Raw genomic sequence first — 41,254 nt, 5'->3', positions numbered from 1 at the left:
TTCGATTCTCGTCACCCGCTCCGTAGCAAAGCCCCAGGTCAGTGGCCTGGGGTTTCCTTGTTGTCTAGACCGGTCTAAGCGTCACGCACCATCTCCGCAGCACCTTGACCGTCTTTCGGCTGCTCAGTCCGGGGGGCACTCGCGGCCCGGACCATCTTGTCCAGCCCAGCAGCTACGTCTTTCTGCCGCTCGTGATCGGAGTGCTGATAAATCAGCGCGGCCTTCTCGGACGACTGTCCGGCCCGGACCATCGCGTCTTTGAGCGTCGCCCCGGAGCGGGTGGCCATCGTGTGTCCGGTGTGACGAAGACCTTAGAAACGGAAGCTGTCAGGCATCCCCACCGCGCTCCGCGCTCTACGCCACTTCCGCCCAAAGGATGAGCGCCGGAACGGCGCCCCTTTCTCCCCGACGAACAGCAGCCCGTCCGGCCGGCACTCAGCCCCGGCGCCGCCTTGCGCACCCGAATGCTCATGACGTCCAGGTCCACGTCCTTACGGCGCAACTCCGCCTGCCCCTCGGGCCGCAAGGGACCGTACGCATCCAGGTAAACTATGAGGCGCCACCGGATTCCGACCGCGGCGGCGAGCGCGTCCACCTGGTCCACCGTGGCGATCTCCCGTTCCTCTGGCGACTCCTTGCCCGCGCCCCGGATCCGGCAGGGATTGCGGCGGATCAGTTCGTCATCGGTGGCGGTTTCCAGGATCGCCTTCAGCAGCCAGCAGCCGGTACGACTTGGCCACGGTCGTCGCTCCAGTGGCCTTACGGCGTTCCACCGGCCACTCCCGCACCTTGGGAGCACCCTCCTTGCTACGGCGGCGGGGGCGGGGCCGGATGGGGCTCAACCGTGTTGGCCACGACGTACGCGGAGAGCAGGCTCTCCGCGATCCGGATATGGCGACCGACCTTCACGAAGGTGATGCGGCGCGGGGAGTGGTGCGAGGACCGCCGCGAAGACGCGCTGGAGCAGGGCTCATCCCCGCATGCGCGGGGAGCGGCGGTACTGGATCCGCAGGTGCGAAGGGTGGCTGGGCTCATCCCCGCATGCGCGGGGAGCGGTCAAAGTCCGCGCCGCGCCCCGGCCCCTGGTTGGGCTCATCCCCGCATGCGCGGGGAGCGGCGCTGCTCGGTCTGGAGGACGCCGCCGATCATGGGCTCATCCCCGCATGCGCGGGGAGCGGTGGCCCCAGCAGCGATGGCGTCGCATGCCTTCAGGCTCATCCCCGCATGCGCGGGGAGCGGCGCTGCGACGGCACCGGGGACGACCCCGACCTGGGCTCATCCCCGCATGCGCGGGGAGCGGTCGCCGCCGCAGATGCGGATGATGCACGCGCTGGGCTCATCCCCGCATGCGCGGGGAGCGGGGGGTTGAGGCTGCGGATGAGGGTGCGGCGGCGGGCTCATCCCCGCATGCGCGGGGAGCGGGGCGCCGCCCTGTGCGATGTCGATCCCGAGGAGGGCTCATCCCCGCATGCGCGGGGAGCGGTCGGTCTTGGTCTGCGCTTCCTTGAGGCGGTTGGGCTCATCCCCGCATGCGCGGGGAGCGGCGGGCCGCATGTGGTGTACCCGGTGGTGAATAGGGCTCATCCCCGCATGCGCGGGGAGCGGACTCCGTGAGCTGCACTTTCATCAAGGGGCAACCCCTATTTCAGCAAGGATGAGAGAAAGGGGCATACGAGACAAATGGTCGCGCCATTCGTCAGACATGCCTCCAAACCACAGGCTACGTGTTCACACCAGAGGTTTCGAGTGAGGCTCCTACGCCCCCCAGAGATGGCCCAGCTCGAACTCTCACGTGTGCCGTGCATTTCGCAGTACACCGAGAGTGAGGACGGTGTCGGCGGTTCCAGCCGCTCGGGCATTACTGCACACCGACCCGCCCACCGCACTTCCCGCCGTCCCGTGTCGACGCCGAACTCGCCGGCGCCACGGGCACACGGGGGTTTCACCGCAACGCTGCTGTCAGTACAAGCTCCCCGCGCAAACGCAAACGCAACCGGACAGTCGGCCCGTTGTGAGGGAGTTACGGCGCCCGATTGCCGAAACGGCGACGCTTGGACGCCTTGCTCCAGCCTGTGGAAGGTGATGAGCGGGCAGGACGGTCGGAGGGGCGGAAGATGAGGGTAAGGCCCTCGTGGTCGACGGGATGCCATTTGTGGTCATGGGTACGGAACGCGTAGCCCTGCTCGGAGTTGGTTGAGTAGGCGAGCAACGCGCGACCGTTACCGGCGTACTGGCGGACCTCGTCCCACAGGGCGTCCCGAATGCGGGCGGAGGGATTGCCCAGGAAGACACCGGGAGAGATTTCCAGGAGCCAGCGAGTAAGGAACCCGCGCAGGCCGACCGGGCAGTGGGTGAGGACGATGACCGTCACCAGACGACGCCGTCCCGCGCCAGGGCGTCCTGAGCCCCGATGTCCTGAACCAAGGTGCCGCCCTGGCCGCCAGTTTGGTCTCCGTAGTTGCGGCCGGCGGCCACCTCGGCGCCCCGGTCGGACAGGAGGGTGACCTGGTCGGCGTCGGCCGACAGGTCGGCGCCCGCGGGTGCGAGCAGTCCCTGGATGTCGCGCACGCACCGGTCGAGCAGCCCGGTGGTGTTGATCCGGTCACGCAGCGCTCGCCGAGTGCGGGGGCCGATGTCCTCCTCACCCTCTGCGGCGACCTCGAAGGCGATGGGAATGCCGATGTCCGTTTTGTAGAAGTCGGCCACGTCGAGGACGAAGGACAGTTCGTGGCCCGAGTGGACAAATCCGAGCCCTGGACTGCACCCCAGCGCCGCGACCACGGTCTGGGCGACGCCGTACATGCACTGCGCGGCGGCGGTGACGGCCTGATTCGCGGCGTCTCCGGAGCTGAAGTCGCCGGGGGTGAATCGGCGGCCACGCCAGGTAACGCCCGTGCGGGCGGCCTGCTCGGCATAACAGCGCTTGACCCGATCGCCCTCACGGCCCAGGAGCTGACGGCGGGTGCACCCGGCCGGGTCCTCGTCAGGGAAGCGAAGCCGGTACATGGCCCTGGCGACATCGAGCCGGGTCCGCTGGTTCGCCCAGGCCACGGCCTGGGCCTCCATGAGTGCGGAGGAACGGCTCAGCGCCCGGCCGCCGGCATAGAAACGTACGCCGTTCTCGCCGACCCATACGACCACGGCCCCGCTCTCGCCGAGAACCGCCATGGCCTGGTGGGTGATCCGCGTCCCCGGGCCGAGCAGCAACGTACCGATCGTCGCCGACGGGAGGTGACGTACTCCCTCCGCGTCCTCGGCGGTGATGGCGTTGGCGTCGCGGTGCACCACACAACGTTCGAGGTAGACGAAGGACAGGCGGTCACCGACGCGGGTGAGCTGTCGCGGACCGGAGGCCGGACGGCGGCTGATGGTGGTCACCGGCCACGCTCCGCAGGAGCCAGGGTCATGAGCCCGCAGCCGTACGCCTTGGCCTTGCCCAGACCGGAGGTGAGGGTGCGCCGGAGTGCATCGGGATCGAGGACGCGGAGGCGTCCGTCGAAGGTGACACGGGTCAGCGTCACCTTGTGCGCGCGGGTGACGGACTCGTCCCTCTTACGGAAGGCGAGGTCGCTGCGGTTGTGGACGACGACCTCGTGCCACGCGGCGTCGAGGCCGTCCGGCCGGGGTTCCGGCTTTTCCACGATGGCGAAACCGGCGTCCGTCTGCCGTTTGAGCAACCAGTCCAACTGGTGCCGCGGGGTGACGTGAACGGTGCGCTTGGTCGCCTCGGCGGCATGCCGTCGGATGCTGTGCACAGGGTTCGCGGTAAGCCGGAAGGCCCAGGTGTCGTCGGCGGCGAGGCGCGCGAGAAAGGGCGCGTACGGCTTCGTCTGCCAACCGCCCGTCGTCGGCCAGCCTGCCTGCTCCACGAGATGGGTGAGGTCCGGCCGGTCGGGACTGACAACGTAGAGCAGCACCTCACTGGGGGACTGATGGTCCAGACGCCACAGCACCCGGGGCCCGCCGCCCTGGTGGTCGGGCTTCTCCGCAAAGGACGCCATGACTGCCGCGTGCAGGCTCTGCGGCGAGGTCAGCAGCCGACGGGCGCCCCTGCGCGCGGTGTTGAAGCGGAATCGAGTCAGGAACATAGTCAGCTTTCCAGTAGCCCCATCGGATCGTGTTTCGGCGGTACGAAGGTCCTGCGGGGCGCGCTGAGCGGATTGGCGACGGTGACGACACTGGAGCGGACGCAGCGCAGACCGTACCGGCGGTGGCGCGGATCGAAGCTGAGCGGTTGGTCCCGTACCGCGTCGCCGGGCCCCTCACCGGCGACGAGATCGGCGATCACTTCGAGTTCGACGCGTCGCTCACGGACATGGCGGCGCTGGAACCAGACGGATGCCTGCCAGGGCTCGGCACTCAACGCCTTCCACAGCCCGCCGCGATGCGCACCCAGATCGATCGGGCGGGACGGCGGACAGGAGCGACGGCCGAGGAACGGCAGGAACGTCGGAGCCCGGACCCCCCTGTATAGCGCGTCGATCAAGTCCTCGTCCCCTTCGACGGCGGCGACGAAGACCGCGTCGGAGAGGTAGAAGCGTTCGGAGACCGGCATGGACTTGCCGGTCTCGCCATGGTGCGCGGTCTGGTAATCACGCACTCGGGTACCCGGCTGGTCGAGCCGGACGGCGAACGTGAGGGCAGCAAGATCCGAGACGTCCGCGCCGCGGTCACGGCCCTGGGCAGCCGCGAGCAGACCGAGCACTCCGCTCTTGGTGGGCGCACGCTCGGTCGAACGCCGCGCGAAGCGCGAGGACGCGCCCCAGGACTGGAGCGGGCCCGCAAGGCGCAGAGTCAGGACGTTGGTGCGTTCCCTCATACGGGGCGGCCCTGGCCCTTGAGCCCTTGCGCCGCCATCCGCGTGGCGACCGCATCGCCCACTCCGTCCAGCAGACCGCTGATGGTGACCGCGGTGCCGACCGCCGCGAGCGGTTCGGTGGCCGCCCCCGCCCTGAGCACCCAGCTCGGATCGTCGGAGACCTCGTACGCCTTCTCGATGTCGGAGACGTGCGCGAGCAACTGGGCGCACGCGCCCCGCAGATAGCCGCCGCAACCCAGGGGAGCCAGTACAGGTTCTTCGAAGGCCGAGACGTAACTGATGGGCCTCGCCGAGCGCAGGGTGACGATCACCGCTTCGGGAAGCGTGTGGTTACCGAATGTGTTGATCTTCCCGGTGGGCATGGACGCCACGAAGCCGTGCAGGAAAGCCCGCACCGCTCTCCGTACCGGCTCGTCCAGCGGCTGATCAGGACGGCTGCCGACACCGAGGTTGTCGCGCAGCCGGTCCACGTCCAGGGCGGCGTAACGATAGAGAGTCGCCGAGTTGAAGTCGACCGTGCCGATCATGCCGGCGCCGGACTCCTCCGCCTTCTCGTTCTGGTCGTCCACCGCGGTGAAGTAGTCGGACTCGTTCTCGACCTGGTGGACGCTGATGGCATGCGCTACCTGGGCCGCGGCATCGACGTTGAAGTCGGTGGAGTCGGCGACCATCCGTCCGAACAGCGCAATGTCCACGGAGTGCCGGGTGTCGGCGATCCCGCGGGCCTTGTCCTTGTTCTCCTTGACCTTCAGGTACGCCTTGATGTCATCGGCCCCCGCGACCGCGAGGCGGGCCAGGCCGTCGATCTGGCGTGAACTGAGGAACATCAGGTACGAGGCTTCCGGCGGCGGTTCGGGCTCGCCCTTCTTCTTCGCGCTCTCGGCCTTCCTCCGCGGCACCTCGATCTTCGAACCCGTCGCGGCACAGAGCGTTTCGGTCGCCAGTGCCACGGCCGCGGCGCCGTCCAGCGAAGGCTCCGCAGCGTTGATCCGCTCGGCCAGCAGCTCGGCCACTCGGCGGGTACGAAAACCGAGTTCGTCCGGGTCGAGAAGGTCTTGGAACGCTCGTCGGGTCGCCCTCTTCCATGCCTGGCTGGAAACGCGGGCGCGGCGGACGCCACCGTAGACCGCCGTCTTCGGGGTGCCGGTGTCATCGCGGTTGAGGTTGCTCGGCGGCACGGTCTGAAGCACGTGCACGTCGATGATGGTGCGGCTCACGGTGTGTGGTCCTCCGGGGTGGTCATGTCGGGGTCCTGCGTGCCGTCGCTGTCGCCCGGCGCGTTGCGCCCCGCCGTCGCCGAGCCGCTGTCCGACGCGGGCCGGGGGGCAGCGAGGTAGGAACGGCCCCAGGAACGGCGTACCGACTGAGTTCCGCCGGGGCTCTGCCAGGTCTGGAGCTGGTCGGCCAGCAGTCCGTAGTCAAGTGCGATGGCCTCGCGGCGCAGCAGGAGAACCAACTCGCGCAGCCGTCCGGCGAGGACCACGGGAGTGGCGGCCGCACCCGCTCGGACGAAGCGCTTCCGCGTCGGCTCGTCGATCTCTGCCCCGGGAGCCAGGCGACGCACGGCGGCACCGAGTTCAAGGCCGGGCCTGCGGTGCATGCGAGCGGCATGGTGGGACTGCTGGTGAAGCGACCACAGGGTGACAGCGGCGTGCGCCGCTTCCTCGGCCTGCTGCAGGGCGCCCTCGGTCAGCTCACGCCGCTCGTACAGCTCGTGCAGGGGCTCCGTGCCGATCAGACCCCACAGGTCGGCGGTCTCACCGGCAGGCCGGCCGATGCCGCGCCGCAGCCGTGCCAGTGCGCCCACGGCGTCACTGCGGTCGTCCAGATAGCCACGCTGCAGCCAGGTGATGTGCTGGTGGACAGCGGCGCCGACGGGACCGAGGGGTGTCTGCCGCGTACCGGACGTGACGGGGGCAGGAAGGCCGGCGGTCATACCGGCGACTCCACGGAATCCGGTCGGGCGGGTGGCGGACCCGGTTGGCCGTGATCACCAGCAGTCAGGAATCCGACGAGCCTTTTACGGAAACGGAGTTCGGCCGCGGCGTCATTCAGCCATCGTGATCCGTCTCGGGTCTCCACAACGCGTCCCTCCCAAGCAGCGGTTCCGACGTCGTCCAGCAGCCCCGTCCCCAGGTCACCGACGATGCGGTGCACCTTTCGCTTCCAGCGGCCGCGGTGCTCTTCCGGGTCGGGGGCGGTGCCCAGGTCCCGCAGCCAGCGGCGGTAATGGGTGTCGAGGGTGCCGAACCCTAGATCGCGAGCAGCGCCCTGGCGCGGTTCGGGAGCGGTCCCGGACGCCAAGGCGAGGTCGGCGGCGAGGTCGGCGAGACAGCCGACGGCCTTCTCCGCGTCCTTCAGGGCGTCCACGGCCTTCTGCCTGTATCGCCGGTCGTCGTGGTGGAGCAGCACCACGGGCATCAGGACGCCGTCGTCCACCACCTCGTCGATCACCGACTGCTGGGTGCCGTACCGGGCGCCCACGATGCGGGTGCGGATGAGGTGGCCGCGTGGGAGAAAACCTTCGGTGGTCAGCCGGGCGATCCACTCCACGATCAGAGGACGCAGCCGCTGGGCGCCATCCTGGCCTTGCACCGTCCCCGCCTCCCGTCCGGTGAGGAGTCCCTCCATCCCGCGCCAGGCCATGCGCGAAGGATCGTGCTCCTGCGGCAGGTAGACACGCGCTTCGCGGCGCTTCTTCTCCTGCGCGGGACTGCGGCGCCAGCCCGTCATCGGTTCGTACGGCAGCTTGTTGTGCGGTTCGAGACGGTCACCGTAGGCGAGCACTACGCCGTACACACCGTCGGCGTCGTGGTGCAGCCGGATACGACGGGACTGCCAGGTGTACAGATCCCGCAACCCGTAGGGGCGCTGCGCGAGGTCCGGGTCCTCGGCCGGCCCGCACGGCTCCGCCCGCCACGTCGGCCGGTCGGACTCGTCCGTGTGCAGGCCGACGGTGTCCGCGGCAATCAGGTTCAGCAGCAGTGTCTCGTGCAGGGTGTCCCCTTCCACAAGGACACCGCCGAGGTTGCCTGCCCACGCCACACCTTGTGGATAACCTTTCCCCTTCTTCACCCTGGGATCGTCCACGGCACCCGATTTGATGCCGGAGGGGTCGAACGCCTGGGCATGTACCAGCCACCGGGCCGCCTCCGCGAAGCCGAGCCGGTCCACCTCAGGCATGCGCATGCTGAAGAACGGTTGTCCATTGGGCACGTCGGCCACGATGCGGTTGAGGGAGGAGATCTCTTCCTTGGCCGTACGCAATCCGGCGACTTGGAAGAACGGATGTTGGGGGTGTAGCAGATCGAAGCGCTCGCGGTGCAGTTGCAGGTACTCGGCCGCAGGACCTGCGTACAGCGTCCGGGACAGCCACAGCTCCTCCCACACGTCACTGTCGGCCGGGGCCGCGCCTTTGCCGCCTCCGTCGAGAGCGTCATGGAGGATCGCCAAGAGCAGCCGTGTCAGAGCGAAGTCCTGGGTCGGCAGATCTCCGACCAGCCGACGGATGTCGCGCGCCTGGTCGAACACGTCGAGCAGGGACAGCTCACGCTCGGAGCCGTCGACGAACTGGACGGGCAACCACGGACGATGGGTCAGGTCGAAGGACCGTGCTCCTGATATCGAGAACGCATCCTTGCTCGGCTCCTCGCCCGTCACCAGCAAGCCCTCATCCGGGTCGTAGGCCAGACGCCAACCCGCCAGCCGGGTCGTGCGGTCCTCGTCGAGCGCAAGGATCAGCTCCCCGGCGAGCCAGTGGCTCTCCTTCTCCTGCCACGCGGGGATGTACAGCTCTTCCAGCTCCGTGAGGGCCTGGCGCAGCTTGTCGGGATAGGAGAAGTGGTAGGGCAGCCGCAGACCGCTCGCAGCGGCTGCCCGTGCGGCACGCGCGAACGGCACGGCTTCGGTGGGCAGTTCGAGACCTCCCATGCCCTTGTCCAGCCAGGGCAGGGTGCACAGGGTGCCGTCGACCCGGCGCATCACAACCACGACCTCCAGGCTCTCCCGGCTGTCCCGGACCTGCGCGCGTCCGGCCCTGCTGTCATCCGCATCACCGACCCCTGCGCCGATCCAGCCGATGAGCGGCCTCCCCGCCTTGCGCACCTCGTCCAGCCGGAAGACCTCGGCATGACGCTGCTGCGTGGCGCGGGCTTCGTGGTGGAGGGCCCGTGCGGGACCGACGGTCTGCTCCCAGTAGGGCGGACAGGGTTCGTCATCGCCGTATGCCCGCTGGACGAGAGGGCTGATGTCCTCCGGCAGTCGCACCGGCCGGCCCGGTTTCCCCGGGGCACCGAGGTGCGGGGATAGTACGGCGAGGGACCGCAGCAGCGGATACGCACCGTAGACCGTGCGCGAGCCCCTGACGGGCGTGGGCGCGGGCTCCGTTCGCCAGTCGACGCCCGTAACCAGGCAGCGCGGCTTCCGCAAACGCGGAGGACGTTGCGCCTGCCGCTCCCCGCGCGAGTGACGGTGCAGCCGCCCCATCCGCTGGAGCAACAGGTCGACGGGGCACAGGTCGGTCACCAGCAGGTCGAAGTCCAGGTCCAGCGACTGCTCGGCAACCTGGCTGGCCACGACTACGTGCGCCTCCCGCGGCCGGTGCGGTGACCTGCTGTCACGGTCTGGTGGTCCGAACCGGGTCAGCAGCGAGGCGTCCTTGCGTGCTCGGTCGACATCGATGAAGCGCGCGTGCGCGACGGTGACCTGTTCGGCGCCGAACCTCGCTCTGAGAACGGCGGCAGTATCCGTCACCCGGTCGACCGTGTTGCGGACGACCAAGGCGCACCCGCCGTCCGCGAGTTCCGCTGCCAGACGATCCGCCAGTACGGTCTCGTCGTCTGCCAGGCGCTCCAACACCACGTCGGTCCGGCGCCCGGAGGCGGTGGGAGCTGCCTTCACCGCCTCCGCGGCGGGTGCGACGGCAGTCAGAAGCGGGTAGTCCGTGGCGTCGGCGAGTGTATCGGCGCTACTCCCCGTGTACGCCTCGGCCAACTCCTGCCGCCGCCCGGCCGGAAGTGTCGCCGACAGCACCACGACGGGAACGCGATACGCCCCGAGCCAGGACAGCACCCGGTCGAGATAGGTGTTCATGTATGCGTCGTAGGCATGCACCTCGTCGATGACGACGACCTTTCCGGCCATCGCCAGGTGCCGCAGCGCCACATGTCTGCTCTTGAGGCCGGTCATCAGCAACTGGTCGATCGTCCCGACCGCGAACGAGGCGAGCAGGCCCTTCTTCCGTCCCCGGAGCCACTGGTGCGCGACGAGGTCGGCGGAAGCGGACTTCTCGGCGTCGGCGGGACGTTCGTCGTCGCCGTACGCGTCCACAGCGGCAATGGTGCGATGGCTGTCGCGCGTCAGGGCGGCGTAGTCCTCCTGGAGCGCTGCCTTCGCATGCGCCAGCAGGATCGAATGCCGCCCCGAATGCCGCTCGGGCGAGGGCTCCCGTGCAGTGGACGACGTGAGTGCCGAAAGCCGGTCGAGCCAGTCCAGGAGCCGCGGGAACATGGCGTTGCTGGTCGCCATCGTCGGCAGGGCCACGTAGCACCCGCCGGCGCCCGAGCGAGCCGCGAACACCTCCGCCACCGCGAGGGCCGCCTCGGTCTTCCCCTCCCCCATGGGCGCCTCGATGATCAACATCCCGGGTTGTTCCATGCCCCGGGCCATCGCGAGGGCCTGCTCCTGCACCGGCCGCACCACGGCACCAGGTGGCAGCTCGAAGCGCGCGGCGAACAACTCCGCTGCCTGGCCGAGCGGTTCGGCCGGTGACCACGGCGCGGGCAACCTCAGTCCCCGCCACGCCGCGGCCACCCGCTCGGTGTCGCTCCGGGGATGCTCTTCGGGAAAGTACGGGAAGAGATCCGGGTTGCTGGCGATCCAGTCGCACACGATGACGGTCGCTGTCAGCAGCACTTGGACCGGCTGGGGCAGCTTCACCCCTCGCCAGTGAGCGAGCCGGTCGTCCACCCCGAAAACGTCGGCGCACGCATCCAGTAGTTCGTTCTGCACACGCTGCCAGGCGGCCTCCGCGGGACCCGGTGTCCGCAGCAGTTCGGGATGCGCCTCAAGGTTGTGGATCTGCATGTGGTCCGGTGGTACGCCGTGGTGGCCGCCAGCCATCACAGCGAACTGGGTGGAAGCCCTGCGGGTCCAACCGCGCCGTTCCTCCAGCCACTCCTGCAGCAACACCTGCCCAGCCAGCCCGTGCGGCGCCATCCCGCGGTCGTCGCCGAACTGCTTGCGCGTGGGCATACCGAGGCCGGCTGCGCTCATCACATCAGCCAGATCGTCCACTTGGCACGCGAACGCGGGCGTGGCCTTCCCAATGTCATGAGTCCCCGCCAGCCACACGCACAACCGCCGGCCATCGGCATCCCCTTCGGGAAGCGGCTCCGCGACGAGTTCTTTCACGTTGCGCGGCAGCCAGTGATCCCACAGCAACCCGGCGACAGCAGCACTGTCCGCCATATGGCGCCACAGTGGTAGCCACTTCGCGGTGGCCCGGTCGTGCTTGGCCCACACGGTACGGGCGGCGCCGGCCAAGCGGTCGCCCAGGTTTGCCGACTGGTTCCTTTCGTCACGCACAGCGGTTATTCAACAGGAGCTTGGATGCCTTCACGGACCACAGGACACAGTTGATCAATATCTGTCTCTTGCGATCAGAATCCACCATTCCAGCAGGGTGATCCGTCTCTTATCAACGGAGCAACGCACTCACCAAGGCAAGGTCACCAAGGCAAGGTCACCAAGGAAGGTTCACCAAGGTTGAACGATCGCCCACTTCACACAGCACACGGCGTCAAAGCTCCGGGAGGAGCTGCCGTATAGTTCAGATAGACACCTGCTTCCCGTCTTCACGGGACACCTCGCCCGGCCAAAACATGCGCACCATCGAAAGCTGGCAGGTGCGGATAGTAAGCCGGTACGAAAAACTGGGTTCGCCATTCCGGAGCACAGCCGGATGACCCCATGGAAGGCGCCATACGTCAACGCCAGCCGCTCCCCGCCTCTGCGGGGATGCAGGCGTAAAGCAACATGGAAGGCGTGATGCGACCACGCGCGTGTCACCTCCCCGCGTGCCGCCACGACCGGATACCGTCGAGCAATGACATCCCGAACTCAACCCGTCAACAGGCGCCATACTCCCTCCACTCAGGGGACGAGGGCCTCTCGATTACTTCAGGTTCAGCCATCCCCGCCTCTTGATTGCACCTGCCGCACACCAGTCCGTATGCGAATTTATCGTGGAGGGATCTTGTACGCTAATTCCATGAACGCCTTCATGGCCGTTCTCTTCTGCATCGTCATCGGCTGCACGACCATCGCCGTCGTGACGATTCAACGCGTCGACTCGGCAGCAATCCCCGATGTGCTGCGCGAATTGACCACTCTGCTGAGTATCCTGCTGGGCCGCCACCCCCACCAGTAGAGACCATCATCGCGCCAACCTCTGGGGGTGCGGCTGCCCGCTCCGTACGGGACCGTCTCGACCCGAGACGCGGGTCCATCCCCGCAGGCGCGAGGGAGCGGTCGTCGACCGGGGTGGCGCCGGGCGAGTAGCTGGGCTCATCCCCGCACGCGCGGGGAGCGGTTGGTCTGCCTCAAGACTTGGTTGCGCTTGACGGGCTCATCCCCGCACGCGCGGGGAGCGGTCGTCGGCTTGCTGATTGAGGGCTTCGTTGGCGGGCTCATCCCCGCACGCGCGGGGAGCGGTTCCCGTAGTACTTCGCGGTCCAGCTCGGGATGGGCTCATCCCCGCACGCGCGGGGAGCGGTCCCAGTCCGCGCCACGCCCGGGTCCCTGGTTGGGCTCATCCCCGCACGCGCGGGGAGCGGTCCCAGTCCGCGCCACGCCCGGGTCCCTGGTTGGGCTCATCCCCGCACGCGCGGGGAGCGGTCATCGAGATGTTCTCTTCTCTCGGGGATGTCGGGCTCATCCCCGCACGCGCGGGGAGCGGGGACTTGTCGTACGTGTGCGTCTCGATCGGCTGGGCTCATCCCCGCACGCGCGGGGAGCGGGCGATGTAGATCGGGTCGCCGACGGACTCGCCGGGCTCATCCCCGCACGCGCGGGGAGCGGGATCAGGAGACCCGCCGGGGCCTCCCGCGCACGGGCTCATCCCCGCACGCGCGGGGAGCGGCACCCCTCACCTGCGGAGATGCTCCACATGACGGGCTCATCCCCGCACGCACGGGGAGCGGAATTCAGCCCAATTACTCATCTTTGGCACGCTGGGCTCATCCCCGCACGCGCGGGGAGCGGACTCCGTGAGCTGCACTTTTATCAAGGGGCAACGCTTGTTTCAGCAAGGATCAGAGAAAAGGGCATACGCAATAAAAACGGGCATGTTGTTTGCCAGAGACATCCCCACACCACAGGCTACGCCTTCACACCTCGGCGTCCCAGGTAAGGCCCGCCACGGGATCCACCCACAGACGGCCCGGCAAGGGTGGTCGCGCTCCCTTGCTTCGAGTTGAGACTGAACCGCGAGCGAGCAGAAGCGCTCCGCTCCTTCGCGAGGGCACACCGCCCCGTGGCCCCACACTCGAAGCCGCACGCCCTACCGACTGAGGGGCACTCGAACCGGCCCTCGCAGTTACTCTCCGCGACCCAGCCCCATCCCAGCCCTCCAGGGCGGTACACGAGGGTCAGAAGCGGTCAATCCAACCGGCTCCCGTACACCTCGCGGACACACGTAATCCCTGGTCAGGGCACTGTCGCGCTCCGGAGCGCCGTTGATTCCCAAGCTCAGAGCGCGAGTTCGATTCTCGTCACCCGCTCCATGACCGGCCCCCCGGTCAACACCCCGGGGGTTGTTTGTTTTCTCAGTCAATTCGAAGACCGCGCGCCACTTGTGCACCACATCTGGCGGCCAATCGGTGCAATGACGCGAGTCTGGGAGACCTGCCGAGTTTCCGTTGGAGCGCGTCCTTGAATCCGGAGATCCGCTTCGGCGGGACGTGCGCCATACCTTCGGCCCGCTCCGAAATCACTGAACGTCGCGGCTGTTGATCGCCGTACCAGCCCACCGCCGAGCGGACAGCACCGAGCATCCCATGTGGCGGTTCGGCGGTTCGGGAGCTGACGTCACGTCGTTTCGGCCCCACGACGATCGGTCCATCCAGCGTCAGGTCCGGCGCACCGTATCCGCACGACGTGGGCCGCCGTCGGCCACGTCAGGCCCGTCCACGCGCACGCGGGCGTCGCGTGCTGGTAGATCATGGCCCGCCTTCGCCGAGGACCGGTGGGCTCGGACAATGTCGTCCTTCTACGTGCCGTCCAGCTGGGTGACGATGGTGCCCCGGGCGGTCGCTGCGGGCACCGCCTCGCCGGCCGGTGTGCGGCCTGCTCACAGGTGGGCGTCCAGGAATTCCTGGAGCGCTGTCATGGACATCGGGCCGCCCCCGGCCGCCCTCGCCTCGCCCCGATCGATCAGCACGAAGGAAGGTGCGCCCGTGACGCCGTACCGCCGTACGGGGCCGGGGCACCGTGCGATGTCGGCCCGTACGGCGATCAGTCGGCCCTGGTAGACGTCGGCCGCCTCCCGCACCAGGGCGTCCATTTCCTTGCATGCTGCCGCGGCCTTGGGCCACACCCCGTAGAAGTACGCGAGCACCGGCACATCCGCCCTCGCCAGGATGAACTCGAACTCGGCTTCCTCATGCGGCCGTTGGACTCTGTTCGTCATCGGCACTCCTTGACGCTCCACCCGGTGCGAGGCAGTACGTGCCTCCTTGTGTCTCCCGACCGCGACGGCCGTACCGCCCGTCAGCGGGCCCTGCGCGCTCGGGCGGCCTTGCGGGCCTCCGCCATCGTGCGTGCCTCCGCGGCCTTGCGGGATTCCTTCGGCGGGCGGCCCGCGCGGGTGCCCAGCCCCCGGAACGCCGCGTTGCCGGTCTTCGACCCGTCCTGCACCGGCGGGCGCTTCGCGCCCGTGATGCTGGTCAGCCTCTCCTCGCCGGAGCGCACCTGAGCGACCGTGGGCCGGATCCCGGCATCCGACATCATCCGGTTCACGTCCCGGCGCTGGCCGGGCGTGACCAGCGTGACCACGCTGCCGGACTCCCCGGCACGCGCGGTGCGCCCGCCGCGGTGGAGGTAGTCCTTGGGGTCGGAGGGCGGATCCACGTTGACGACAAGGTCCAGGTGCTCGACGTCGATGCCACGGGCAGCGACGTTGGTGGCCACCAGCACCGTGATCTCCCCGTCCTTGAACTGGGCCAGCGTGTGCGTGCGCTGCGGCTGCGACTTCCCACTGTGCAGCGCACCCGCCTTTATGCCGCTGCTCCGCAAGTGGCGGGTGAACTGGTCCACACCGTGCTTGGTGTCCAGGAACATCAGCACCCGCCCGTCCCGAGCCGCGATCTCGGTGGCTGTCACGTACTTGTCGGCGGGATGGACGTTCAGTACGTGGTGCTCCATCGTCGCGACCGAGCCCTCCGCCCGATCGACCGCGGCGAACACCGGCTCACTCAGATATTGCCTGACCAGCTGATCGACGTTGCGGTCGAGCGTCGCGGAGAACAGCATCCGCTGCCCGCCGGGGGGCGTCCGGTCCAGGGCCTCCGAGACCTGCGGCAGGAAACCCAGGTCGCACATCTGGTCCGCCTCGTCGAGCACCGCGATCCGCACCCGGTCCAGGTGACAGTCCCGCCGGGCGACGAGATCGGCCAGCCGTCCCGGCGTCGCCACCACCACCTCGGCACCCGCCCGGAGCGCCGCCACCTGCCGACTGATCGCCAGCCCGCCGACGACAGTCACCGAGCGTAGCCCGAGGGCCTCCGCGTAGGGAGCCAGTGCCTCGCTCACCTGTTGCGCGAGTTCCCTTGTCGGCACCAGAACCAGTGCGAGAGGGCGCTTCGGGTCGGCGCGCCGACCCGCCGTACGCGCGAGGAGCGCAAGCCCGAAGGCGAGGGTCTTCCCCGAGCCGGTCCGCGCGCGGCCGAGGACATCACGGCCGGCCAGCGCACTCGGCAGGGTGGCCGCCTGGATCGGGAATGGCTCCCGTATCCCGAGCCCCGCCAGCACCCCCATCAGCTCGACCGGCAGTTCCAGCTCCGCGAAGGAGCCGGCCGGTGGGAGGCCAGGCTCCCGTGTCCCCGGCACCGAGACCTCGCCTCGCAGGGCCCTCCCCTGGTCGGGTCCGCCGGGTCCGCCGGGTCCGTCGGGTCCGCTGGGTCCGCCGGGTCCGGAGCGACCGGAGGACGACTGTTTCGCCTTCATTGGGGGTTCCTCGTTTCGGCGCCCTGAACGGACCTGGGCCCGTGCCTTGTCCGGCACGGGCCCAGGCTCTCCGCAAGCGTGCCCCAACCTTACCAGCGCGGGCCTCGGGCCGGTCGTCCCGCGGCCCGGCCGGGCGCCCGCCCCGGGGATTGTCACGCGCTGAAGGCCAGTGAGCCCCTCGGCATCCGGGATGCTCCTGCCGAGCGGTACGAGGGTTCCTGCCGTAGGTGGCCGGACGCTGGACGTGACTGACCTCGCAGCGAGAGGCAGGGGCAGCCGAGGGCGCCGGGCAAGCAGGCAAGCAGGCGACGGCACCGCACAGAGCCGACGCACCACTGTCGCAGGGCCGCACCGTACGGGCAGGGCCAGGGCCTCGACGCACGGTCCGGGCCCGCTGCCGTACCGGGGTCTGCGACCGTACCGAACGAGGCGGCCCCCACTCAGCTCTCGGCCGACCACCGGCGTCTCCGCCGACCACCCGGGGATGCGCGTGTCACTACGTGCCCGTCAGGACGGTGAACAGCGGAAAGCCGGGCCCGAACGAAGCCACTGCGGCACGCTCCCAGGGCCGCGTTTCCCAGGCCGGAGGCGGCCAAGCCTGCGCGGTACTGGGTGATTCCCCAGCTCAGAGCGCGAGTTCGATCCTCGTCACCCGCTCCACACCAAGCCCTCAGGTCAATGGCCCGGGGGCTTTCCTGTCGCAGCCACCGCCGCAGGGTTGCGGGACCTCGCTGGGCGGCCGGTGGGCTGGCGGGCTCGTGGATGCCGCACGCGCCCGGACGCGGCGGCGCGGGGGGAGCGGCCGGGGCCTGTCCCGATTGACCTTAAGCGCTTAGGCTACGCTGGAATCCCCTGTGACCCGGCGAGGAGGAGTCCGCATGCGCACGACGTTGGACCTGGCAGGACGTTGGACGTGGACAGTCGTTGCCGACGGCCTGACTCCGGTGCCGGAAGCGGCCGTCCCGCTCGTCGGCCGGGCCATCGACGCGCGGGTTCCGGGGGCGATCCACCTCGACCTGCTGGCAGCGGGCCTCATTCCCGATCCCTTCGTCGACCAGAACGAGGACGACGTCTCGTGGGTGTCGAGGTGCGACTGGGGACTCAGCCGTACGTTCGCCGCCGCCGTCGGCGCGGAGCGGATCGACCTCGTCCTCGACGGTGTCGACACCGTCGCGTCCGTCGCGGTCAACGGGCGGACGGTCGGAAGCACCCGGAACATGCACCGTTCCTACCGGTTCGACATCACAGCGGTCGCGGCCGAGACGAACGCCGTCGATGTCCGGTTCACGTCCGCGTACACCGAGGCGGAGCAGTGGGAGCGCGCGCTCGGAGCGCGGCCCAGCGCCTATCCGCAGCCCTTCGCGTTCATCCGGAAGATGGCGAGCGGCTTCGGCTGGGACTGGGGACCGACCCTCCCGGGGTGCGGGCTGTGGCGTGACGTCACGGTGGAGACGTGGAGCACGGCGCGGATCGCCGCGGTCCGTCCCCTGGTCGACGTGTTCAAGGACACCGGCATCCTCACCGCCCACATCGACATCGAGCGAACGGTCTCGGGGGCGGCACTCCCGTTGCACCTGGAGGTCGAGATCGCCGGGCAGGCCGTCCACGCCGAGGTCCAGCCGGGCGAGGACTCCGCGACCGTCGTCGTCGCCGTTCCCGGCGTACGGCGGTGGTACCCGCGAGGGCTCGGCGCACCACACCTGTATCCGGTCGAGGTCTCGCTCCGGTCCGGGAAGGAGCGGCTCGACGAGCACCGCACACGGGTCGGCTTCCGGACCGTCGCCGTCGACCGGGAGCCCGACACCCACGGCACCCCGTTCGTCGTGACGGTGAACGAACGCCCCCTGTTCGTCAAGGGCGTGAACTGGATCCCCGAGAGCGTCTTCCCCGGGGCGGTCACCGCCGAGCGCGTCCGGACCCGTCTGGAGCAGGCCGCCGACGCGAACGTCAACCTCGTCCGCGTATGGGGCGGAGGGGTCTACGAGAGCGACGCGTTCTACGCGGCGTGCGACGAGTTGGGCCTGCTCGTGTGGCAGGACTTCCTCTTCGCGTGCGCCGCCTACCCCGAGGAGGAGCCGATCCGCTCCGAGGTGCTCGCCGAGGCCCGCGAGAACATCGTGCGGCTCAGCTCCCATCCCAGCCTCGCCCTCTGGAACGGGAACAACGAGAACCTCTGGATGCGCCTCGACAAGGACTGGGCGGCGCAGCCGGGAGGTGAGCTGACCTGGGGCGAGCGGTACTACCTCGAATGGCTCCCGGACCTCGTCCGTGAACTCGACCCCACCCGCCCCTACACGGAGGGGAGCCCCTGGTCGGGCAGTTGGGCGTACGAGCCGAACGACACCGACCACCAGACGTTCCACTCCTGGGACGCCTGGAACGAGGACGACTACGCGGTCTACCGGGACAGCTCTCCGCGCTTCGTGTCCGAGTTCGGCTGGCAGGGCGCGGCGGCCTGGCGAACGCTCCGGGACGCGATCACCAACCGTGAGCTGCGTGTCGACGCCGAGAACGTGCGCCACCATCAGAAGGCCATCGACGGGCACGCGAAGCTCGCGCGCAACCTCGCCCGGCACCTCCCGCCGACGGAGGACTTCGACCGGTGGCACCTGCAGACGCAGTGGATGCAGGTCGAGGCGGTCCGCACCGGCGTGCTGCACTGGCGCGCGAGCTGGCCGCGGACCACGGGCACCATCGTGTGGCAGCTCAACGACCTCTGGCCCGTCACCTCGTGGTCGGCGATCGACAGCGCCGGACGCCGCAAGCCGCTCTACTTCGCCCTGCGCGACATGTACGCGCCGCGGGTCGTGTCCATCGAGCCGTGTGACGGCGCGTCACAGCTGTGCGTCGTCAACGACGACGACGAGGCGTGGGACACGACGGCGCACCTCGCCCGGCGGCGTCTCGACGGCGAGCCCGTCGCGGAGCGGTCGTACGCGCTCTCGGTTCCGCCGCGTTCGGTGACGCGCGTCCCGCTGCCGTCGGCTGTCGCCGAGTCGCCGGATCCGGGCGCCGAGTTCCTCCTCGCGACGGTCGACGACGCGCGGGCCTTCTGGCACTTCGCCGCGCCGGGGGACGCGCGGCTCGGCGGAACGCCGCTGGAGGTCACGGTCACCGCCGTCACGGGCGGGCTGGACATCGGTGTCCGCTCGCGTCACCTCGCGCGCGATGTGCTCGTCCAGCCGGACCGGATCCATCCCGGGGCGACGGTCGACCGTGGCTTCACCACCGTGCTGCCCGGGGAGACGGAGATCTTCCGGGTCCGCGCGCCGGAGCCGCTCGACGCCGCCTCGCCACAGGCGGCCTTCGTCGTCGCCTCGCTGAGGGATATCATCGGTTCCGACTGACGGGAGCTGGCATCGGTGATGACGAGCGCTCCACAGACCCGGCGGGTCACCATCGCGGACGTCGCGCGCGAGGCGCGGACGTCGACCGCGAGCGTCTCCTATGCTCTCAACGGCCGGTCCGGTGTGTCGTCGGCCACGCGCGAACGGGTTCTCGAAGTGGCGGCCCGGCTCGGCTGGTCGCCGGCGAGCGCCGCCCGCACGCTGGCGGGCGCGGGCGCGGACACGATCGGTCTGGTGCTCGCCAAGGACCCTCGTGATCTCTCCGTCGAGCCGTTCTACATGCAGTTCATCGCCGGGGTGGAGGCGACGCTCGCGTCTCGTTCGATGGGACTCCTGCTGGAGGTCGTGCCCGACGCGGGCGCCGAGGCCGACGCGATCCGGCGCTGGCACATGTCGCGTCGTGTCGACGGCGTCCTGCTCACCGATCTGCTCCCGGATGATCCCCGTATCTCCGTCGTGTCGCAGGCCGGCCTGCCCGCGGTCGTCGTCGGCGACCCGAGCGTCGCGGCCGGACTGACGACGGTGTGGACGAACGACGCCGAGGCGACGCGGCAGGCAGTCGAGCATCTCGCGGCCCTCGGCCATCGACGCGTCACCCGTGTCGCGGCCCCCCGCCGCTATGCGTACACGGCCATCCGCGACGACGCGTTCGAGCAGGCCGCCCGCGCCGCGGGCCTCGAACACGACATCGTGCGCACCGACCTCTCGCAGGATTCCGGTGCGGCGGCCGCGCGTACCGTGCTGTCGTCGCCCCGGGCGCCGACGGGTCTGCTGTTCGACAACGACGTCATGGCGGTCGTGGCGCTGACCACCGCACACGAACTGGGTCTCGCGGTCCCCGGCGACGTCTCCATCATCGCGTGGGACGACTCGCTGCTCTGCCGTCTCGTGACACCGGGGCTGACGGCGCTCGGCCACGATGTCGTCGCCCTCGGCGCCCATGCCGCGCGCCGGCTTCTCGACGTCATCGACGGTGCGGCCCCGTCCACTCATCAGGACGCGACCCCGACGTTGCGGTGCAGAGCCTCGACCGGTCGTGCGCCGGTCGAGGTCTGACCTTCGCGGCGCGCTACCAGCGGAGCGCGGGATCCCACCGCAGCTGCGCGCCTCCGCGTTCGAGGTCGCGCTGGAAGTCGCCGAGCCGGTGCGCGTCGGAGCGCACCGCGGACGGCTCCAGGCCGTGGTCGAGGCAGTACGAGGCGAGGGCTCCCACGGCCTCGCCGATGGACCACTCGACGGGCTGCAGCCGGTAACTGCCGTTCGAGATGTGCGTGGTGCCGATGTTCTTCGCGGCGGGGAGAAGGTTCCGTACGCGCTGCGGCAGGAGGGCACCGAGCGGGATCTCGAAGGGCTCCGGCAGGCCGCCGCCACCCGCGCTGCCCCCGGTCGTGGCGTGCCGGTCGATCCAGTAGTAGTGACCGACGCCCACGGTGTCCGGGTAGCGCTCGGCGCCCCGGCCGTCGCGGAGATCCCGGTCGAAGTCCTGTTCGAGGATCGTGCGCTCCGCTCGGATGCGGCGTGACTCCCGGAAGTACGGCGTCATGGCGAACCCGTCCGACGTCCCGGTGACGCGCGGCGCGAGGCGCAGTCCTGGCCAGCCGACGCCGCCGTCGGGTCGCGGAGCCTCCGTCTGCAGCCAGTAGAGCAGCGACCGGCTCAGCGCCTTCGACCGGTCCCAGTGGACCGCCGCGTCGTCGCTGCCGAACACCGTACCGCCGGCGTAGTCGTTCATCGGCCAGTTCACGATGACGATGTCACTCTCGTACGCGCCGTCCTCGAACTGGCGCCGCGCCGCGACGCGGCGGTAGTTCCACAGCTCGGGGGCTCCGCCCATGTTGCGGTGGTCCACGTCGATGGCGAACGGGTCGTCGTCGTCGTTCACGCGCAGCGTGTACTCCCTGGAGATCGATCCGTCGTGGGCGGCACGGCGGAACCCGAGTATCTTCTCGCCGTCGAGCTGCGGCGGTCGCCACTCGCGGAAGAAGCCGTAGTCGTCGGGCCGGTCGATGGTGTGGTCCTGGCCGGCGAGGTGCTCGACCGCGAAGCACCAGGTGACGCTCTGCATGTCGAGGGGATCAGCGGTCTCGGGCGCGCCGGGCTCACCGGTCTCGCCGCGGGACTCGCGGCCGGTGACGAACTCGACTCCACCGAGTTCCAGGAGGTCGCCCAGCTCGGTCGCGTCCAGCACGAACGGCGCGCGGAGGTCGTGCGCCTCCCCCGCGCGGTCGCGCACCGTCACCGCGGTGACGCGGTCGCCGTCGGTGTGGACGGCGACGGGGGACGTCTCCAGCATGAGTGTGAGCCGTCCGGACGCCTCGTACGGGCGCAGCATGCTGTGGATCACCGCGAGGATGACCTTCGGCTCGACGCTGAGCGGACTGACCCACGCCGCGCCGGGGTTGAGGTGCTGGTCGGTTCTCGCGGCCGCGGTGAGCGGGTAGTAGGTGCGGTAGTGCTCGCGGACGAGTTCGCGGAACTGGGCGTAGCTGCGGTTGCGGCCGGTCGTCTCGATGCGTCGGTGCTCGTCGCTGGGCACCAGTTGGGCCGTCAGCTGTCCGCCCAGCCACGGTGTCCGCTCGGTCATGAGCACCGATCTGCCGCGGCGCAGAGCCGCGAGGGCGGCGGAGACGCCGCCGACGCCGCCGCCGACGATGAGAAGGTCTGCTTGCTGTCCTGTCACGGGAGAACACCTTTCTTTCCCGAGAACTCTCGGTAAGTTTCCCGATCATACTGAAGTGAAATCTCTCAAGGCGACGCCGTTCGCCGTAGACTTCCAGGACTCGAAGTGATCGAAGGGATACTCATGCGTGACAAGGAGCGTCGACCGTCGCTCGCCGAGGTGGCGGGCGAGGCGGGTGTTTCGGTCTCCACCGTCTCGAAGGTCGTGAACGGGGCGCCGGACGTCGCCGACGACACCCGTGTGCGGGTGGAGTCCGTGTTGCGCGACAAGCAGTACCTGTCGCCGAAACAGCGCTCCCGGCGCGATCTGGCGACGGTGGTGGTCGTGCTCGCGAGTTCGAGCATGTCGTCGCCGCTGACCGTGGAGATCCTGCGCGGCACCATGCGCGCGGCCCACGAGACCGGGCTTGAGCTGGTCCTTCTCGACCTTCCCGACGGAGCGCCGGCCGCGGGGTGGATCGAGCGGACGAAGCGGAACGGGCCGGTGGCCGTGATCGCGGTGAAATCCCGGCTGAGGACGGAGGAGCGGGCGAAGCTCGCCAAGAACGGGGTCCCGCTCGTCGAGGTCGACACCTACCGGTTGCCCGACAGCGACTCGTACTCCGTCGGCGCGACGAACTTCGCGGGCGGCATGGCGGCCACCCAGCACCTGCTGTCGCTCGGGCACCGGCGCATCGGTTTTCTCGGCGGCGTGTCCGACACACAGGCGTCGATCGCGCGCAAGCACGGCCACCTGGCCGCGCTCGCCTCCGCGGGGATCCAGCCCGGCGCCGACATCGTCGAGGAGGGGGATTTCACGTACGAATCGGGGCTGCGGGCCGCGGAGTCCCTCCTGGACCGGCCTGACCGGGTCACGGCGATCTTCGCGGCGAGTGACGCGCAGGCGGCCGGAGTGCTGGAAGCCGCGCGACGTGCAGGGATGTCCGTCCCGCGCGACCTCAGCGTCATCGGGTTCGACGATCAACCCGTCGCGCGGATGACGGCGCCGCGGCTGACGACCATCAGGCAGCCGTCGGAGGCGATGGGGTCGTACGCGGTGGACGTCGCGCACAAGCTGCTGCTCGGCGGAGCGCCTCCCGTCTATCACACCGATCTTGCGACCGAGCTGATCGTGCGGGACTCGACAGCGGTTCCACAAGTTCTCGAAAATATGGCTTGATTTTCTCGGTAGCGCTGGTACTTTACTTTCCGCGGAGCGCTACGGCGCGGAATGAGTACGAAGGAGTACTTCATGCGAGCTACCCGATCCCGAAGAGCCGCCATCGCGCTCACCGGAGTTCTGGCCCTGTGCCTCAGCGCATGCGGCGGCGGCGACACCGGCGAGTCAGGTCCGGCCGACCTGAAGATGGCGCTCTGGTCGTCCAACAAGGATCACCTGGCGTTGCTGAAGAAGGTCGGCGACGCCTATGTCGCGGAGCACCGTGACGAGGTCGCGTCGATCACGTTCGAGCCCGTCACGAACCCGGACTACATCGCCGGGCTGACGACGCAGATCGCCGGTGGCGACGTTCCCGACCTGGCCTGGATCCCCGAGGCGAGCGGCCCCGAGTTCGTCGACGCGGGCGTCCTGCACGACGTTGGCTCCACGCTGAAGGGCGCCGACGGCTACGACCTCGACGACATCCTCCCCGCCGCGCTCGCTCCGTGGCAGGACGAGAAGGGCGGCGTCTACGCGTACCCGTTCTCCAACTCGCCGTTCGCCCTCTACGTCAACGAAGACCTCCTGAAGGCCGCCGGCCAGCCCGATGTGGCAGCACTGGTCGGGACCCCGGACTACACGTGGAAGACGATCGCCGACATCGCCGCGGCGACGAACAGCAAGACCAAGGCCGTGGGGTTGAACGTCCCGACGTTCAACCCCACGAACTGGAGCGCGGTGACCATGCTCGGCAGCGCATGGGGTGCCGCCCCGTGGTCCGAGGACGGCTCGACGTGCGCGTTCACGTCACCGGAGATGATCGACTACCTCACCTGGTACCAGAAACAGATGAGCCGCGGCGCCATCCCCGCCATCTCCGGAAAAGCGGAGCCCGCGGCGTTCGCGAGCGGCGACGTGGCCTTCAGCGTCGCGCAGCTCAGTCAGTCGGGGAGCCTCGACTCCAGCTTCACGTGGTCGTTCCTCCCCCTCCCGGCAGGGCCGAAGGGCTACCACCCCATCGTCGGACAGGCGGGGGTGAGCGTGCTCGAACGCGGCGGCCACAAGGAGCAGGCGGCCGCGTTCCTCGCCCACCTGACGAACCCCACCAACGCCGAACTCCTCGCGCAGTTCTTCCCGCCGCCCCGTAAGTCGCTCCTCAACGTGAAGACGCTCTCCCAGGCCGCGCCGAAGCTCTCGCCCGAGGCGATCCAGTCGGCGATCATCGACGTGGTCCCCGAAGCGTCGGTGAAGCCGCAGCACCCGGTGCTCTCGCAGTTCTCCGACAAGGTCCGCGCGGGCCTCGACTCGGTGTGGTCGGGAGGCGACGTGAAAGCCGCCGTCACCGGCATATGCGAACAGATCTCGCCGACGCTCAAGGGCTGACCCCAGTGACCGCACACACCTCCGCGGCGAACGACCGAAGAGTCGTGCCGAAGCCGCGCCCCCGTCCTGACCGGGGCCGCTGGCTCGGTGTGGCCTTCGTCGCGCCCCAGGTCCTCGGCGTCATCATCCTCGGCGTCGTCCCCTTCCTCTTCGTCATCTGGTACAGCTTCAACGAGTGGCGGCCCCTCACCGGGGAGAGGGAGTTCACCGGACTCGACAACTACTCCCGCCTCTTCGCTGATCCGACCTTCTCCGCGTCGGTCGTCGCGAGTCTGCTCTTCAGCGTGGGCGTCCTCGTGCTGAACCTCGTGATCGCCATCAGCCTCGCCGTCCTCCTCAACCGGCGGATGAGGGGCATCACCGCGTTCCGCACGATCTTCTTCTCACCCGTCGTGGTGTCCGTGGTCGCCTGGTCCGTGACCTGGGGCTTCCTCCTCGCGCCCGACGGAGGCATCAACGGCGCGCTCCAGCTCCTCGGCATCGACGGGACCAGCTGGCTCGCCGACTCCTCGACCGCGCTCCTCTCCCTCGTCGTCGTGCAGGTGTTCAAGGGCGTCGGCATGAACATGGTGCTCTTCCTCGCCGCGCTCCAGAGCGTCCCGGAGGAGATCCGGGAGGCCGCGCAGCTGGACGGCGCGTCGCCGTGGAGATCGTTCTGGTCGATCACGGTCCCGATGATCGCGCCGACCATCCTCCTCACCGGGATCCTCACCACCATCGGCTCGCTTGAGGTGTTCGCGCCCGTGCAGCTGCTCACCGACGGCGGGCCGGGGAACGCCACGAACGTCCTGCCGTTCTTCCTCTACCGCACGGCGTTCGTCAGCCAGCAGTTCGGATACGCCAGCGCCATCGGCGTCGTGCTCTTCGCCATCATCCTGGCGCTGACGATGCTGCAGTGGACCACCCGCCGGAAGTGGGTACACGATGAGGTCTGATGCGTCGAGCGCGGCACGCGCCCGCTCACGGGTGACGACCGTCACGCTGTACGTGCTGCTCGTGGCCGCGTCCATCCCGTTCCTCTATCCGACGCTGTGGATGTTCTTCTCGTCGTTCAAGCCGGCGAACGAGATCTTCCTCCAGCCTCCTACCCTGCTGCCCAAGGAATGGACGCTGGACGGAATCGCCCAGGTGTTCACCGCGCAGCCGTTCCTGCGGCAGTACGGCAACTCGATGTACATCGCGGTGGTCGTCACCGTGGCGTCGATCCTGCTGTCGGCGATGGCGGGCTACGCCTTCGCCCGTATCCGCTTCCCTTTGCGCAACGCGGTGTTCACGCTCATGCTCGCGGCGATGATGGTGCCGACCGAGGTGACGATCATCCCGATCTTCACGGCGGTCAAGGCGATGGGGCTCACCAACACGCACTGGCCGCTCATCATCCTGCCGATCTTCGGGCCCACGGCGGTCGTCTCCGTGTTCATCTTCCGGCAGCACTTCCTCAGCTTCCCGAAGGAGTACGAGGAGGCCGCGCGGCTGGACGGCGTGACACGTGCCGGGGTGTTCTTCCGGATCGCCCTCCCGCTGGCGACGCCGGCGATCGCGGCGGTCGGGATCATGGCGTTCCTGCGCTCGTTCAACATGTACTTCGAGGCGCTCATCTTCCTGCGGACCCCCGAGAACTTCACGCTCGGGCTCGCGATCACGCGCTATCAGGACTTCTACGGCGAGCAGATGTGGAACACGCAGCTCGGCGCGGCGTCGCTGACCGTCGTCCCGATCCTCGTGGTGTTCCTCATCGCGCAGAAGCAGTTCGTCCAGGGCCTCGCCCAGACGGGGCTCAAGGGCTGAGCCGCCCCACCACAGCGACGCCCCACCACACCGACGCCCCACCACACCGACGCCCCACCACAGCGACGACGCGGACCGGACGCCGCCGCTGACCTCATCGCCCCGGTCGCACGACGAAGGAGTCGAGATGACGCATGAGGATCAGACACGCCCACCGATGCTGCCGGCGCTCAGCCGACGGAACTTCCTGGTCGGCGTCGGCACCGCGGCGGCGGTGCTCGGCATAGGGAGCGCGGGAGCGGCGCCCGCGCTGGCGACCTCGGACGGCACCGTGCTGCCGCTCGTCGCCCCGCTCCCGGCCGGGCAGCCGGTGCGGACCCGGTTCGCGCCCAACGAGCAGGTACTGGCCGCGTACTTGATGATCGTCGCTCCGCTCGCCAACAGCGTCCGGGACGTCGCGCCGAACTACGGGTGGATGGAGGACGGCTGGCAGCGCACGCCCAACCAGCCGTACAACTCCCGGATCATGGAGCACGTCGCCACCCTCTCGTGGTTCTATGCCAACGACCGGCCGTGGAACCCGTACTACCGCGACCCCGCGCTCCTCGCGCGCCTGGACGCCGCCCTCGGCCACTACCTCTCCCTGCAGCACGCCGACGGATCGTACCCGGAGTACGCGCCGACCGAGCATCACCTCTCCCCGACCGGGTTCGGCACCGTCGCGCTCGCCGCCGTCCTCCGGGACCTCCGCGCGGCCGGTGAGCTGTACGACCGACGGCTCCGGATCCGCGACGCCATCCGCGCCAGCTCCGCGTGGCTCGTCGACACCTCACGTCCGCACTGGAACCGCCCGGTCCAGTACGCCAACCAGGTCGTCGCGGGGCTCTCCGGCGTGGTCGAAGCGGCGCACATCCTCGGCGAACCGGCCGTCAGCGCCTCCGTACCGAACCGGCTGCAGATCATCCTCAAGGACGGACAGGCGCCCGCCGGGTTCTTCCACGAGCCCGTCGCACCGGACGCCGGGTACAACTTCGACGTGATGCTCCCCGATCTCGGCGCGCTGTACAAGCGGCTGCCGGACCCGGCGATCATCCAGCTGGCCGAGCGGTTCGCCGCCTGGTTCGGCTACATCGTCGTCATGGAACCCGGCCGCGACGAGGGCTTCATCCTCTCCGGGACGAGCGCGCGCAACATCGTCGCGACGTTCGTCACCACCCCGGTGGACGACCTGGACCGCAGCGCGCTCGCGCGGACCCTGGTGCCCCATGTGCCCGCGCTGGGCGCGTTCTTCGCCAGCGCGGAGGAGAAGACACAGGCGCGCGACGCCTGGAGCGCCTCCACGGCGCCGGTCTCCCCCCGGCAGAAGCAGGACTCGTCGCCGCGGCTGCACATGCACGTCCCGCAGGCCCCGCCCGGGATCCCCGGAGCCCAGCGCGACGCGCGGGTCGCCGCGCTGCGCTATCTGCGCGAGTCCACGTTCACCGAACTCCGCAAGGGCACCCTCGACCAGCAGTACGTGTTCGTCCGCCGCCCCGGCTACTACACCGCCGGTCTCTACGGCGTACGGCAGAACTCGCTGCAGCGGATGGGGACGAACGCGTTCTGGCACCCCGTCGCGGGCATGCTCGCCCTCACCGTCAACAGCACGGGCCCTGACGACTGGACGACCGTCGCCGACACCGTGGGCACCGCCTCCTCACGTGGCCCGGTGAACGCGACGCACCATGCCGGATCGACGCCGTCCGGCGCCGCCATCCCGGCGGACGCGCTGACCGGATACACGGGCGTGTTCACCACGAGGTACGTGACCGAGGACGGCGCGGTGACAACGGACGTGACGCATCGCGCCGATGGAATCAGGCGGGTGCTGACCACACCGGGAGCCTCCCGCGAACGCATCCCTCTCATCATCGGCACCGGAGATCACGTGGCCTTCGCGAACGGCACGCCGGCGCCGTACGGACAGGAGACGATCACCGTCACCCGAGGGCTCACCGTGACCCGCGGAAACCTGAGGTTCGTCATCGACTGGGGAGTGGGGCGTGAAGCGAAGTACGCTCCGATGGACCGGTCATACCTGGGCAATCGCACTCATCGCATCCTCACCGTCAGCTTCTCCGGGACGCTCTCCGTGGATCTCCGTGTCGAGCCGGTGAGCTGATTCGAGCGGTACACCAGGTCCGGAAGCCTTTCGGCAGTCGTGGACAGTCGTGGAAAGGACCGGGGCGGCGAGATGCCTGGCGAGGGTAGCGGCGGGAGCGGGTAACGTCTTTGTCATCTTCTTTCAGACGCGGATCGACGAGTGAGAGCGTGACGGGCCCCTGCTGACGCCGCCGATGAGTCCGTAGCCACTTCACACCATTCCGGGAGCACCCATGACCGTGAGCAAGAACATCAACAACCCCGTGGGCATGGGTGGCGGCCAGCGCAAGAGGCTGTCCCGCGCCGAACGGCAGAACAACGGTCCGCACCGCAACCTCGACCGCAAGGGTGCCGCCGACCAGAAGGCAGAGCTGGTACGCAAGATGCGCGAGAAGGCGGGCTCGGCCGAGGGCGCCGGGTCGGCGGGCGACAACACCGCGCAGGGCTGACACACCGCCGCCGCGCGGCGGCGGGCATCACACGGGGCAGGCCAGGACCGCGACGCGTCGTCTCGTCCGGGCCTGCCCTGTACACGGCACGGCGGGGCCTGGCCCGTACATGGCACGGCCGGTCCTGGCCCGTACATGGCACGGCCGGGCCTGGCCCGTCGGTGGGAGCAGCGGCGGGCCCTCGCCCCGGTCCTGGTAGGCGGTAGGCGGTAGGCGGTAGGCGGTAGGCGGTAGGCGATTCGGACGCCGTCAGGGGGCGTCGAGTGCGGCAGGCGGTTTCTCACTCCTCGTGTGGGCCCGGACCCAGCGCGTGCGGTGGCGCCGCGAGCACCCCGTACGCGCTTGCCCGACCGGAAGCGTGCGTCATCCGGTGCCGCGAGGACGGTACGAACTGCGCGGTCGCCGCCGTGCTCACGGGGAACGGCGCTCACGGGGAACGGCGCTCACGGCGTAGCGTTCCGCTCCGCACACCGGCGTCCGGAAGGCCGAGCGGCCGCGTCGGGAACAGCAGGTCCGGCCGGCGCGGTTGCATCGACCGAGGGACCGGCGCCGCAACGGCGGGAACACGGACACCGCGAGGTCGTCGGCCCCACCAGGTTCCGGGCCCTGGATCGCGGTGTGCCGCCGCGTGTGTTCGTACCAAGACGTAGTTTCCGCAGGAGGACTGTTTTCCATGACTGACCGACCCCTGACGCTGATGGCAGTACACGCCCACCCCGACGACGAGGCCACCGGGACCGGAGGAGTCCTCGCGCGGTATGCCGCGGAAGGCATCCGGACGGTTCTCGTGACCTGTACCGACGGCGGTTGCGGTGATGGACCGGGGGGTGTCAAGCCGGGCGATCCCGGGCACGATCCGGCGGCCGTCGCCTTGATGCGCCGTCGCGAGCTGGCGGCGAGCTGTGACGTCCTGAAGATCAGCGATCTGGAGACGCTGGATTACGCCGACTCCGGAATGGAGGGCTGGCCGAGCAACGATGCCCCCGGATCCTTCTGGCGGACCCCCGTGGAGGAGGGCGCCGCCCGACTCGCGGAACTCATGCGCCACTACCGGCCCGATGTGGTCGTCACCTACGACGCGAACGGCTTCTACGGCCACCCCGACCACATCCAGGCCCACCGCATCACGATGGCGGCGCTGGAGATGACCACGCTGACACCGAAGGTGTACTGGACGACGATGCCCCACTCCACCATGCGGCGCTTCGGCGAGGCCATGCGCGAGTTTCATGAGGACATGCCGGAGCCGGATCCCGCCGAAGCCGCCGCGATGGCCGAGATCGGCCTCCCCGACGGCGAGATCACCACGTGGGTGGACACCACCGCGTTCAGCGGTCAGAAGTTCGACGCGCTGGCCGCGCACGCCAGTCAGGGCGAGAACATCTTCTTCCTCAAGATGGGCAAGGAGAGGTTCGGCGAGCTGATGGGCATGGAAACCTTCCTGCGCGTCCAGGACGCCACGGGTACCGCCGTACCCGAGAACGATCTCTTCGCCGGACTGCGCTGACGCGGGACCGCCCTGGCGTGGGACCGCCCTGGCGCCGGACCGCGCTGACGCCGGACCGCGCTGACGCCGGACCGCCCTGGCGCCGGACCGCCCTGGCGCGGGGCCGCCCTGGCGTGGGACCGCCCTGACGCCGGACCGCCCTGACGCCGGACCGCCCTGACGCGGCGGTTCCTTCAGGTGAGCGCGTGCGATGCTCGCGCCTCCGGGCCCCCTCCCTCCCCCTCCCTCCCCCTCCGGGCCGCCTCGACCCGTTCGGCAGGCCCGGAGGGGGCTCGGTCAGAGGCGGCAGCTGATTTCGAGGCCGTCCTCAACGGGGAACGTGACGCTGTGGTAGCCGTTGGCGGTGTCGCGGACGTGGTCGAGGTAGGGGCCGAGGTCGGGGAGGTCCACGTCGTCGGCGACGACGAGGGTGCCGGGGGCGATGTGCGGCTCAAGGAGCCGCAGGACGGGCAGACAGAGGTTCTTCCACCCGTCCAGGAACAAGAAGTCGACCGGCTGCCGCAGGTCGGCGAGCGTCCGCAGGGCGTCCCCCTCCAGCACGGTGATCACGTCGTCGAGGCCGGTGGCGGCGAAGGTCTCGCGGGCGGAGGCCGCCTTGGACCGGCTCATCTCGGTGGTGACGACCCGGCCGGTGCCGTTGTCGCGAACGGCGGCGGCCAGGTGCAGGGTGGAGATGCCGTACGAGGTGCCGAACTCGACGACGCTGGTCGGCTTGGTGGCACGGACGAGGTTGTAGAGGAGCCTGCCGCCGTCGGCGGAGATCGGCATGTATATCTCCCGCACCGCGTCGGCGAGTTCCTGCGCCGTCAGCGCCGCCCGTTCGTCGGGCCGGATGCCCGGCAGACGCGCCTCGGTCTCATCGTCACGGGCGGCGGCTTCGAACATGCGGGTCAGGGCGGTGGAGACACGTGGTTCTTCGAGGGTGCAGGAATGCGTGGGCACGGCACTGGCTCCTTCGGGCGGTGCTGGAGACGGGTGGGTGCACGGGAGAGCGGCCCCGACTCGAACCGGCGTGCTCCGACGCTTCGGGGGCCGTCTCGGCAGGCTGTGCGGACACCTGCGACTCATTTACGAGTCACCGTGCACCGCAAAGGTAACACATACGAGACACCGTGCCTCGTATAAAGTGGCGGCATGGTGGACGAGAGCGGCCGCGGCCGGCCCCGCAGCGAGAGCGCGCGCACCGCCGTGCTGCACGCCGTCGACGACCTTCTGGTCGAGATCGGGTACGCGGCACTGACCATGAAGGGCATCGCCGAGCGGGCGGGCGTGGGCCGTCAGACCGTGTACCGCTGGTGGTCGAACAAGGCGGAGGTCCTCTACGAGGCCAGCGCCATCGACGCCGGGCGCGAACTGTCCGTGCCCGGTGGCGGCGACCCCCACGAGGACCTCAAGACCTATCTCGACGCCCTCGTCGCCTTCCTGTCCCGCTCCCACGCGGGCACGGCCTACCGCGCCCTGATGGGGGAGGCCCAGCACGACGCGGACGTCGCCGCGCTGCTCGCCTCCCGCGACATCCTCGGGGAGAGCGCCGCGGCGGTCGTGGAGGCGGCGCGGAACGCGAGCGGCACCGCCCTCTCGTCAGAACAGGCCACCGCGCTGCTGATCGGCCCGCCCCTCTTCCACATCCTGTCCGGGCGCGGCGCGGACGGCATCGACACCGAGCAGCTCGCGGAGCGGTTCCTGCGCACCCTGAACCATCCGGGGACATAGGACGCGCCCGACGGCAGGCCGCCCGACGGCCCGCCGCGCGACGGCCCTGGCACCTCCCGACGGCCCGCCGCGGGGAGTGCCTGGGCTTCCCGGTGCCCCTTGTGAAAGTCCTGTCCCCTGGCGAAAGGCCCGTCTCCCGCCGAATGCCCGTCTCCCGCCGAATGCCCATCCCTCGCTGAAGGCCCATCCCTCGCTGAAACGTCCGCCCCCGCTGACAGGCCCACGAGACCGTCGGTACGCGCCGCGGTCACCGCACGGGGAAACCGAAGGAGTACCCCTCCTGCTTCAGCCAGGGCAGCACCTGACGCAGCGCCTCCACGGTCTGCGAGCGCTCCCCGCCCGCGTCGTGGAAGAGGACCGTCGGCCCGTTGGAGATCTCGCTCTTGACGGTGGCGACCATGGCGTCCACGCCGGGGCGCTCGAAGTCCTTGGAGTCGACGTTCCAGCCCAGCGGGCGCATGCCGTGGGAGGCGGCGAGTTGTCGGCTGTACGGGGTGAACGCGCCGCCCGGGGCCCGGTAGTACTGCGGGTGGACGCCTCCGGACGCCTTGGTGATCATGCGTTCGGCGTCCAGGATCTGCTGGGACTGGTACGCCTCGGACTTGCCGTCCATGGCGGTGTCGTGCGACACCGTGTGGTTGCACAGCCGGTGCCCGGCCGCCACGACCGCCTTGACGAGGTCGGGGTGTGCCTGGGCCTGCGGGCCGACCATGCAGAACGTGGCCTTCACACCGTTGTCCTTGAGCAGTCGCAGCACCTGCGGCGTCCAGGCCGGGTCCGGCCCGTCGTCGATGGTGATGTTGACGCCCCGGGCACCGGCGTCCGACGCGTGCACGATGTCCGCCGCCACCTTGGTCACTTTTTCCTGGGGCCTGGAGTCCAGCGCCGAGGCACCCGCTTGCGGCCCACGGCCCTCGGTGGTGCCCGCCTGCGCGGTCCAGACCGAGGCGGCGGCGGCCAGCGCCGTCACTCCGAGCGCCGCCGCGAGAAGCCGGCCGTACGATCCTCTTCCCTTGTGCGTTGCCATGTCCGTCCGCCCCTTTGTGCTGTCTCCGCCGATGCCGTGCACTCATGAAGACACACAAAAGCCCCGCAAGATCCGCCTGTTACCGATCGCGGACCAATCCGCAGGGGGCCGACGACAAATGGTGAGGTTCCGCGACGGCGGACGGCCCCGCCGCCACGGGCTCCGCACAACGCCGGACGCCCGGCCGGGAGCCTCCATGGGAGACCCCGGCCGGGCGTCCGGTCGCATCACCGTCGACCACCGTGCGGACAGTGGGCTGTTGAGCCCTTCCTGTGCCGCGGACGTGGTCTCCGGGCTGCCTTCGAGCCGTCTTCGGTTCCGTCTTCGGTTCCGTCTTCGGTTCCGTCTTCGGTTCCGTCAGATCGTCGGCGTCTCGTCGACGATCTCCTTGTGCGGCTCGACAATGAACTTCCAGCCGTCGCTGGGCTCCATGAACCGCACCCGGGTCGGGTAGATGTCCAGGGCGCGGCGGTCGCGGTTCTGATTGCTCGTGTTCTTCCGGCCCCGGGCCGGCTCCTCGAACAGGTCGACCTTGATGTCCGGCACCGCGACGACTTCCTCGTTCCAGCGCTGCACGATCCCCGCGCCGAACGCGTCCCGCGCGGCGCCGTAGAGCGCCTCCAGGGACTCCTTGTTCCCGTTGGGCACGAAGAGGGCGAGGTTCAGGAGGACACCGGCACCCTGGAGGACCTCGATCTCCTCGCCCGTCTTGTCGGCGATCCAGATCCCGCGCCCTTCGGCATCGTCGGGGAGGACATGGATTTCCTCGTCGAAGACCGTCTTCGCGGCGAAGGACCCTCCCTCGAAATTCTTACCCGGCTCCGTGAGGAAAGCCGGGGCATAGCAGTCGAGAGGAAGGCCATCCGTCTCTGCCGAGACGAAGATTTCATCCTGGAGACCCAACTCCGAAACCTCTTCGGCCGTAAGACGTCGAGCCGTGACCTTCTCGGTGTTCACGCCATTCCCCTTTTTTCGTGGCGTCCTGTGAATTCATCAATACTCTACCACGAAAGTGCCACGTCACTTCCCGTTACGGCCCCCTTCACGAGCGCGAACCGCCCCCTCAACTGCCGTCATTCACCGGGCATATGAGGCTGTCGAATACAGGTCGATTCGCCACCCTGAGCGTGCGTTCGATTCCCCTCACCCGCTCACTCTTTCGTCCCGAACAATCCATCAAAAGCACTAATCGGCAATATAGTGAACACCCCTGGGGGCGGTGCGGAGTTCACGTCCGATGGAGACCGCAAGTAATGTGCGCCCACCTTCTGACCGCACCCTTTCCAGAACGGGACCGCATGTGGGGAATCCCGCGAGCGCTGTCCCCCGTGCGAGCTACGCGCAAGTGTCCACCGTGCGGTGACGATTCCGGGGTCCGTGATCCCTAACGTTCGAGTCGGCCCGGCGCTGCGGGCCCCGGAATTCGTGGAAGGTTCTGATGAGACTCGTTTGGCAGTTGCTGGCGGTCATGGCGGTCGCCTTCGTCGGCGGCCAGGTCGTCCAAAACGTGCAGGACAACCCGTGGCTCACACTCGCCCTCGGTGTCGGCACAGCCGTGCTCGCGGTTCTCGTCCACAGGTGGGTGGTACGGCGGACCGAGCGCCGTCCGGTCACGGAGCTGGGCCGCCAAGGCGCCCCGGGCGCACTCTTCCTGGGGACGCTGCTCGGCGTCGGCCTGTTCACGGCCGTCATCGGGAACATCTACGCGCTCGGCGGCTACGAGGTCCTCGGCCTGGGCTCGCCGACGGGCGCGGTGGGGCTGTTCGGCTTCATGGCCGCGGCCGCCGCGACGGAGGAACTGATCTTCCGTGGCATCCTCTTCCGGATCATCGAGGAGCGCGGCGGCACCTGGACCGCGCTGCTGGTGACCTCCGTACTGTTCGGCGCGTGGCACCTGCTCAACCCCAACGCCAGTGTGTGGGGGGCCGTCGCCATCGCGATCGAGGCCGGCACCATGCTCGGCGCCGCGTACGCCGCCACCCGCACGCTGTGGGTGCCGATCGGGCTGCACTTCGGCTGGAACCTCGCCGCGTCCGCCATCTTCAGCACCGAGGTCTCGGGCAACGACACTCCGCAAGGGCTGCTCGACTCCACCACATCGGGCGCGCGGCTGATCACCGGCGGCGACTTCGGCCCGGAGGCCAGCCTGTACTCGGTGCTGTTCTGCGTGCTGACCGCGGTCGTCTTCATGTGGCTGGCCCGGCGTCGCGGCCATCTGACCCCCCGGCGCGGGCGCGCCGAGCGCCTCGCCGCGCCCGTCACTACACTGCCCCGGTGATCGACGTGAGACGAGTCGTCGGCCCGGTCGGCCGGTCGCCGGCCCTGAGGCGGGCCCTGAGGCAGGCCCTGAGGCGGGCCCTGAGGCGGGCCCCGGAGCTGTGGCAGAGGCTCGACGTCACGGCCCGCGACGTGCCGCTCGCCCTGCTGTGCCTCGCCGTCTCACTCCTTCCCGCCTTCCACACCCAGGGAACGCGGATCGGCGGCGTGCCGGACCGGGCCTTCGACGCGCTGGGCGCCGCCGCGGTCCTCCTCCAGTGCCTCCCGCTCGCCCTGCGCCGACGGCTGCCGGTCGTCTGCGTGGCCCTCGTCTCGGTCGGCTTCGCCATGGACCAACTCCTCGGCTACCACACGGTGGCGGGCACCACACTGCCGATCGCGCTGTTCAGCGCGGGGGCGTGGCTGGCACGGGTCCGGCGCGGCGCGGCGCTCGCCTTCTCCGCCGCCTTTCTGCTGCTGGTGGCCGCCCTCCAGCGGGTGGGATCCGGCGAGTCGCCGGGCGAGTACGTGACGTTCTACCTGGCGCTGGCCTTCGCGTGCGGCATCGGATCCTGGCTGCGCAGGACCCGGGCCGCCGAGGTCGAACTCCGCCGCCGCATCGCCGAGGACACCATCACCGCCGAACGCACCCGTATCGCACGCGAGTTGCACGACGTCGTGACCCACCACGTAACGGCGATGGTCGTACAGGCCGAGGCGGCGCGCTATCTGACCGCCGCGCCCGACCGCCTCGACCAGACCCTGAGCGCCGTCTCGGACACCGGCCGACGGGCCATCACCGACCTGCGCCATCTCCTCGACCTGCTCAACCCCGACCACAGCACCCCCGGCCACAGCACCCCCGGCCGCGGCGACTCCGAGCGTCGCGACCCGGGCCACCGCGCCCCTGAGCACGGTGGCCCCGGCCCCGCCCCCGAGGCCATGGCGCCGCTCACGGGCGGATTCCACCCGCTCGTGGAGCAGGCCCGCCGCGCCGGGCAGCCGGTGGAGTTCACCGAGGAGGGCACCCCGGCCGAAGCGAGCGGCAGCGCGGGCCTCGTGGCGTACCGGGTCGTGCAGGAGGCCCTGACCAACGCCCTCAAGTACGCTCACGGCAGCCGTACTTCGGTTCGGGTACGACACAGCGGAACGGAGATCACGGTGGAGGTCGGCACGGACGGCTCCGGCGCGCGGGCCGGGCTCGTCGGCGGCAGCGGGCGCGGCCTCGCCGGTCTCCGCGAGCGGGTCGACATCCTGGGCGGCGACTTCAGCGCGGGCCGGGACGCGGCCGGTGGTTTCGTCGTACAGGCCCGGATACCGGCGGGAGCGCCCTCGTGACCGCGCCGATCCGGGTCCTTGTCTGCGACGACCAGATGCTGATCCGCACCGGGCTCGCCACGATCATCGACGCTCAGCCCGACCTGGAGACCGTGGGCGAGTGCGGGGACGGGCGGACCGCGGTCGACCTCGCCGCCCGGCTGCGCCCGGACGTCGTGGTGATGGACATCCGCATGCCGGTGCTCGACGGCATCGAGGCCACCCGCCTGCTGGCGGGCGCCGGGGTGCCGCATCCCGTCAAGGTGCTCGTGGTGACCACGTTCAATCTGGACGCGTACGTGTACGAGGCGCTGCGCGCGGGGGCGAGCGGGTTCCTGCTCAAGGACGCGCCGCCGGCCCAACTCCTGCACGGGATCAGGACGGTGGCCATGGGCGCGGCGCTGCTGGACCCCGAGGTGACGCGGCAGCTCGTGGGCAGGTACGCCGCCCGGATCCGGCCGACCGACGGCGCTCCGGGGGACAGCGCGCTGACCCCCCGCGAGCTGGAGGTTCTGCGCCGGATCGCGGACGGCCTCTCCAACAGCGAGATCGCGGCGACCCTGCAGATCAGCCCGGAGACCGTCAAGACGTTCGTGTCGCGCATCCTCGCCAAGCTCGGGCTCCGCGACCGCGTCCAGGCGGTCGTCTACGCGTACCGCCACGGCCTCGTGATCTGAGCGGTGGGAACGCGGTTGGAACGGTCCGACTGGCCTGACTGGTCGGGCTGGTCGGGTTGGCCTGACTGGTCGGGCTGGCCGCGCTGGTCGGACGGACCTGACAGACCTGGCTGGTCCGTCGGGTCCGTCAGGGCCGTCAGGGCCGTCAGGGCCGTCAGGGCCGTCAGGGCCGTCAGGGCCGTCAGGTCGGACCGGCTCGGCGCGCTCGACCGGCCCGAGCGCCGTCAGGAGCGGCCGAAGACCTTTCCTCGGGAGCCGAGGCGCAGGAACACCGTCTCGCCGGTGGCGTTCTCCAGGCCGTCGTTGTCGGTGACGGCGTAGACCTCGCCGTTGCCCGCCACGGTCAGCCCTTCGAGCTTCTCCTGCGTCCAGCCCTTCGTCGCGCGCAGGTCGGGCAACGCCGGAGCGCACGGGTGCGCCGGCGTCGAAGGCGGGCTGAGCGGGGCCGTTTGCCGGATGGCTGATCGGATGGCTGATCGGATGGCTGATCGCATTGGTTGATCGCATTGGTTGATCGGATGGTCCGCGCAGGGGATGTTCGCAGACGGCGCCGGTCACCGGACGGCAGGTCCCGCGGGGGCGGACCGGGCCGCACCGACACACGTGTGACGCAGGACACACCGAACGGAAAACCTGGCGGCGGGCGAGGGCGTCTAGCACGTGTGAGATCAACCAGGGCAGCACTGCACGAGCTGGACGAGGAACGTCTCGTCCGACGGGTCGCCAAGGGCGACCGTGCCGCGTTCGAGGAGCTGTACCGGCGTACCTCGCCGTGGCTGGCGGTGCGGCTGCGCCGCCGCTGCTCGGACGAGCAGATCGTCGCCGAGACCATGCAGGAGACGTATCTCGCGGTGTGGCGCGCGGCCGGTTCGTTCGCGGGTGCCTCGGTGGGCGGGTCGGCCGTCGGATGGCTGTGGACGATAGCGGCGCGCCGCCTCGTCGACGCCTTCCGGCGCCGGGCCCACCATGCCGAGCCGCCGCCGGCCGCTCTCCAACTCGCCGCGGCGCCCGCCGCCGAGGAGGAGGCGCTCGCGGCGACCGTCGGCGGCGACGTCGGGGACGCGCTGCGGCGCCTCGCGCCGGAGCTGCGACAAGTACTGCAGGCCATGGTGCTGGACGGGATGTCCGTCCGGGAGACCGCCGTCCTGCTCGGACTGCCCGAGGGCACGGTCAAGACGCGGGCCCGCCGGGCGCGGATCGCGATGCGGAAGGCACTGGCATGAGCGTGGAACACGCGTCGGCGGGGATCATCAACGGATACGCGCGCGGCGACATGGACATGGCCGCGGACGAGGTCTGGGCCCTGGAAGCCCATCTGGAGGCGTGCCGGCACTGCCGTGACCGGCTGTCGGCCGCCACCATGACGCACACACCCTCCGTGGCGCACACGCCCGGCGCGGCGGGAACGCCCGGCGCGGCGGAGACGACCTCCGTGGCGGGAACGCCCAACCTGACGGGAACGCCCAGCGTGGCGGCGCTGGTCGACCGTGTCTGGGCCGACCTGGCACCCCAATTGGCGGCCACCGCCCCGCCACGGCACCGGCTGCTCTGGCCGGCGTCGCTGTCGAGGCGGCTGTCGCGGTGGCTGACGCCCACGATGCTGCCGTGGCTGGGCACGCTCGTGAGCGTGACGCTGCTGGCGCTGCTGCTCGACCTGTTCGGGCCCGGCTACGGCTACAGCCTCGGGGCCGGGACCGGGACCGGGGCCGAGGCCGGGACCGAGATCGGCGCCGGGTCCGGCTCGGGCGCCCAGGTGTCGTTCCTGCTGCTGCTCGCCCCGATCCTGCCGGTGTTCGGCGTCGCGGCGTCGTGGTCGCGCGGCCTCGACCCGGCGTACGAACTGACGGCCTCCGCGCCCAGGGCCGGGCTCCACCTGGTGCTGCGGCGCACCGCGTCCGTACTGGCCGTGGTGGTGCCCGTACTGCTGGTGGGCGGCTGGGCGACGGGGGTGACCGCCGGGTTGTGGCTGCTGCCCTGCCTGGCGTTCACCTCGACGGCCCTGGCGCTCGGCAGTGTCATCGGGGTGTCCCGTGCCGCCGTCGCGCTGGTGTCGGTGTGGGCCGCCGTGATCCTGGCGCCGGCCGTGGCCACCAGCCGTGTGCCCTCGGCGCTGCGGCTGGACGGTGCGCCCGTGTGGGGGCTGATTCTCGCGCTCGGCATCGGAGTCGTATGGGCGCGCAGGTCAGCGTACTCGGTGCTGGGAACACACCGCTGACCCACAACCGACCGCCGCTGATCCCGCGCTGCACACGCCCTCAACACGCCCTGATACCGCACTGATACCGCCCTGAACACGCGCTGATCCCGGACTGATCCCGCGCTGAACACGCGCTGAACACGCGCGCTGATGCAGGACTGATCCCGCGCTGAACAACGTATTCGCTGAACAACGGAGAGGAGCACCCCATGACATCCACAGTGAACGCGGCCGACCTCGCGCCCACGACATACGCCTGGGAGATCCGGGCCACCGGACTCAAGGTACGGGCAGGCCGCAAGCGGATGGCCGTCGACGGGCTGGACCTGTCGCTGGGCACCGGCGTACACGGCCTGCTCGGGCCCAACGGAGCGGGCAAGACCACACTCATCCGGGCGCTGGCCACCGTACTGCGGCCCGCCGAGGGCACCCTGGAGCTGCTCGGCGAGTCCACCGGCACCATGGGCGAACACCGGGCGCTGCGCCGCCGGATCGGCTACCTGCCGCAGGAGTTCGGCTACTACAAGCGCTTCACGGTGCGCGAGTTCGTCGAGTACATGGCGTGGCTGAAGGAGGTGCCGAAGGCCGACATCCCCGGCGCCGTCCAGCGCGCCGTGGAGCGGGTCGGCCTCGCCGACCGCGCCGACGACCGGATGAAGTCCCTGTCGGGCGGCATGGTCCGGCGCGTCGGCATCGCCCAGGCCATCGTCAACGACCCGTCGATCCTGCTGTTGGACGAGCCGACGGTCGGCCTGGACCCGGCGCAGCGGCTGCGCTTCCGCGAGCTGCTCCAGGAACTGGCCACGGACGCCTGCGTGGTCGTCTCGACCCATCTGGTGGAGGACGTCGCCGCGGCCTGCACCGACGTGGTGCTGTTCGCGGAGGGGCGGCTGGTGTTCCAGGGGCCCCCGGACGAACTGGCCTCGGTGGGCGGCCCCGAACACCCGGGCGACAGCCCACTGGAGCGCGGCTACTCGGCGATGCTGCTGGGTTCCGGACAGGGAAAGGCATCCTGGTGAACATCCCTATTCTGCGTACCGAGTTGAGGCGCTCCGTCGCACCGTGGGCCGGCGCCGTGGTACCGGCCGTCGCGCTGGCGTTCCTGTATCTGATCTCCGGCCCGTGGTGGCACGGTGCCTCGCAGTGGACGGTCCAGTGGACGCCCATGGCCCTGTGGACCCGGTCGCTGCTGGTGATCCTGTGGCCGGTCGCCATCGGGCTCGGGGCTCTCCAGGGGCTGCGCGACCACCGTTCGAAGATCACCGAGCTGCTGACGAGCACACCGCGGCCCGCCCGGCACCGCGCCGCCGTGCTGGCGGGTATGACGGCGTTGACGCTGGCCTCGGGGTACGCGCTCCTCGTCCTGGTGGGCGCGGTGCAGGTCTTCACCGGCCCCACCGCGTACACCCACCTCGCGTGGCTGCCCATCTCGCTGGTGGCGGCGCTCGCCCTCGGCGCGGGGGCCGCGCTGGGCATGGGGATCGGGCGGGCGCTGCCGTCCGTGCTGACCCCGCCCATGCTGACCGTGGCCGCCTTCCTGGCCACCAACCTGCTGCGCGCGTCGGCGGACTTCGCGGTGCCGCAGGCCGCGGTGTCGAACCGGTTGGCGCTGCTGTCACCGGCCTCGGCGGACGCGCGCAACGCGCTCTGGA

31 protein-coding genes, 3 pseudogenes and 2 CRISPR repeat arrays are annotated in these 41,254 nt (G+C 69.9%); of the genes and pseudogenes, 18 read left to right on the top strand and 16 right to left on the bottom strand.

Translation table 11 applies throughout. The annotated features are described in order from the left end of the window. Positions 1–74 precede the first annotated feature (74 nt). From DVH02_RS35935 to casA, 9 genes and pseudogenes are all read right to left on the bottom strand, one after another. A pseudogene (locus tag DVH02_RS35935) lies at positions 75–794 on the bottom strand (tyrosine-type recombinase/integrase); the annotation flags it as partial. 13 nt (positions 795–807) lie between these two features. Further along, positions 808–924: pseudogene (locus tag DVH02_RS35930) on the bottom strand (DNA-binding protein); the annotation flags it as partial. Between the two features lie 42 nt (positions 925–966). Beyond that, a CRISPR array of direct repeats spans positions 967–1,605; the repeat unit is 29 nt; unit sequence GGGCTCATCCCCGCATGCGCGGGGAGCGG. A gap of 415 nt (positions 1,606–2,020) precedes the next feature. Beyond that, complete coding sequence (cas2e, locus tag DVH02_RS06710; protein ID WP_114622769.1) at positions 2,021–2,371, bottom strand: type I-E CRISPR-associated endoribonuclease Cas2e; 351 nt, start codon at positions 2,369–2,371, stop codon at positions 2,021–2,023. Further along, complete coding sequence (gene cas1e, locus DVH02_RS06705; protein WP_114622768.1) at positions 2,368–3,378, bottom strand: type I-E CRISPR-associated endonuclease Cas1e; 1,011 nt, start codon at positions 3,376–3,378, stop codon at positions 2,368–2,370. Before cas1e ends, cas2e begins: the two co-directional genes overlap by 4 nt. After that, a complete protein-coding gene (gene cas6e / locus DVH02_RS06700; protein ID WP_114622767.1) occupies positions 3,375–4,088 on the bottom strand; it encodes a type I-E CRISPR-associated protein Cas6/Cse3/CasE in 714 nt (237 codons plus the stop codon). The genes cas1e and cas6e overlap by 4 nt, the downstream gene beginning before the upstream one ends. Positions 4,089–4,090: 2 nt before the next feature. Next, entirely contained in the window at positions 4,091–4,819 is a 729-nt protein-coding gene (gene cas5e, locus DVH02_RS06695; protein WP_114622766.1) for a type I-E CRISPR-associated protein Cas5/CasD, read from the bottom strand. Then, positions 4,816–6,036 (bottom strand): type I-E CRISPR-associated protein Cas7/Cse4/CasC, encoded by a 1,221-nt coding sequence (gene cas7e, locus DVH02_RS06690; protein ID WP_114622765.1) that lies wholly within the window; start codon positions 6,034–6,036, stop codon positions 4,816–4,818. Before cas7e ends, cas5e begins: the two co-directional genes overlap by 4 nt. Then, a complete protein-coding gene (gene casB, locus DVH02_RS06685; RefSeq protein ID WP_114622764.1) occupies positions 6,033–6,755 on the bottom strand; it encodes a type I-E CRISPR-associated protein Cse2/CasB in 723 nt (240 codons plus the stop codon). The genes cas7e and casB overlap by 4 nt, the downstream gene beginning before the upstream one ends. Then, positions 6,752–11,404, bottom strand: a complete 4,653-nt coding sequence (gene casA, locus DVH02_RS06680; protein ID WP_267899051.1) for a type I-E CRISPR-associated protein Cse1/CasA — start codon at positions 11,402–11,404, stop codon at positions 6,752–6,754. The genes casB and casA overlap by 4 nt, the downstream gene beginning before the upstream one ends. Before the next feature lie 685 nt (positions 11,405–12,089). Between casA and DVH02_RS35060 the strand changes: the two genes are divergently transcribed. Continuing rightward, entirely contained in the window at positions 12,090–12,248 is a 159-nt protein-coding gene (locus tag DVH02_RS35060; protein ID WP_158575846.1) for a hypothetical protein, read from the top strand. A 133-nt stretch (positions 12,249–12,381) separates the two neighbouring features. Further along, positions 12,382–13,082: direct repeats of the CRISPR family, unit length 30 nt; unit sequence GGGCTCATCCCCGCACGCGCGGGGAGCGGT. 1,086 nt (positions 13,083–14,168) lie between these two features. Here the strand turns inward: DVH02_RS35060 and DVH02_RS06675 are convergent. Together DVH02_RS06675 and DVH02_RS06670 are read right to left on the bottom strand one after the other, a co-directional pair. Next, positions 14,169–14,507: a thioredoxin family protein gene (locus DVH02_RS06675; protein ID WP_114622763.1), complete on the bottom strand. Its 339-nt coding sequence runs from the start codon at positions 14,505–14,507 to the stop codon at positions 14,169–14,171. Positions 14,508–14,587: 80 nt separating this feature from the next. After that, the gene (locus DVH02_RS06670; protein WP_114622762.1) at positions 14,588–16,042 is read right to left on the bottom strand and encodes a DEAD/DEAH box helicase; all 1,455 of its coding nucleotides are present in this window, start codon (positions 16,040–16,042) and stop codon (positions 14,588–14,590) included. An 878-nt stretch (positions 16,043–16,920) separates the two neighbouring features. Here DVH02_RS06670 and DVH02_RS06665 point away from each other — a divergent pair. Beyond that, positions 16,921–19,389: a glycoside hydrolase family 2 protein gene (locus DVH02_RS06665; protein WP_114622761.1), complete on the top strand. Its 2,469-nt coding sequence runs from the start codon at positions 16,921–16,923 to the stop codon at positions 19,387–19,389. 18 nt (positions 19,390–19,407) lie between these two features. After that, entirely contained in the window at positions 19,408–20,445 is a 1,038-nt protein-coding gene (locus tag DVH02_RS06660; RefSeq protein WP_114622760.1) for a LacI family DNA-binding transcriptional regulator, read from the top strand. A gap of 13 nt (positions 20,446–20,458) precedes the next feature. Here DVH02_RS06660 and DVH02_RS06655 read toward each other — a convergent pair whose 3' ends face one another. Then, on the bottom strand, positions 20,459–22,069 hold the full coding sequence (locus DVH02_RS06655; protein WP_114622759.1) for an FAD-dependent oxidoreductase: 1,611 nt from the start codon (positions 22,067–22,069) through the stop codon (positions 20,459–20,461). Positions 22,070–22,192: 123 nt separating this feature from the next. Between DVH02_RS06655 and DVH02_RS06650 the strand changes: the two genes are divergently transcribed. The 7 genes from DVH02_RS06650 to DVH02_RS06620 all read left to right on the top strand — a co-directional run bounded on the left by DVH02_RS06650 (position 22,193) and on the right by DVH02_RS06620 (position 30,415). Beyond that, positions 22,193–23,227 carry a LacI family DNA-binding transcriptional regulator gene (locus DVH02_RS06650; RefSeq protein WP_147286015.1) on the top strand — a complete coding sequence of 345 codons (1,035 nt, stop codon included), beginning with the start codon at positions 22,193–22,195 and terminating at the stop codon, positions 23,225–23,227. Between the two features lie 72 nt (positions 23,228–23,299). Further along, the gene (locus DVH02_RS06645) at positions 23,300–24,589 is read left to right on the top strand and encodes an ABC transporter substrate-binding protein (RefSeq protein WP_158575845.1); all 1,290 of its coding nucleotides are present in this window, start codon (positions 23,300–23,302) and stop codon (positions 24,587–24,589) included. Positions 24,590–24,633: 44 nt separating this feature from the next. Next, a complete protein-coding gene (locus DVH02_RS06640; protein ID WP_233518074.1) occupies positions 24,634–25,524 on the top strand; it encodes a carbohydrate ABC transporter permease in 891 nt (296 codons plus the stop codon). A 31-nt stretch (positions 25,525–25,555) separates the two neighbouring features. Continuing rightward, entirely contained in the window at positions 25,556–26,377 is an 822-nt protein-coding gene (locus DVH02_RS06635) for a carbohydrate ABC transporter permease (RefSeq protein ID WP_233518073.1), read from the top strand. Between the two features lie 127 nt (positions 26,378–26,504). Next, positions 26,505–28,478: a twin-arginine translocation signal domain-containing protein gene (locus DVH02_RS06630; RefSeq protein WP_114622754.1), complete on the top strand. Its 1,974-nt coding sequence runs from the start codon at positions 26,505–26,507 to the stop codon at positions 28,476–28,478. A 214-nt stretch (positions 28,479–28,692) separates the two neighbouring features. After that, positions 28,693–28,908: a DUF6243 family protein gene (locus DVH02_RS06625; protein ID WP_114622753.1), complete on the top strand. Its 216-nt coding sequence runs from the start codon at positions 28,693–28,695 to the stop codon at positions 28,906–28,908. 673 nt (positions 28,909–29,581) lie between these two features. Beyond that, a complete protein-coding gene (locus DVH02_RS06620; protein WP_114622752.1) occupies positions 29,582–30,415 on the top strand; it encodes a PIG-L family deacetylase in 834 nt (277 codons plus the stop codon). A gap of 276 nt (positions 30,416–30,691) precedes the next feature. On the opposite strand, the gene DVH02_RS06615 is transcribed toward DVH02_RS06620, so the two are convergent. Beyond that, complete coding sequence (locus DVH02_RS06615; RefSeq protein ID WP_233518072.1) at positions 30,692–31,357, bottom strand: O-methyltransferase; 666 nt, start codon at positions 31,355–31,357, stop codon at positions 30,692–30,694. A 192-nt stretch (positions 31,358–31,549) separates the two neighbouring features. Between DVH02_RS06615 and DVH02_RS06610 the strand changes: the two genes are divergently transcribed. Continuing rightward, positions 31,550–32,128 carry a TetR/AcrR family transcriptional regulator gene (locus DVH02_RS06610; RefSeq protein ID WP_114622751.1) on the top strand — a complete coding sequence of 193 codons (579 nt, stop codon included), beginning with the start codon at positions 31,550–31,552 and terminating at the stop codon, positions 32,126–32,128. A gap of 247 nt (positions 32,129–32,375) precedes the next feature. On the opposite strand, the gene DVH02_RS06605 is transcribed toward DVH02_RS06610, so the two are convergent. Together DVH02_RS06605 and DVH02_RS06600 are read right to left on the bottom strand one after the other, a co-directional pair. Next, positions 32,376–33,155, bottom strand: coding sequence for a polysaccharide deacetylase family protein (locus DVH02_RS06605; protein ID WP_114622750.1), 780 nt, complete (start codon positions 33,153–33,155; stop codon positions 32,376–32,378). Positions 33,156–33,512: 357 nt separating this feature from the next. Beyond that, the gene (locus DVH02_RS06600; protein WP_114622749.1) at positions 33,513–34,112 is read right to left on the bottom strand and encodes a hypothetical protein; all 600 of its coding nucleotides are present in this window, start codon (positions 34,110–34,112) and stop codon (positions 33,513–33,515) included. A 481-nt stretch (positions 34,113–34,593) separates the two neighbouring features. On the opposite strand from DVH02_RS06600, the gene DVH02_RS06595 reads away from it, so the two are divergent. The 3 genes from DVH02_RS06595 (at position 34,594) to DVH02_RS06585 (ending at position 37,405) form a co-directional block, all read left to right on the top strand. Then, the gene (locus DVH02_RS06595; RefSeq protein ID WP_114622748.1) at positions 34,594–35,433 is read left to right on the top strand and encodes a CPBP family intramembrane glutamic endopeptidase; all 840 of its coding nucleotides are present in this window, start codon (positions 34,594–34,596) and stop codon (positions 35,431–35,433) included. A gap of 80 nt (positions 35,434–35,513) precedes the next feature. After that, positions 35,514–36,749, top strand: coding sequence for a sensor histidine kinase (locus tag DVH02_RS06590; RefSeq protein ID WP_114622770.1), 1,236 nt, complete (start codon positions 35,514–35,516; stop codon positions 36,747–36,749). Further along, a complete protein-coding gene (locus tag DVH02_RS06585) occupies positions 36,746–37,405 on the top strand; it encodes a response regulator (protein ID WP_114622747.1) in 660 nt (219 codons plus the stop codon). Before DVH02_RS06590 ends, DVH02_RS06585 begins: the two co-directional genes overlap by 4 nt. A gap of 224 nt (positions 37,406–37,629) precedes the next feature. Here the strand turns inward: DVH02_RS06585 and DVH02_RS35515 are convergent, their stop codons facing one another. Further along, complete coding sequence (locus tag DVH02_RS35515) at positions 37,630–37,803, bottom strand: hypothetical protein (RefSeq protein ID WP_233518071.1); 174 nt, start codon at positions 37,801–37,803, stop codon at positions 37,630–37,632. A 264-nt stretch (positions 37,804–38,067) separates the two neighbouring features. Here DVH02_RS35515 and DVH02_RS06575 point away from each other — a divergent pair, with 264 nt between their 5' ends. The 4 genes and pseudogenes from DVH02_RS06575 to DVH02_RS06560 form a co-directional block, all read left to right on the top strand. Further along, positions 38,068–38,628, top strand: a complete 561-nt coding sequence (locus DVH02_RS06575) for an RNA polymerase sigma factor (protein WP_114622745.1) — start codon at positions 38,068–38,070, stop codon at positions 38,626–38,628. After that, positions 38,625–39,620, top strand: a complete 996-nt coding sequence (locus DVH02_RS06570; protein WP_114622744.1) for a zf-HC2 domain-containing protein — start codon at positions 38,625–38,627, stop codon at positions 39,618–39,620. The genes DVH02_RS06575 and DVH02_RS06570 overlap by 4 nt, the downstream gene beginning before the upstream one ends. Positions 39,621–39,811: 191 nt before the next feature. Further along, positions 39,812–40,621 (top strand): ABC transporter ATP-binding protein, encoded by an 810-nt coding sequence (locus DVH02_RS06565; RefSeq protein ID WP_199566183.1) that lies wholly within the window; start codon positions 39,812–39,814, stop codon positions 40,619–40,621. Beyond that, positions 40,618–41,254: pseudogene (locus tag DVH02_RS06560) on the top strand (hypothetical protein); the annotation flags it as partial. The gene DVH02_RS06565 and the pseudogene DVH02_RS06560, both read left to right, overlap by 4 nt.

Source organism: Streptomyces corynorhini (genome assembly GCF_003346515.1).
GTDB classification, from domain to species: domain Bacteria; phylum Actinomycetota; class Actinomycetes; order Streptomycetales; family Streptomycetaceae; genus Streptomyces; species Streptomyces corynorhini.
Note: the sequence above shows the minus strand (reverse complement) of the source record. Positions and strands in the feature narration are given on the sequence as shown.

Coding starts and splice junctions, on each gene's coding strand:
- cas6e (WP_114622767.1), bottom strand. CDS start 4,088: ATGTTCCTGACTCGATTCCGCTTCAACACCGCGCGCAGGGGCGCCCGT.
- cas5e (WP_114622766.1), bottom strand. CDS start 4,819: ATGAGGGAACGCACCAACGTCCTGACTCTGCGCCTTGCGGGCCCGCTC.
- casB (WP_114622764.1), bottom strand. CDS start 6,755: ATGACCGCCGGCCTTCCTGCCCCCGTCACGTCCGGTACGCGGCAGACA.
- DVH02_RS35060 (WP_158575846.1), top strand. CDS start 12,090: ATGAACGCCTTCATGGCCGTTCTCTTCTGCATCGTCATCGGCTGCACG.
- DVH02_RS06675 (WP_114622763.1), bottom strand. CDS start 14,507: ATGACGAACAGAGTCCAACGGCCGCATGAGGAAGCCGAGTTCGAGTTC.
- DVH02_RS06670 (WP_114622762.1), bottom strand. CDS start 16,042: ATGAAGGCGAAACAGTCGTCCTCCGGTCGCTCCGGACCCGGCGGACCC.
- DVH02_RS06665 (WP_114622761.1), top strand. CDS start 16,921: ATGCGCACGACGTTGGACCTGGCAGGACGTTGGACGTGGACAGTCGTT.
- DVH02_RS06660 (WP_114622760.1), top strand. CDS start 19,408: ATGACGAGCGCTCCACAGACCCGGCGGGTCACCATCGCGGACGTCGCG.
- DVH02_RS06650 (WP_147286015.1), top strand. CDS start 22,193: ATGCGTGACAAGGAGCGTCGACCGTCGCTCGCCGAGGTGGCGGGCGAG.
- DVH02_RS06645 (WP_158575845.1), top strand. CDS start 23,300: ATGCGAGCTACCCGATCCCGAAGAGCCGCCATCGCGCTCACCGGAGTT.
- DVH02_RS06630 (WP_114622754.1), top strand. CDS start 26,505: ATGACGCATGAGGATCAGACACGCCCACCGATGCTGCCGGCGCTCAGC.
- DVH02_RS06625 (WP_114622753.1), top strand. CDS start 28,693: ATGACCGTGAGCAAGAACATCAACAACCCCGTGGGCATGGGTGGCGGC.
- DVH02_RS06620 (WP_114622752.1), top strand. CDS start 29,582: ATGACTGACCGACCCCTGACGCTGATGGCAGTACACGCCCACCCCGAC.
- DVH02_RS06610 (WP_114622751.1), top strand. CDS start 31,550: ATGGTGGACGAGAGCGGCCGCGGCCGGCCCCGCAGCGAGAGCGCGCGC.
- DVH02_RS06605 (WP_114622750.1), bottom strand. CDS start 33,155: ATGGCAACGCACAAGGGAAGAGGATCGTACGGCCGGCTTCTCGCGGCG.
- DVH02_RS06595 (WP_114622748.1), top strand. CDS start 34,594: ATGAGACTCGTTTGGCAGTTGCTGGCGGTCATGGCGGTCGCCTTCGTC.
- DVH02_RS06570 (WP_114622744.1), top strand. CDS start 38,625: ATGAGCGTGGAACACGCGTCGGCGGGGATCATCAACGGATACGCGCGC.
- DVH02_RS06565 (WP_199566183.1), top strand. CDS start 39,812: ATGACATCCACAGTGAACGCGGCCGACCTCGCGCCCACGACATACGCC.